This is a genomic window from Clostridium ragsdalei P11, assembly GCF_001675165.1.
GTDB classification, from domain to species: domain Bacteria; phylum Bacillota; class Clostridia; order Clostridiales; family Clostridiaceae; genus Clostridium_B; species Clostridium_B ragsdalei.
Genome location: NZ_LROS01000014.1, coordinates 1 through 57671, shown reverse-complemented (window position 1 = coordinate 57671; position 57671 = coordinate 1). Strand labels below are relative to the sequence as shown.

Sequence of the window (57671 nt, the reverse complement as noted above, 5' to 3'; positions counted from 1 at the left end):
CACATCTTTTCTCACAGAACCACTAAGTATAGAAGCAACCACTTTAAGGACTTCATCTCCAGCTACATGTCCATAAATGTCATTTACTTTCTTGAAAAAATCTATGTCTGCCATTATTAATGACAATGGCTTATTGTTTAATAAGCTATTTATTATGTCAGCTGGAAGTCTTTCATATATAAATCGTTTATTAAAGATTTGTGTAAGAGGATCTAGTACTATTAGTTCATTTATATGATTTACTGCATGACGTATAGTGTCGCTATCTTTATTTTCTATATTTTCTATAACTCCACTTTTAGTTATATCCTTGAGAAGTTCAAGAACTACTGGTAAACCATCAATTTCAACTGGTATAGCAGTGATCATATAGACTTTTTTGCCAGTGTACTCTATTTTTACAAAAGTTTCTTTTTCATTATAAGCTCTAGCAGAAACACAATTACTACATACTTTTCCCATCCTCCAAAGATTATAACAAGAAGATTCCAGTTCATTAATCTTGTTTAACTTTAAATCTAGTAATTGTTTTTTTACTGGGTTTACTACCCTAATTACGTCATACAATGTCTCAAATATTGACATGGTGTTAATTAATGTATTCATACTAATACTTTTATTACTTGTATTAACTTTTTCCATATTTTTCCCCCTAAAATAGAGTCCATTATTTTTAATGATATCATATTTGTTCTTACAATTACATACTTGTTAAACAAGATGTTAATTGACAATGAAAAAGAAGATAGCTGATTGCTACCTTCTTTCCTTGTATTTTAAAATTTTATTTTCTTCAACTATTTTTTCAATTCTGCATTGTATACATCCATAGCGGCTTGAGCTACTTGCATGTCTTGCTCAACAGATCCGCCGCTTACACCAACACCACCTATAACTTTTCCGTTATATGAAAGTGGATATCCGCCTCCAAACGTGATCATTCTAGAAACAGACTGGACACCAAATAGAGGAGCTCCAGGTTGGGAAAGTTTTGAAACTTCATCTGTTGGAAGCTTAAGAGTAGCTGCTGTATATGCTTTGTTTAATGAAATTTCTCTACTTGCCAGCAAAGCTTCTTCCATTCTTTGCTCTAAAATTAGATTACCACCTTTGTCTACTGCAGAGAACCACATTGGTACGCCGATTTCAGCAGATTTTTTCTCAACTGCAATAGCCATTTTTCTCGCTAGTTCAACATTAATTCCATAATCAGTTATTTTAGTGCCAGTTATATTTTTAGATGCCTCTGATTGTGTTATTACAGAGTTGCTCTTCAAGCCTTCAGCAATTTCTTTATATTTTTTCAAACCAGCTTGAGCTACTTGCATGTCTTGCTCAACAGAACCACCGCTTACACCAATAGAACCAATAATTTCACCATTCAGTAGTAGAGGGAAACCTCCACCAAAAATAATTATATTGCTATTATTTTGTATACCATATAAAGATGATCCTGGTTGAGCTAGAGATGTAAGTTTACTAGTTGGCATTTTTAGTGCAACGGCAGTATATGCTTTACCCTGTGATATTTTTTCACTAGCCAAAATTGTGCCAGCCATTCTATTAATAGAAATTAAATTTGCATCAGCATCATCAATAGTAATATACATGGGAACCTTTATTTCTTTTGCCTTTGCCTCAGCTGCAGTAGTAATTTGTTTTGCAAGGGCTAAATTTACAATAGATCGGCCTACTTTGATATTAGTATTTTTTGCTTCAATTGTTGCAGGTTCGGTAGTAGTTTTTGATTCATTGTTTCCAGTAGTATTTTGACAGCCAGAAAAAGGTACTACCGACATAAGTGATAAAATTAATGCAAGAAATGACTTTTTATTTATCTTCATTAATAAGACTCCTTTCTTGGAATATATAATTTACTTAAAACTTCAAATGTACTTTTTATATTTTTTCCTTAAAAGGAGTGGAATATGTACTTGTTAATTTTTATTAATGTTATATTGCTTTACATATTTGATAAAATCGTTGATAGCAAGGGGTTTACTAAAATAATATCCTTGAAGTTCGTCACATCCTTCACCTATTAATCTGTTAATTTGTTCTTGAGTTTCTACACCCTCTGCAACTGTTTTTAGATTAAGTGTTTTTGCCATAGAAATAATACTTGGGGTAATATTCTTGTAATTTATATTTGCAATATCGTCTATGAAGGACTTATCAATTTTCAAATAATCTACAGGTAAACGAGTTAAATAACTCAGAGAAGAAAAACCTGTACCGAAGTCATCTATTGAAATGCTAATTCCTAATTTCTTTATTTCCAGCAGGCTTTGTATTGCTTCTTCAATATTCTGCAGCAAAAAACTCTCTGTTATTTCAATTGTTAAATCAATATTTTGAGAACTATTTTCTTTGAAAATCTCCTTAATTTTTGAAACCAAATTGTTATTTTCAAATTGTTTTGATGAAATGTTAATTGATAATTTAATATTAATACCATTGCTTTTTAATACTTTATCAATTCTAAAAATTTCTTCTAATATCCAGTTACCAATAGGTATTATCATTCTATTGCTTTCAGATATAGGTATGAACTTATCTGGTGTAAATATTTTACCATCTGCTGTTTCCCACCTGATAAGGGCTTCAGCACCAACTATTTTAAATTCATTTCCATCAAAGGCAGTTTGAGGCTGAAGATATAATCTAAATTCATTGTTATGAAGTGCTGTATTGAGCCTTATTTGCATTTCAAGAATTTCCTGGTTTCTCTTCTCAATTTCCTTTGAAGAAAAGGAGTATTTTCCTTTCCCAGATTCCTTCGCATCGTACATTGCAGCATCTGATTTTCTCACTAAACCTTCAACAGTAGATTCATCATAGGGTGCTAAAGCTATTCCTATACTTACCCCTAAAGTTATTTCCCGATCAAGTATATTATAAGGAAGCAGTATTTTATCAATGATAGCTTGTGATACAGCTTTTACATATTCATGACTGTCTACATTTTCAAGTATTACAGTAAACTCATCTCCCCCTAGCCTTGATACAGTGTCAGATTTACGTATACTAGATTTAATTCGAGCTGCAACTTCTTTAAGAAGTAAATCTCCCGCTGCATGACCTAGGGAGTCATTTATAACTTTAAAACCATCTAAATCCATAAATAGCAAAGCTACTGCCTTTTTATTATCATTAGCTCTTATAAGTGATCTCTCAAGTCTTTCATAAAAGAGAGTTCTATTTGGTATTCCTGTTAATAAATCATAATAGGCAAGGCTGTGAAGTTTATCTTCTGTCTTTTTTATTTTACTGATGTCTGTAGAAATAGCAATGTAATTTTCTACTGTTCCATCCGATCCTTTTAAAGATGTTATTGACATCCATTTAGGATATAGTTCACCATTTTTATTTTTATTCCAAATTTCACCTTCCCAATAACCGTTAGCAATTAAATTTTGCCACATATTTAAATAGAAAGCTTTATTATGACGGCCTGATTTAAGTATTCTTGGATTTTTTCCTATTAAATCTTCTTTTTTATATCCTGATATTCTCTGAAAAGAATCATTCACTTTAATAATGTTTCCAGAAGCGTCTGTTATCAATACACCTTCCATTGAAGTGTCGATTATTCTATATGAAATTAATAATTCATCATTTAGTTGTTTAAGATTATTAGTGTATTCCTGCATTTTAGTTACATTGTGAAAGGTAAATAATCTGCCAATTTCAGATTTATCTGTATCAAAAATAGAAGATTTATATACTATATAGTAAAAAGTTTTATCATTAAAATTAAAGGTAATTATATATTCATTGCTTGTATTATTTATTGTATCAACATATTTTATGTCCGGTACGAATTCTAATATGTCACTAATTTTTATCCCTATAAAATTCATCTCTCGTTTAATATTAAATTTCTTATTTTTAAAAGACATTATAAGTTTAATGCCTGCTGGATTAATATCTATTATTTTATCAGAAGAATCTACTATAATAACAATGTCCTTAATATTTTCTATTAAAAGACCTCTTGCAATTGGTACCATTACTAGCTTAGGCATATGAAATATGCCCCAGTATAATATAATCAAAGTTAATAGTACGCAAATAGGAGTAGCATCTATGAAGAGTAATTTAAAATTAGGACTAATAAACAAAAAGTTGAGTCCGATTGATATAATTGTACCTATAAAAATAAATGTACTTTGTATGCGATATAATTTTGGAGAATTTATTGCTCTTATCATAAGAATATAACATCCAACCAAAATACTGCTGTAAGTATAAATGATATTAATGTAGAATCCGATACTTGGTACGTACAACAATATGGGAATACCCTTAATATATGATATACTAACATGTGACATAAATTTGTATGGTATACTGTTAGAAATTAAAGACAATAATGATAATATCGGTATAATAAAAATCAATAAAATAAAATAAAGATCTTTTTTATTTTTATTAGCATATTCATTTATTGTTAACAAGTAAAGTGGTGAAATAAACACTATACTGATAAATTCTGCCTTCTGAAATAAAAATCCAATTTCACCTACTTTTATATAATAGCTAAGTATTTCCATTAAGATCCAGAAAGAAACAAGTAAAGTACTTATGATCAATAACTTTGCAATGGCAGCGTTTTTTACTCTATACAGAAAAACTAATAAAATCATAGAAACTATAAAACTTATACTGAATAAAATTCCATACATCGGCGTACTCCTCTAAACTGATCTATATACTGCTTATAATTTATTTTAAGTCATAACATGTACAATTACAAAATTTTTTGTAGAAATTTTATCTTTCGTAGGCATTGACTTAAAGTTAAGGAAGCAGTAATAGATACTTTAATTAGATTAGAACAGTAAAACAAATGGATTTTCCATCCTCACTTCTAACTGAAATCTTTCCATGATGAGCCTGTACAATGGATTTGGCAATGGAAAGTCCAATTCCATAACCTCCAGTTTCTCTGGATCTTGAGGAGTCCGCCCGATAGAATCTGTCAAATAACTTGTCTAAATTTTCTTTATCAATCTCATCTGTTGTATTATATATTTCTAGCTTTGATCCTTTCTTTGCAGCAGACAAAGAAATTTTGATAGTTCCTTTTTCGTTAGAATACTTTACAGCATTATCCACAAGAGTAGAAACAAGTTGGTGAATACTATCTTCATCTCCATGTAATTTTATTCCTGGCTTAATATCCATTAGAAACTTTTTATGCTGTGTCTCTGCAATGGTACCAAATGGAGCTGTTGTTTCAAAAACTGCATCACTTAAATCAAAATCAGTAAATACCAATTTAATATTACCTTCATCCATCTTTGAAAGTGTTAGTAAATTTTTTACAAGCTTATCAAGACGGGTAATTTGATTTCGAGTGCTTGTAATCCATTCATTTTTACCGTGAGTTAGTTCCAGCACATCTGCATTAGCTGAAATAATAGCAAGCGGCGTCTTGATCTCATGTCCTGCATCCGTAATAAACTGCTTTTGTTTCTCCATATTTTCAATAATGGGATTAATCGCTTTTTTAGAAAAAATAGATACAAGAATAAATACAAGCAAAAGAGTTATTAGTGCAACTCCACAAGAGGTTAGTAAAAATAAAGTAGCTATCTGGATCTGACTTCTACAATCCATGAATACAAGCATTAGACCAACCGAATCATTTACTACTACATATTTATAGATGTCATTATATCCACTAGTTTTACCCTCACCCAGTACTTTATTGGCATATCCTGCTGCATCGGTTGAAGAAACAGCAGCAATATGGCTTGTATCAATTTCTCGGATACTACCGTCTTTATTGACCTTTACTACAAAATACCGTGTTTCAAACTGGGTTTCTGCATTCATTTGAAAACCAAATCTTTGCTCATTAGGTGGCAGCTTTCCTTTTTTATATATTGGAAACTTTCCCTGATTTTCTGAAAGAATTTTAAGGGCACCATTCACTTTACGGTCTATCTGATAAAGATTAACTACGTTAATGGAGCCAAGGAGAATAAACACAACTAAAGCCAATGAACCCATTGTAATCATAATGAATTTTCTCTGCAATTTTTTAATCATTTAATCTCCTCCAATTTATAGCAGGCATCTCTCCCTGAATTAATTTTTATATTAGCACCTAAAGATGCCAGCTTTTTACGCAGATAAGAAATGTATACCCACACCACATTGATCTCAGTTTCCTCATCATATCCCCAAATTCGTTCCATAAACTGTTCTGTGGAAATCAAACATTTTGGATTATTCATTAGCATCTCAAGCATAAGAAATTCCTTGTTGCCAAGTCTTAGAGAGGATTTTTTACTTGATAATTCATAGTTTTCTTTGTTGAGGCTAATATTTCCTACTTTAATTAAGCTTGGTGTAAACTCGGTCTTTCGTCTGGTCATAGCATGAACTCTGGCCAGCAATTCTCCCATAGCAAAAGGTTTGTTCAAATAATCATCTGCTCCTGTATTTAGTCCAAGAATTCTGTCTTCAATCTCAGTCTTTGCAGTAAGCATCAAAATCGGTGTATGTATTCCTTCTTTCCTTAAATTTTCCAATGCCTCAAGTCCGTTCATCTTTGGCATCATAATATCTAAAATAATCACATCATAACTTTTGGATAATCCACATTTTAACGCGTTTGCTCCATCATACACAGCATCCACTGAATAATTATTATGTTTTAAAATGGCAGCCAGTGCATTTGACAATTCTTTTTCATCTTCCGCAAGTAAAACTTTCATATCTATCTTCTCCATCTTAATATTGTATTTCATTTAACATATCTGAAATAGTCTGCAAATTTAAATCTGTTGAAGCAATTTCATCTGCACAACGTTTTAATTCATTAATAATCATCTTTTCATTAGGAATGTTTTTCTTGTATTTTAACTGGTGCTCTAAACTTGCCCAACAATCCATTGCAATAGTACGTATTTGAATCTCACAGTACACCATTTCAATCCGGTTTTCTAGATGCAATGGTACTTGTAAAATCATATGATAACTACGATAGCCATTGGGTTTCGGATTGTGAATATAATCTTTTTCCTTAATAATCTTAATATCATGCTGGTTCTTTAGCATGTTTACAATCCAATAAATATCATCTAAGAATGGACAGATAACACGGATTCCAGCTGCATCATGGATTTCCTTTAAAGCGCTTTCTACCGTAACAGGTAAATTTTTTCGCATCAATTTTTTTTTCATACTTTTAGCCGACTTAATTCTCGCCTTACAGTGTTCAATAGGATCTTTACATTGCTTTGCTACTTTGTATTTTCGAATAATATCCAATCTTGAGATAACTTCAATAATTGTTCCTTCTAATAGTATATAAGATTCTTTATAGAATTCATGTTCAGGTGACAGTGTTTCACATTTAATGTCATATTTAGACTGCTGCATCAGGTATTCCTCCTTATCGAAATAATTATTTTCAATTTTTAATATCAATGAATCTTACCTATTGGAAGTGTTACATTAGGTAGCCATCAGATAAAATATAACATTGTAACCTTAAATATAGGTTAAATTATATGGTGTTAATAAGTTATTTTATAGGTAATTTTAACATGCTAAATATAGGATAGTGGTTATAAATTTCAGAAATTTGATCATTTTATACATAATTATATATGTATATTCTTATTTACTAAAAAATACTCGCATTTTTGACATATTTTTTAATATAACAAAAAAACTATTGAAATTTTGATTTATTTATCCTACAATATTATTAATTTGTTAAAAAAACTATATAAAAATTATATTATTGCCATTAAACTATTGTAAAAATTATTAAACTGCAGCATATAGCAATGCTTATAATTTATTAAATACTATTACAAAAAATTAGAAACATATTAAAAGGGAGTGTACCAATTATGGAAAAACTACGACAAAATGAGTTATCTTATCTTGAAGTTGTTGCCTTGCCAGTAGCTATGATAGCACCTTCATCTGCAATGGCTCTTAATGTACCACTAATGGCAAGTATTTGCTCATATTCTGTGAGCCTAGTATTCTTAATTTCTATAGTGCTTTTAGGATGTATTGCTGTATCCTTTGTGAAATTTAATCAATACTTTTCAACTGCAGGTTCTGTATATACTTTTACAACAGAGTCCCTTGGTAAAAAGGTAGGATGTTTATCAGGTTGGGCTATTTATTTGACTTATTCAGTATTTACAGCTGGTTGCCTTTCAGCATTTGGTTCAATGTTTAATGACCTTATTGCAACTTCAACAGGCATAAATATAGGTTGGATTCCATATACCATAGTAGCTTTATTTTTAAGTTGGTATTTATGTTTTTCAGATGTAAAGCTAAGTTCAAAAATAATGCTAATACTAGAATTTGTATCAATATTTTTAATTATAATCCTAGCCATAGTTGTTATAAGTAAAACAGGATTCAGCACAATTCCATTTAAAATAAATAAGAATAGTCCTTCAAACATTGGAGAAGCAATAGTATTTGCAATATTATGCTTTGCTGGATTTGAAGGTGCCTCAAGCTATGGTGAAGAAAGTAAAAATCCTAAAAAGACAATTCCACTAGCAATAGCAAGTACAGTAATTATGTCAGGTTTATTCTTTGTACTTACGAGTTACGCCCTTGTATTAGGATTCAGCCATTCAAAAGATGGTATTGCAGCATTAGCAAAATCACCCTCAAGTGTTGCAGACCTATCAAAAATGTACATGCCAACATTTTATACATATTTAACATCATTTGTAGTATCTTTATCTGCTTTTTCTGCTGGACTTGGTGCTATGGCTGCTGCAAGTAGATTATTTTATTCAATGAGTCAAGATGGAAATGTTCCTAAAATAATTTCAAAAGTGCATCCAAAACACAAAACTCCTTATGTATCATTAAATGTTTTACTTATTTTTTCATTACTTTTAGTGTTTCTTTTATCCAAAAATGATGGTACAATAATCTTTGGATATTGTGGTACTCTTGGTGCAATGTCATTATTAATTGCATATTTTATAACCTGCCTTGGTTCAATAGTTTATTTCAAGCACAATAAAATTTGGACAAACAAAGATCTTATATTTCCGATAATAGCCTTGGTAGTTTTAGCGTACACATTTTATGCTAATATATATCCTGTACCAGCCTTCCCTAATAATATATTTCCATATATAATTTTGATCTGGTATGTTTTGGGGTATAGCTTTACACTTATATATAAAAGTAAGACAAAAAATCAAGAATTTGACAAAGATAAAATAGCATTATAATTATATACTGTTTTTGATATCATTCAATAATAAATTATAAAAATCTATTAAAATATTTAAGGAGTGATTTAAAATGAGTAGTTTTTATACAAAATCAGGTGTAAGACTTGATTACGTCGAATCTGGAGATAAGAATGGCAAACCAATTGTTTTAGTACATGGAATGCTGTGCTCAAAGGATTTTTTTCAAAAACAAATATCTTTCTTTAAAAATACAGGGTATCATGCTATAGCCGTCGATCTTAGAGGACACGGAGATTCAGATAAGCCTTTAGAAGGATATACAGTAAAAACATATGCTTCCGATCTTCATGAATTAATTATGGAATTGAATTTGCAAAAGCCTACACTACTTGGTTGGTCAATGGGTTCTATGGTAATTTGGGATTACTTCGATATGTTTCCAAATGAAGTTGGTGCCTTAATATGTGTAGACCAATCAGCATCCGATTTTGCATGGCCAGATTGGAAATTAGGCGTAATGACTACAAATGATTTAAGAGATATATCTGAAATAACTCAAACAGATAGAGAACCTTTCTATAAAGAATTAATAGATTTAATGATTCATGAACCTAACGAGAAGGATTCTGAATTCTTTTTAAGTCAAATGATGAAAATACCCCCTGTAATAGCTGAAGCAATTGTTTTAAACCAAACTTATCAAGATTACAGAGAGACTGTTAAAAAGATAAATGTACCAACTATTATTTTATTTGGAGGTGATCCAAAACTTAATCCTCCAGCAGCTGGTTTTTGGCTTCACGAACAAATTAAAGACTCTGAAATAAAAATTTTTGATAAATCAAGTCACTGCCCATTTTGGGAGGAAACAGATGACTTCAATAATACAATTAAATCATTTATGGATTCACTATAATATTGGAAGCATAAAAAAAGAGCTGAACACTAAAAAATTAGTGTACAGCTCTTTTTAGTGCGCCTAGCATTGGCAGTAACTTGGTGGTGATCAACACACTGACAAACTCTTATCTTGAAAAGATAGGATATACAAGTATTTTTAAAAGCTATAAGCAAATACATTAATTTCTATAGAGGAGTTGCCCAAATGCTTGAATTTTGATAATATAATAATAAATCTGACAAATGGTCAAGCTATTTTCTATCAAGGAATGTTACTTAGTGGGAGTATTACAGTAGGCAGCCATCAGATAAACGATATAGGGGGCAATTAAATGTTTAAAATTCAAAAGTACAATAACATTTCACAAGAAAAACTTAATACAATGCCAAATGATTTATATGAGATTGGGGAAAATTTCGATAATCCAGACGGAATTCTTCTTAGAAGTTTCAATTTACTTAATGCCGAACTTCCTCAAAATCTTAAAGCAATTGCAAGGGCAGGAGCTGGAGTTAACAATATACCAATAGACAAATGTTCTGAAAATGGAATTGTTGTATTTAATACACCAGGAGCTAATGCAAATGGTGTTAAAGAGTTAGTTTTAGCATCTCTCTTTCTTTCTTCAAGAAAGATATATAGGGGAATAAATTGGGCTAAGTCTCTTAAAGGAAAAGGTGAAGATGTTGTAAAGTTAGTGGAGAAATCCAAAAGCCAGTTTCAAGGCCCAGAAATTAAAGGAAAAAAGCTTGGAATTATAGGACTTGGTGCTATAGGTGCAGCAGTTGCCAATGATGCACTTGCACTTGGTATGGAGGTAATAGGGTATGACCCATACATATCTGTAGATTCAGCATGGAACCTTTCTCGAAAGGTAGAAAAAGAGACGAATTTTGATAACTTACTTGCTGAAGCAGATTATATTACTATTCATGTTCCATTAAATAATAATACAAAAGGTATGATTAATAAAGAAAAGTTTGCAATTATGAAAAAAGGTATGAAAATAATAAACATAGCAAGAGGTGGACTAGTTGTAAATAAAGATTTACTTGAAGCAATAGAAGATGGCACTGTAAGCTGCTATATTACAGATTTCCCAGAGGATGAATTAATAGGAAATGACAATATTATTACAATTCCTCATTTAGGAGCTTCAACGCCTGAATCGGAGGAAAATTGTGCAGCTATGGCAGTAGAGGAACTTAGAAATTTTCTTGAAAGAGGTACTATTAAAAATTCAGTAAATTTCCCAAATTGTGATTTAGAGTATAAAGGTCACATAAGACTTTTAGTGGGAAATATTAATGTTCCTAATATGGTTGGACAGGTAACAACTATATTAGCACAAAATGAAATAAATATTGCCAGTCTGTTAAATAGTCATAAGGGAAAAATTGCATACAATATAATAGATGTTGATGGAAATGTAACTTCCGAAGTATTGGAAAAAATTAAGGCAATCGATGGAGTTGTAATGGTAAGAATTATTAGATAGTTATGCTATAGTCATCGGATAAAAGGACAGCATAGGGTATTTTATATATAATGCATCACCTTATACTATACAAGGGTGATGCATTATTAATTAATCACAAAATTGAGAAAAAGTTAAATGAGGTTTTTCAACCCATAATTAATGTAACTTCATATTATCAACCAATATCTGTGAATTTTCAGTGATTTGTGTTACTGCTGCAGATACTTCTTCTAATGAGCCAGCTTGAGTTGTGGCTATTTCGCCTAATTCATTTATAGTATCTATTATTACTTTCATATTATTGTTCATTTCAACAAGTGCCGAAGAGATCTTTTTGGAAGATTCACTACTATTTGATGCCAATTTTCTCATTTCTCCTGCTACTACGGAGAAACCTTTTCCGTATTCTCCAGCTCTTGAAGACTCTATTGCAGCATTGAGTCCAAGAAGGTTAGATTGTTTTGAGATGCTTTCAATTAAGGTAATAGCCTCATTGCTTTCAGTTATTAGTTTTTTTGTTACTTCAGTATTTTCTATAATATAATTTAATTTTTCAGATAATTTAACAGCATCGCTAGTAATTTCTGATATACTTGAGCTTGTTTCTTGAAGAGAACTCTTTAATTCTGAAGAGGAATTTTTAATTTTTATGAGGTCTTCTATATCTGTTGATAAAATTAATACTCCGACAACTTGGCTATCTTTATTAATTGCAGGAATTATGGTAACTTTAGCATCTATACCATGTTCATTTTTATTAAATACAGCTCTAAATGTTTCTTTTTTATTAAAAATGGTATCACTGGCACCAACATTTTTTATGAGATTCATATTAGTCTTGTCTCCGACTTTTACAGTAGATTTTTTATTTTTACTGTCTAGAGCATATATACATTTTTCTTTATCCCAAATTGTGATAACTGTATTTCCTTCAAGTGCTTCACTTATGACTGGCGCAGTATTAATCAATGATTGAAAAATTTTCTCCATTTACAATTCCTTCTCTCATAATTTTGTGAAATATTTTATTAACAATATATCATAAATTAGGTTCATTTTCTACTTTTAATAAAGAGTATATGTTTCTATTTACTGTGGATTAAGTTATACTCTTGATTATGCAGAAAATATGAATTTATAAGAAATATAACTATCAAATATGACATGCAGTTGTCATGCTATTTTTGATATATTATAAAAGAAAAATGAAATCTAGGAAGGTGCTAAAATGGAATTAATAAGGATTACGGAAGAAAATATAGAGAGAGAACATATTTGCTGTGCAATTTCAGGCAATAAAGATTGCCAGGTTGTTTCAAAAAAAGAATGGCTGAAGAAACGTTTTAAAGAAGGTCTGGTATTTTTAAAAGGAAATGTAAGGGGAAAGTGTTTTATAGAATATGTGCCAGCAGAAAATGCATGGTGTCCTATTGAGGCAAAGGGCTATATGTTTATTGACTGCCTGTGGGTATCAGGGCGATTTAAAGGAAAGGGATATTCAAATGAACTTTTGAATGCCTGTATTTCTGATAGTAGGGAAAAAGGAAAATTAGGGTTAGTCATATTGTCTGCTAAAAAGAAAATTCCATATATTTCAGATCCTAAGTATTTAAAATATAAGAAATTTCAATTGGCTGATACTTCAGAGCCTTTCTATGAATTATTCTATTTGCCATTTAGTGAAAATGCACCTAAACCATGTTTTATGAAGCATATAAAAGTACCTTCAATTAAAGAACAAGGTTTTGTTTTGTATTATTCAAATCAGTGTCCATTTACTGCAAAGTATGTGCCTATCATTGAAAAGGTTGCTTCCGAGAAAAAAATTGCCTTTAAATCAATCCGATTTGAATCAACTAAAGAAGCAAGAATGTCTCCAGCACCATTTACTACATATAGTTTGTTTTATAATGGCAAATTTGTTACAAATGAAATCTTATCTGATAAGACATTTGAGAAAATGATACCTAAGGCTATTGATTAAATATCAATGAATTTTACTTAGTGGGAGTGTTACAGTAGGTAGCCATCAGATAAGAGTACCCTGTAAGATTATACACGATATCATTTCTGTGTCTATCCTGCAGGATACGTTTTTATTTTAAATATTAAATAAATTAATTAACCTATGCATGTCCATATGTTAACAATTTTTAATTTTCTTTATTAGTTCCTGGGCAACTTTCTGTCCTGAAATTAACATACCTCCAAAAATTGGTCCCATTCTTTGACCACCAAAAGTTGCATTGGCAGCCATACCAGATACATAAAGGCCAGGGTAAACTTCACGAGTATTTTCAACAACTTGTTCTTCTCCTCGATTTGCCCACATTGGCTTTTCACCTTCCAAAGTTCCATTAGGAGTGTTTAAAACATTTCCCATTCTGGTTACTAATTTATTCACAACTGATGCATCATGTCCGGTAGCATCAAGAACATACTTTGATTCTATCATTATAGGATCAATAGGCATTCTTGTTTTTTCAACAGCGGCCCAATTAATAACTAGACCTGAAATACATTTATCCTTAACGATTACATCTTCTACTGTAATCAAATTTAATATTCTGGCTCCGGCTTGTGCTGCATTGAAAGTAAGTCCAGAAACACATTCAATGGAATCAGCTGTATAGTAATTTTCTTCATATTTTTTGTATCCAATGTTAGATTCATCAAGGATGCTTTTAGCACTTTCTTGAATAACGATCTGATTCATCATCATACCGCCGCCCCACATGCCGCCGCCAATACTCAAGCTGCGCTCTAAAAGGGTTGTTTTAATTCCAGCTTTAGCAAGATAGCTTGCAGCTACTAAACCTGAAGGCCCTCCTCCAACAATAATTACATCTGAATGTAAAACATCCTCTAGTTTATTTTTGTAAGTATCAATAATGGCCTTTGAAATTTTTGTGTCTTCTAAGTACATTTTTCTTTACTCCTTTACTATATAAATTTATAAATTAAAAAGCACACCCGTAGAAACAGGTGTGCTAAATATTTTAAACCTTCCCTACGCGGACATTACTCCGATCAAGTTATAAGAGTCAGGTACTTACTAGTCCTTTCTCAGCCCAAAACATGAGCTCCCCATTAAAATATAGTTACTATTTTGTTTTTATTACTTTTAGTATCATTAATAATATTTAAGCATTACTAACAATTCCTATAATACCACTTATATGTAACTTTGTTAATATAAATTTTTACTGTTAAAAATAAATAGTCTATGTTTAAGCTATTACTATTTATTTAAATCTAATTTTTAAAATAACTATACATTATATTTATTTTGTTTAATACGAGGAGGGACTCTAATGAGCTTTTTGAAAAATGCAAGAGTAAAAGTAAGATTACTTATTTCCTATTTAATTGTGGCTGTATTGATTTTAATTGTAGGAATAGTGGGAACAATATCTTTAAAGAAGGTTTCAAGTAATTCCCAGAATATGTACAATCAAAACATGCAGATTGTTTATAAGTTATCCGATATGAATAGGAATTTATCTGATATAAGATCAGATACTTTAAAGATGGTTTATCAAAAGAGTGATATAAAAAGGCAAGATGCTGAAAAAGATATAAATGCCAAAGAGAGCAATAATGCCGAATATGTTAAAACTCTTGATACATTTGAAATGGACGCTTCAGAAAAGAGTACTTGGGAAACATTTAAAAGTCAATTGAAAAGTTATAAGGATGAAGTTGAAAATATCGATAATTTTTCATCAAAAAAAGACTACGAATCCGCGGAAAATGAACTGCTAAGTAAAGCTACGCCTACGAGAGAAAACATGTCTAAAAGTTTAAATGATTTAATAAGCTTAAACCTCAATTATGCAAAAAACAATAATCAAAACAATACAAAATTATATAATATGTCAAGTGTAATAATGGCTATATTGATAATTTTTGGATTTGCTCTTGCAATATTGATAGGGCTACTTACATCAAATGACATAAACAAGGTACTTCATGACTTACTTAATTTTGCACATAAACTAGAGAAATATGATTTATCATATAAATCTTCAATTACTAGAAAAGACGAATTTGGAGAAACTGCAGCTGCGCTTACAAATGCTAGAGACAATATAAAAAAGCTCATTCACAATATAATGGAAAATTCTCAGGATATGAGTGCGGCCAGCGAAGAATTATCTGCTGTTGTTGAGGAGCTTTATTCTAAAACTGAAAACATGCAAAATGCTGTTAACAATATTGCATCTGGAGTACAAGAAACAAGTGCATCTACTGAAGAAATTACAGCATCTATCCAGGAGGTTAATTCTAGTATAAGTGAGCTTTCACAAAAATCTTTAGATGGAAGTAATAGTGCAAACCAGTCAAAAGAACATGCTTTAACTGTACAGGAAAGTGGTAAAAGGGCAATCCAACAAACAACAAAAGTCTATAATGAAAAAAGAGAAAAAACGTTGAAGGCAATTGAAGATGGTAAAGTAGTAGAAAACATAAAAATTATGGCTGATACGATATCGAGCATAGCACAGCAGACCAATTTACTTGCATTAAACGCAGCAATAGAAGCAGCAAGAGCTGGAGAAAAAGGAAAGGGATTTGCTGTAGTTGCGGATGAGGTAAGAAATCTTGCGGAGCAGTCTTCAGAAGCAACAACTGGTATTCAGGACACTATTTCAAAGGTCCAAGAGGCATTTGAAAACATGTCATTGAACAGCAATGATATATTGGATTTTGTACATATAGATGTGGGTAAAGGATTTGAAGCTTTTGGAAGTATGGGAAATCAATATTATAGTGAGGCTGAATTTGTAAGTAAAACGTCGGAAGAAATTGCGGCTATGTCAGAAGAACTTACTGCAACCATGAATCAGGTGAGTGAAGCAGCACAGAATATGGCAGAAGTAGCTCAGAAATCTTCAGAAGATGCATTTGTGATAAAAGAAAGTATAAATGAAACAACACAGGGAATTGAGCAGGCAGCTAAAACCGCACAAATCCAGTCAGGCAGTGCTCAAAAACTTAATGAACTTGTACAAAAGTTTAAATTATAACCATAAATTTTTTTAGCAATGGTGTATAATAATATCTAAAGTTTTAGGGAGGCTGATAATATGCAAACTGTAACATTAGGAAAAACTGGACTAGTTGTAAGCAAAAATGGATTTGGGTCACTTCCAATACAGCGTATTTCAAAGAAAGATGCCGTATATTTATTGCAGAAGGCATTTTATAATGGTATCAATTATTTTGATACTGCAAGAGCGTATTCGGACAGTGAGGAAAAGCTTGGAGCTGCCTTTTCTTACATAAGAGATAAGATTACTATAAGTACAAAAACAGCAGCACAAAATGCGGATGATTTTTGGAAGGATTTAGAGCAGAGCCTTAAAAATCTTAAGACAAATTATATTGATATCTATCAGTTTCATAATCCTGCATTTTGTCCAAAACCTGGCGATGAATCGGGACTTTATGATGCAATGCTTGAGGCAAAGAAACAGGGAAAAATTCGTTTTATTGGAATTACAAATCACAGATTGGCAGTAGCAAAAGAGGCAATAGAATCAAATTTATATGATACGCTGCAGTTCCCATTTTGTTACCTTGCAAGCGATGCAGATATAGAAATTGTGAAAGCATGCAAGAAAAATAATATGGGTTTTATTGCAATGAAAGCTTTATCAGGAGGACTTATTACAAACTCTGCCATGGCATATGCATATCTTGCACAGTTTGAACATGTTGCTCCAATCTGGGGTATACAGCGTGAGAGTGAACTGGATGAATTCTTGTCCTATAATGATAATCCACCAGTTTTGACAGAAGATATGAAAAAACAGATTGAACATGACAGAAAGGAATTATCCGGTGACTTCTGTCGTGGATGCGGGTATTGTATGCCCTGCTCTGCTGGAATTCAAATTAATGATTGTGCAAGGATGAGTCTTCTTCTCCGCCGTGCACCGCAGAATGTATACTTATCAGAAGAATGGCAGGAGAAGATGAAAAAAATAGAGGACTGTATTCACTGTAACAAGTGTATGAGTAGATGTCCATATGGCTTAAATACTCCAGAACTTTTAAAAAAGAATTATGATGATTACAAGACATTTTTATAATACATTTGAAAGAAAATAGCAAGTCAAAGATGCGACGGATATTTTTTATCTGATGATTAGAACTTTGTTTATCAGACAAAGAGGCAGGTTCCTTAGATAGTGAATCCTATCTAAGGAACCTGCCTCTTTAAAACTTACAAATCCATTGAATTTGTAAGTTTTGTCAGTAACTTTTGTACCATACTTATAGCAAAGTTTATTATTAATCGGTATTTCTTCTGCCATAAAATCCTTTCAATTTTGCTTTGTTAGTATACATAGCTTTATCAGCTCTGTAAAATGTAGAATATATACTTTCACTTGCGTCTTTGCTATAAAAAGCATGTCCATAAGCAAGGACAATCTTTATTTGTCTCTTTTGATTTATTTTGACTAATAAGTCATCCAAAGAAGATAAAGTACTATCTACTAATTCTTTTGAAGCTTCCTTACAAATAACACAAAATTCATCACCACCAATCCTATATGGTGTACCAATGCCCATAAAACTTTCCTCTATAACTTTTGCTGCATGAAAGATCATTTCATCCCCAGCTTTATGTCCATGTTTATCATTAGTAACTTTTAAGTTGTTTAAATCAAACATAACAATTGTTGCATTATTATCTCCATTTACATACTGTCCCATTTCTTTTTCAAATGATGCACGATTTTTAATTTTAGTTTGAACATCATATCTAAATTGTAACTCAAGTAAAAAAATATAATATAGCAGCAAAGATATAGATGTACAACTCCAAATTAGTATTATATTTTTAAATAAAAGCTGCAATATGATTCCTAGTACGGGTATAAAAAAAATAGAAATTATAATTTTTTTATCTTCTATTTCATATTCAATACTATTTTTGATTACAATAATTAAAACCAACACATAATAAAACATACTAATTATAGTGGGTAGTAAAAATAATTTTCCTCGTGCATATTGATTTTGAGCATTGACGAAAAAGATAAAGCCTGTTTTGTAGCTTAAAATGCAAATAAAAGTATTAAAATATAAAGGTATTGTTAAAAAGAAATTATGTAAAATGTTTTTCGTATTATCGTTATTAAAAAATAAGAAAAGAATAAAAGGAATTACAGGACTCAACGAAAATCCTAAGATGTTAGCTATGCGATAAGGTATCACAAGGTTACTATTGCTTGAAGATCCCATTAAAATAGTCGATATTTCTAAAATTAGTAAAATAATTGTAGTCACCGATGCAGATATGTAAATCATATTTTTTTTATTATTTATAACAACATTTCTTTTAGCCAAATTTATTGTAAAACAAAGTGCAATAATTGCAAGAATATCTGTACTGATTAATGTTATCATATTAGTCATATCACCACCTTGAATCTAATTTAGGTTTATTAAAATGATACCATAATATCTATATATTTTCATAGCCTTACAGATTATTTTCTCTTTCATGTTTAACTATATCTTGAGCAATTTTATGAGCGCTTTTTGCTATTTCATCTGTATTCATGGTAATAAGCTTTCCATCTATTGAAACTATATTTCCGTTAACAATGGTCATTTTGGTATAACTTGAGTTTCCAAGGCATACTAATGAAACAAGTGGATCATGGCATCCTGCATATTCAATTCCGCTAAGATCAAATAATATTATATCTGCAGCTTTTTCGGTATCTAGTCTTCCAGTATCAGTTCTTCCAAGCACATCTGATCCACCTCTTGTTGCAATCTTTAATATTTCATAAGCATTAAGTCCTTTTGTTCCATACTTTAAATGGTTTAGAAGGTAGGCACGTCTAACTTCCTCCCACATATTAGAACCATCATTACTAGCACTTCCGTCTACCCCTATACTTATTTTCCCACCTTTTTGAACAATTTCAGAAGTCCTGCAGATTCCACTGCTGAGCTTCATGTTGGATGAAGGACAGTGTGCAATACCTGTTCCATTTAATCTATCTATTTCTGCATCGCTAAGATATATACCATGTGCATACCAAACATCAGAGCCAACCCATTCAAGTTCCTCCATAAGTTCAAAAGGTCTTCTTCCGTATTTTTCAATGCAGAATTTCTCTTCATCCAGCGTTTCTGCAAGGTGAGTATGCATCATAACTCCTCTTTTTCTAGCTAACTTCTTCGTTTCAAGCATTAACTCTTTCGTAACTGAGAATGGTGAGCAGGGCGCTAGTGCAATTCTTGTCATTGCAAAATCATTTACATCATGATACTTGCTTATAAGTCTATCACTATCCTCTAATATTTTATCTTCTTCTTGAACAACTGTCATTGGAGGAAGTCCTCCTTGATCTCTGCCTAAAGACATAGAACCTCTTGTGGCAGTAAAACGAATTCCTATTTCTTTTGCTGCTCTGATTTCGTCATCTATTAAAGTTTGAGGCTGATTGTTTGGAAACACATAGTGATGATCTGAAGTTAAGGTGCATCCAGTTCTTAATAGTTCACTAAAACCAACTAAAGCACCATAATATACTGCATCGGGAGTTATGTTTTTCCAAAATTCGTACAATCCAATAAGCCATGGGAAAAGCGGTTTTTCTTGAACTTCTTTTATTCCTCTAAATAAGGTTTGATATAAATGATGATGGGTATTTACAAATCCAGGCAAAGCTACAAGATTGGTACAGTCTATTATGTCTGTCTTATCAGATACACTAAGGTTCTTACCTATTGAAGTGATTTTTGGACCTTCTACTAATATGTCTACATTTTCAAGTATTTCATCTTTGTCATTAAATGTTACTACAGTTCCAATATTCTTTAAAAGTAATGCTTTCATAATAAAATCCCCCTTAAAAAACAAAAAAACCACTTTGAATGAGTATATTCAAAGTGGTTAACTCGACACTGATTTGTATAAATGAAAAGCTGTTTTTCTTCTAATATTATATTACCAATTTTATGAATACTTGTATAGCTTTTTATCATTTAAATTCTATTTTTGGATTTGCTTTTCATGATTAATAAAGCAATTGTTGGTAGTAGTGTAAATAAACCGCATGCAAAATATCCAAAGCCTGCACCTGCCTGCTGCATAACAGCACCTGCAAATGAATTTCCAATAGGAGCAGAACCTGAAGTAATTAAAGAATATACGCTCATAACTCGTCCCCTATACTCATTTGTTATATTAAGTTGCAATATAGAATTTGACATATTTAAAAATGTTAAATAGAAAAATCCTATAAATACTATAAAAATAGCAACTATATAATATTGCCTAAAAAAGTATGTAAATATTTGAGCTATTGATATTAATATTGCATCTCCAATTTGTATGGTTTTGCTAAGTCCGCGCTTACTTCTTAGTACCATAAAAATTGCACCGCTTAATGCTCCTACACCAAATGCTGATAAAAGAAAGCTGTACTCTTTTGCACCCATTTTTAGTATTTCACTTGTGAATACCGGTATTATAACCTCGGAATTTGCTGAAAATACACATACTATAATCATAAGTAGAACTGTAAATTTTAAAATATCATTGTCTGCTATGTATTTAATACCATCTTTAATTTCTTTTATTACATTCTGATTATTTCTCTTTAATTTATTTTCTTTAACTTTTATTCTACATATTCCATAAATAACAGGTATAAAACTTATTCCATTAATAAAGAAACAGGTAGTAGTACCGAGCTTCACCATCAAGATACCTGCAATAGAGGGTCCAACAATCTTTGCCAAATTAATAACTGTAGAATTTAAAGAGATTGCATTCATTAAATCCTCTTTTCCTACGAGTTCAACGTAAAATGATTGTCTTACGGGTAAATCAATAGTTTGGGCAAATCCAAAAATCACTGCAAGTACAGCAATGTGCCAATATTTAACCACATGTATCCATACCAGATAAGCTAGTACAAGTGATTGTACCATAAAAATAAACTGAGTTAATATAAGCAGCTTTTTCTTAGAAAATCTATCTATAAAAACTCCAATAAACAGTGAAAATAAAAATACAGGTCCAAATTGAAAAACTCCTAATAATCCTAAAAGAAACGCTGACTTTGTAATACTATATACAAGCCATGCTTGTGCTGTTCTTTGTATCCATGTGCCCATTAATGAAATGCACTGCCCTGTCCAAAAATATCTAAAATTTCTATGCTTAAGAGCAGAAAATGTACTGTTTAATTTTGATATTAGTTGCATGTTATATTACCTCTTATATTGCATCAAATTTTTCAGTAAAAACTAAATATACGAAAGTCTCTGTATACTTTTTATTAATACTCTTAGTCTATTATAAATTCAATAATGTTATTTGAATAATACTATTAATGTTATATAATTGATAGGATAATGCTATAATGACTTAATTTAATGAACTAAAATTCATATAAAGAGAGGGTTTTGTTACTATGGATTTTCATCAATTAGAATATGTAATAGCTATAGCAGAAGAAAAGAGTTTCTCTAAAGCTGCAAAAAAACTTTATATATCACAACCATCTTTAAGTGAGTATATTATGAGATTGGAAAAACAATTAGAAGTAAAACTATTTGATAGATCTACAAGCCCTCTTACTTTAACTTTTGCAGGAGAAAAATACATTGAAACAGCTAAAAATATTCTTAATTCAAAAAAACGTTTAATGAAGGAACTTTATGATATATCAGATTCAAAAAAAGGGCGTATTACAATTGGTATTCCAGTCCCTACAGAAAGGTATATTTTACCTTTGGTTCTACCCCAATTTTATAAAAAATTTCCGAATGTAGAAATTGTTATTGAAGGACATTCTGCAAGACAGTTAGAAGAACTACTAATAGTAGGAAAAATTGATATTGCCATTATGCATTTACCAACACAAGATAGTCGTATAGTATATGAACCTATATCAATTGAAAGGGTATTTCTAATAGCTCCTCCTGGATATAATACAGAGATTGAAAAAAGGCAAAAGTTAGACTTCACCTGCTTAAAAAATGAAAAATTCATCCTAATAAAGCCAGGGCATAGAATGAGATTTATTGCAGATGAATTGTTTAAACGTGCACAATTTGAACCTAATATTCTTATTGAAGTTAGAAATATTGATACCGCATATAATCTTGCAAATTCAGGTATGGGATTTACCTTAGTTCCAGAAAGTGTAATAAGTTTTTTTAACACAAACAATTACAAAAACTACTTTTTAATAGATGACATAAACTTCATACTTGCTGTGGCTTATAGAAAAGGAGAGTATATAACAAAGGTGTGTCATGAGTTCATTAAAATTACAAAAGAAGCTTTAGTTTCAAAGCAAGGGTCGGTATTTTCACCCCTGGAGTAGTAGTTATATTTCTGTAAGGTGATTCCAATATCTTTTAGGCATGCAGCGGCTGCGCAGCCTTAAATTTTTGCGTTCCTCTATATTGACGGATTTATAAAAAGTTTTCCAAAGAGCTTCAAATTTGCCATCTGCTGAGTTTAAAATTTTAGCATCTTCCTTTTTAAATTCAGTTATGATAGCGGCCTTTTTGTTGTATATAATTGCCAGTTCTCTTTTTAAATCATGAATTATAAAATTCTGATCGGAAAATCTTTTTGTAAAATGATTGAGTATTAATGGTAAAATATTGTGATCAGGTTCTATGGAAGCATAAAAACTTAAGGGTGCTATTTCTTTAAATCTTACAAATCCATTGAAGTTATGAGCTTCAGCGGTAACTTTTCTAGTATACTTATCAACTAAAATTATAATATCATTGTTTTTGGCTAAATTAATATTTGTACCATATTTATAGCAAAGTTTAAGATACTTTAAAGCAATAGAACTGGAATCTGAAATTCCACAAAGATATAAGTAATAAATATTTGTTAAAACTTTTCTGTTAAGTTTTTTAATGATGCTCTTATAAACTCTATCAAATTTATCGTACTCAGTTGAAATATTTAAAGTTTCATTAAGAAATGAAGGTATATAGTCTCTGGATTTTGTTATGATACAAGCTTCTTTGCAGCTGTAGGCATAAAAAATAGCTGTAAGTAAACCTTCAAAAGTATCATCATATATATATTCTTTCAAGAAATAACCTCCTATAATTCACCGGTAATTGAGGTGGACTTATCATTTAACAAAAGCAGTTTATTATTCGATGAAAATTTAGGGATAGTTAAATTATCCATATTATCAAAGAAACTTAATTGTTTTCCCTTATCTATTGAATTTAAATCAACCTTAGGAGAAAGAGCCTTTTTAATTCGCATATCATCAAATTTTACAGCTCCATAATATCTGCCTTTGCAAGTAATAAAATATTGTGCTCTTTTTATGACTATGCCCAGTTTTTTTAGATCAAAAAAGTCCAATAAACCAATTCTGCGGGCACTTATTATCTTATGTGCACCGCGTATCCCAATTCCAGGAACCCTTATAAGAATGTTATAGGGAGCCTTATTTATTTCAACAGGAAATAGATGAATATTGTTTAAGGCATAGGTTGTTTTAGGATCAAAGTTGATATCAAAGTTAGGATTTTTTTCATTTAATAATTCTTTTGCTTTAAATCCATAAACCCTCAGCAGCCAATCACCTTGATATAGTCTGTGCTCTCTTAAAGTAGGTGGAGTTTTAATATCTGGAAGATTTGGGCTGCTATTAACAGGAACATATGCGGAGTAGTAAATTCTTTTTAGATCAAATTTGTTATATAAATTTTCTGTTAAATTCAGTATATTTAAATCATTTTCTTTTGTAGCTCCGACAATAAGCTGGGTGCTTTGTCCTCCAGGCACGAATATAGGTGAATTTTTATATTTTCTACGGTCATACTTATTTACAATAATATTATTTTTGATGTCACCCATAGGTTTAAAAATATCGTGTTTATTTTTTTGAGGTGCTAATAATTTAAGTGATTTTGCTGATGGCAGTTCTATATTTACACTCATTCTATCTACAAGGGAGCCTGCCTTTTTTATAAGTTCTTTGTCGGCTCCGGGAATTGCTTTCAAATGAATGTAACCTCTGAAGTTATATTCATTTCTTAGTTTATAAGCAACAGTTGTAAGCAGTTCCATTGTAAAGTCGGCATTTTTCACAATTGATGAACTTAAAAATAAGCCTTCTATATAATTACGCCTGTAAAAATTCATGGTTAGATCTACAATTTCATCGCAGGTAAAAAAAGCTCTTTCAATATCATTGGATTTTCTATTGATACAATAAGAACAATCATATATGCAGCAATTTGTTAAAAGTATCTTGAGCAGGGATACACATCTTCCATCTGGAGTAAAGCTGTGGCATATACCACTTACATCGGCTGAACCAAGACTGCCTTTTTTTGAATGTCTATTTGAGCCGGAAGATGAACAAGATACATCATATTTGGCTGCAGAAGATAAAATCCTTAACTTTTCACCTATTTCCATACTTCATCACCAATCTTTGCATTTCTATGAATTAATTATAACTCACTTTTCACAAAAGAACAAGTGTTCGCAATCTGAAGTTAGGCTAGAAAAATGTATATATGATGGATTTGTAATATATAGATATAATAGAAACATTGCGAAGCAAAGCTTCGCAAGTTAAGAATTAATAATGAAAAATATTGTTTGACAATTTTTTTAGAATGTATCTTTTAACATAAGGTTATAGAAAATAACATGTTAAAATTATTTTAGAACACGTCCTGTAATTGGTTTCATAGAAAGAATACCTTTTGTCATTATAGCAGGTTTTGTTTCTATGATAGGCAAGCTTGCAAGTGAGTTTATGATATGAGCCTGATGTTTATTTTGTTCGGAAGTAAGCTTTGTCCATTGGATGCTGCCTTTACCTATCCAAGCACTTTTAATTTTTGCAGATGCAGGATAAAGTGCTGCCTGAATCAAATCTGCTCCAGGAGCCCCAATCTTGGGAATATAACGTAAAGCTAATCCATTAAGATTGGCATGGTTGGCTCTTACTTCCTTAAGCCATTGTCCCTGTATAGGCTGCGGATTGATCATTTCCATACGTAAAAATGTGTTTCCTTCAAAACTGGCATTAGTAAAATATTTTTCCCTGAATATATGAAAATCTTCTATATCAGCATAAATTTTAGGCATACCACTTTCTTCTCTTCCTCCAGTGATTGGAGCAGTTTTATTTTCCCAAATAACCAAATTAAATTCTCCAACTAATTTATCACGCATACCGTTAAAGTATACAGGAACGGTAACTCTGATGATGTTATAAGCTCCTCCAGCTAGAAAATCAATCTGTCGGTATTGGCCAAAACAAATATGAAGCTCTGGCTTTAATAGTATAAATCCTTTTGGCAGATAGTCTGCTAATCGATTTCCATCTGTAATTTGAGTGAAGTTAATTTCTACAGAATCATTTACACGACCTTCAGCATTAGGATTGAATTCAGCACCACCAAAGAATGGCGGCATACTGTAAGTTTTATTTGGCTCAAATGTAAACATAACACCCTCCTTTATTATTGTAGAAATTTTTACCACACAGCATTAAAGTGAGCAGTATAGATTTTTTTAGGATCTTCAGTTTCTACTACATTAGGTATATTGACTCCTGAGAGTTTTCCATATCCCATTGGTACATATAGTGTAAAGTTTAGAGGTGCTGCGCCAGCAGAAACGGACTCAATATATTTATTGATTGACTTAGGGTCACTTATCATTTCATCAATGCTCTTGGTATAAGCGCCATCATTTAGAACTTTATCAGCATATTGGAAGGCAGTACCATATAGAGAATTTAGTGTGACATCCTTTGATGATTGACTTCCATATATAGTTGATGTTGTCTGCATATATAATACTGTCTGCCAGCTAGGCCACATACCGTTTCCATATGACATTCCAGGAACAAAGAGATCTTTCTTTACCGCCTTTGATTGTGACATTGCAAATGCCATTGCTGCACCTTGTATAAGAATTTTTTCCTTTGTAAAATCATGACCAAGATGGTTGTAATTCTTATTTGAGTTTTTAGCATACATGGTGATTTCAATAAAAGATCCTTTCAGTGATCCGTATGCTGCTTTTAGTTTAATATCACTAGCATAAGATAATATTTGAAATTGTGCTGTTTCATAGCCTCGTGCCTTTTCATCAAAATCTATTATTCCATCATGATTTTCATCAAAGTACTTCATGAAATCTTTATATAGAGAGGAACCTGTAAGTTTATCGCATGCTTTTGCATAACTCAATATGGTGAGCTGTAAATTATGAAGAATGGTACTAGGGTTATAATATAGTGTATGTGTCATCAGTTCAAAGAATTTTCCCATACTTATCCTAACAAGGTGACCCTTTAGGGAAGCTAATGGTGTTTTGGTTAAGAGGTCCCGACCCATTACGTGATAATTTTGTTGTCCAATACCCCTTTCTTCAGCATAATGATATAAGTTATATCTGAATAAAGGAGAATCGAAGCCTATTATACTAGATATATTTCTTCCATTAATTTTTGCGGCAGGTACGTGATGAACAAATTCCGTAGGCCAGTTGTTTTTCTCCTTAAGTTTCAGTGCTTGGCACATTGGAAGGGTTTTGAAACAGTATCTAGCACAGAAGAGATCTAGAGCCACACAATCCAAAGATGCCCAGACATAGCCTTCTGGAACTCTAACAGAAGCCCCATCATAATTGTTATGGCTAATATTTATTATATTTATAGCATCAACTATATGGAGCATAAACACATTCTGGTTCTGTACTGCTCTTATAACATCAGCTTGAGTTCCTGACATTCCTGCTGTTTTTGCAGCAATGTATTTACCATTTTTGTCTCTAATAGGTAAATTGGTATTACTATCTATACTTAAAACCCATGGTGAATGGGGCAATTTTGCCTTTAAGATAGGATTTGCTGTGTTAGGACATGCATATTTCCATGTTGTATCATTTTTATCCTTTCCTATAGCACATTGTGAAGGATATAGACCGATGCCAATGTTTTTGATTGCATTTGTTATAAGGTCTTGAGCATGCATTTTTGTTTTAGGAACGTTTATTAGTACGCAGCCAGGATAATTCCTTAAGTCATCATTATTTTGAGGATCTCCGCCTACAATTACTTTGTGAAGAGTGATTTCCTTAAAGTTTACACCGCCAGGAACTGTCACAGTTCTTCCTTTAGTTATATCATCTTGAATTTTGTTTAAGTCATAGACCATTAATCTGTTTCCAGCTTTGCCTGGTGGGAGGAACCTTCCAGAAATACTGTCTTCATAGCCGTTCATAGGGTTATCTTTATGAGAAGCAGGATGATGTTCTTTTAAGTATTTACGAGCAAAGAAAAACCCCCAGCCGCCATAGAAATCTGAGCTTCGTCCTTCCATAACTGCTTCCGTTGTAATATTCTTTTTTGCTATTTTACTATAACTATAAGACATAGCAAAAGTAAAGGATGCAGCTTCACCAATTGCCATTTGAAAATAGCTTATGTTAAGTTTGTCGTGAAACCACCTCATCAAAGCTGCCATTAAAGGCCATTCAGTGCAAATAGCAGCGCCTGGTCCTTCACCATGTGTTTCTGCATCTATGACAAAAGGGGCTACTAAGTTTGGCTTGAATAATAATTTTTTTCCTAAACTTATCTGATATTTTATCTTACTTTTAAAGTCAGTTTCTTCATCCAGCGGTGCTAAAGCATAATTGAGATTGGAATATATATAATCAATTTTATCTGTTATTTTTATCCATGCAGATATATCATTGTTGTTAATAAATTTTTGAAGTAATTCAGGTATTTTTGCATAGGCTTTAGAAGCATCCATTCTAACACCAGAGATTGGTGCTCCCGTAGAATCAACATAGTTCCAATTTGTAATTGGCATTTTAGAATAAAAAGTAGGCATACTGCCCTCCTTTAAATATATTGATTTGAGAACTAACTATTATACATTCTGAATAATATGAGTGTCACCATATTAGAAAAGTATTAGCCTTTCCCAATTTTTGCTATACAATTATATTATATTCAACTCTATGGTATATGTGATTGAAAGAAGCGGCTATGTAACTATAGGGGATAGGGAAATTACCCCATTCATATATACAACAGGATATTTAGAATCAAGTGTATTGTAGTCAGGTGAAAGGTATAAAAATGTTTTATCTTGGGTATATTACGTCTGTAAATAAAGGGAGGTATTATTTATGCATATTCCAGACAACTATTTGAGTCCATCAACATGTGTTATCATGGGGACTGTTATGCTGCCCATATGGGGAAGAGCGGTAAAAAAAGTAAAAAAAGAAGTAAGTAAGAGGAAGATACCTTTAATGGGGATAGCAGCAGCATTTTCCTTCCTAATTATGATGTTTAATATACCATTACCAGGAGGTACAACTGGCCATGCCGTGGGAGGTACGTTAGTAGCAATTCTTTTAGGACCGGAAGCTGCATGTATTTCAGTTTCAACTGCTCTTTTAATACAAGCACTATTATTTGGTGACGGAGGTATTTTATCCTTCGGTGCAAATTGTTTCAACATAGCATTTGTTTTGCCTTTTACCGGATACTATATATATGTATTTCTTAATAAAAGATTAAAAAGTGAAAAAAAAGGTTACATATTTGCCTTTATAAGTTCTTATATTGGAATCAATATTGCAGCTTTTTGTACAGCAATTGAATTTGGTGTTCAACCTTTACTGTTCAAAGATGCTGCGGGTATGCCATTGTATAGTCCCTATCCTTTATCAATATCTATTCCAGCAATGATAATTCCTCATATTCTAGTAGCAGGAGTATTGGAAGGAATAATTACTGCAGGAGTTTATGCTTATGTTAAAAAGGTTTCACCGGATGTTATTTATGAAAGTTCTGCTAGAAAAACAAAACCTATTTATGGCTTAATAATTGCACTTATTGTATTTACACCTCTTGGACTTTTAGCTAAAGGAACTGCATGGGGTGAATGGGGAGTAGATGAAATAAAGAATGTTGTAGGTTTTGTTCCAAAAGCAATGAAAGAAGGATTTAATTTTAATGTGATAATGCCAGGCTATTCAGTTAACGGGATTCCTGAAAATATAGGATATATTTTATCTGCAATAGCAGGAGTCGCACTATTGATAATTTTGTTTAAACTCATAAGCTTAAACAAAAAGTCATCAAAAAACAGCTAAAATACGGGTACAGCCGACATAGGTGTAAAAACTGGCTACGTGGTGGAATTAATGCCCACCATACCATAATGAACCAGATAAGCTTCCTACTTTTCCAAAGGTTCCAAATAGGTAAAGGCTATATAAAGTTGCAAGCCCACCTAAGGAATAGCCAATTAGTACAGTGTTTTCAGGTTGAGTTTTTGTCCTATAATGTGCGTCTATGAAGGGCTAATTAAAAAAATTCAGTACCACCCGTTGAACAGATGATACTGACTTTATTGATGTATAAATTAGTAAAGATTTTTGAAAGCTTCAGGAACATTTTTATAACCATTTGATTTTACATATCCGATGATTAATCCGATGATTAACCATGTAATACCAATGATATAAGTAAGCTTCTCAAAGCCTGTAAATACAAATATCAGGATTGCGATACCGCACCAAGGGCAAACTAAATATTTAATAAAAGCACCGAAACCTCTATTTTTCTCTTTTATGAAGAAGAACAGGAATACAGCAAAGTTTAACATAACAAAAGAGGACAATGCTCCGAAGTTAACCAATCTTACTAATTGAGATACTGATAAGATTATTGGAACTATAAAAGAAAAAATACCAATAATGATAGCACCTACATATGGAGTCTTAAATTTTGGATGTATTTTAGAGAATATCTTAGGAATAAGACCATCTCGTGACATACTAAAAAGCATACGAGCAGTTGCAGTCTGTGCAGCCATTGTATTTGCAATACCTACTGCTAAAATATTTACTACAAGAAGTGCAATCTTAAAGGCTTGACCTCCAGCAAGTGCAGCTGCATCAAAAAAGCCTGTACTTTTGTCAGTAGCTTGCCAATTTGGCAAAATTAAAGCAGCCACATAAGTTTGTAGAATAAATACTACACCTATTGCGATCAATGATATTAGAATTCCTTTTCCAACTGTTTTTTTGGGATTTATAGTTTCCTCTGCCAGAGTGCTGATTCCATCAAAACCTAGGAAAGATAAACAGGCAATAGAAGTAGCAGATGCAATAAATCCAGGATTAATCTTACCAGGTTGATAGAATGGATTAATAGAAAGTCCTCCTGTTCCACCACCATTGAAAACAAACTTCAGTCCAAGTATTATAAAAAATAATAAGGTACCAATTTCTATAATAAACATTATCCAGTCAGCTTTTGCAGTAGATTCAATTCCTCTAACATTGATAGTAGTATTAATTACTACAAAAATAGCAATCCATGCGAAAAAAGGAATTGAAGGAACTAATTCAACACACCAAGCTGCTACTAGGGAATAGAGTAGAGATGGTATAAAAATATAGTCTAATAGAATCAGCCATCCAGCAACAAAACCCACATGGGGATTAATTCCTCTTTGGACATAGGCATATACTGATCCTGCAACTGGAAAACGTGAACTCATCTGCATATAGCAAAATGCGGTAAAAGCGATAGCAATAATTCCTATTAAATATACAAGAGGTGTCATACCACCACTAGCAACTTGAATTTCTCCAAAAATGGACATTGGAGCTATAATAACCATAAATAACATACCATAAATAACAAGATCTTTTAGTCTAAGTGTACGGTGCAATTCCTGTTTGTATCCGAATTGTTCAACACCAGTATCAGTACTCTTTTGTTGATCACTCATGAAAAATTCCTCCTTTTAATCAATAAAATTGTATCTATGAGATTTTTCTTTTGCATTCATAATTATTTTTATCTAATCAATGGATTCATGTCAGGGAGCTTTGGAATTGATATTCTTAAAATTAGTTCTACATGACATGGTTTGCAAGCTTGATTAATTTCCACATTTCCCTGTACAGAAAGATATAAATATACATCGGTCTTGTCCCAACCATATGCATTTACCATAAGACGCTGCATTTCCTTTGATGCATATTTTACAGCCTTTTCATAATCATGATCACTTGCATTTACATACCAATGATTCTGTGTTTCCGTTACAGGCCAGTTTAATTCAAAATTTTTAATGATGGAAGTTTTTACAAGAATTTCGCCTTCCACTTCTATGCCTGTTCCGCAGAGTTCAGCATCACCCATTACTGCATGTATATCGCCCATTTGAAGTAATGCCCCAGGTGTTCTTACAGGAAAGTATACTCTAGATCCTTTCTTAATTAATTTACTGTCCATATTGCCACCGTGGTTTCCAGGAAATCCATTGCCTACAGCTTCACCTGAAGGAGCAGTTCCAATTACACCAATCATTGGATCAATGTGAAATTTAACATTGTTAAATTCAGCAACATTGTTATCAATTTTCACAACCTTTGTACGGTCTTCCATATCATCACATAAAGGTCCGCAGCCGCGGGAGGTGCAAATTACACCTTGATTTGCCACTTTAATATCTAAAATGTCTACAACTAATACGTCACCTACTTCAGCACCATTAATATATACAGGCCCAGCAGCTGGATTTGCAATGGAATAATCCATATAAAGTACTAGATCTTTTTCTGCTTTAATTTGATTTGAGAAGCAATCCATACTTTTGAATAATAATAATTCTCCAGGGTCTGCATTTGCAAGTGGTAAGTTTTTCTTTGAAAATTCATAAATTGGTTTGTCAATAATTTTCATTTTATACATCCTTTCATAATAAAAATTTAAAAAATTTAAGATAAAATAAGTTGAATTTTAAATTTATAGCTAATAAATAAAAAGGAGCTTAAACATATTTCTTGAATGTTTAAGCTCCTGTGCTTTCAAAAACTAATATTCAACTTTATATAGTAATGATAATAAAGCAAATGCGCCTTTGCATTTACTATTAAATTGATATTATTCTATCATATTAATTTATCGATGTAAATGGGATATTTTTATTAAATTGATATTTTATAATGCTTTTTTGTAATAAATAGTATTACAAACTATTATATATCATAAGAAAAATTAAAAATCTAAAAGTTTTAATTTAAATTTTTAGAATATTAGAATAATTTTATTAATATATCTGATGATTATTAGAAAAAGTATTTGATTTAAACAAAATTCTGATTATTTATGATAAAATTACATTTAAGATATGCATTAATTATTAAATTGTTAATTTGTGGCAGCGCTATTTAATTAGGAGGATACAAAGAATGAAAAGTAGAATAATTGTAGCAGAAGATGAAACTATTACTAGAATGGATATTAGTGAAATGTTAATCTCTTCAGGATATGATGTAGTGGGAGAAGCTGCAGATGGTCTTGAAGCAGTTGATTTATGTAGAAGGAATAAAGCAGATTTGGTTCTTATGGATATAAATATGCCAAAACTAGATGGTATACGAGCAGCCCAATTAATAATAAATGAAAACTTATCAGAAGCTGTAGTAATGCTTACGGCATACAGCGGAAAAGAATTTATTGATAAGGTAAAGAAAATTGGTGCCATAGGTTATATTATAAAACCTATAGATGAAAGAACACTAATTCCTCAAATAGAAATTGCAATTGCAAAAGGTAAAGAAATAGAGAAAATTAAGCAAAAGGTTCATGAAGTTAAACAAGAAGTAGAAAATACAAAAATAATACACAGAGCTAAAGAAATATTGATGGAAAAATACAGTATAACAGAAGAAGATGCTTATAAGAAAATCAGAAAATTAAGTATGGATAAGCAGAGTTCTATATTAAGTACTTCAAAAAATTTACTTAATTATTATAGTAGATGTAACAAGAATGAAAAGTAATGGAGATGTTGATATGCTGAATGAATTGTGTAAGAAGAATACGGATTTGTCTAAAGAAGATATAGATAGCTTAAAAGACATGGAAAAGCATCTTAACAATATATCAGATTTAACTAAATCAGATATATTTATTGATTGTTTAATTAGAAACTCAGATACAGCCATTGTAGTTGCAGAAGCAAAGCCTTCCAACTATTCATCTTTATACAAAAATCCAGTAGTTGGGCAATTGGCTTTAAGAGAAAATGAACCTGCAGTATTGAGAACCCTTGAAACAGGTATGGGAACTACGGATTTGAAAGGTGTAACTCAAGAGAATATTGTGGTAAAACAAAGTACAGTTCCTATAAAGAATAATAGTGGAAAAATAATAGGAGTTCTTATAATGGAAAAGGATATAACTGAAGATGTGAGTAAAAATAGGAATATGGAAATTCTATCGGAAACTACAGAGCAGTTAACTGAAACTCTTATAAGTTTAAAAGATGAAAATACTGTGCCATATAACTTAATTAATGATGCTATTGTGGTATTTGATGAACAAGGTATTGCAACCTATGCAAATTATTATGCAGAGGAATTATACAAGAAACTTGGTTATAAAGATAAAATAGTAGGAATAAAATTTCATAATTTAGTTTTAAATGAAACTAAATTTGATGAAATTATAAAAGATAAAAAGCCTATAGAATCTGAAAGTAATATAAGTTGTTTTTCACTGCACATAAAGTATGCAGTTACTAAAAATTCACATAATAGTTATGGCGTTATTATGCTAATTAAAGATATAACGGATATAAAGCAAAAAGAGAAAGAGATTATTTTGAAGGCTGTAGCTATTAGAGAAATACATCATAGGGTCAAAAATAACCTTCAAACTATAGCAAGTATTTTAAGGCTTCAGTCTAGGAGAATAAAAGATGAAGAAGCAAAAATAGCATTTGAAGAAAGCATAAATAGAATATTAAGTATATCAGCTACTCATGAGGCACTGTCACAAAATGGAATTGATGATGTAGATATAAAGACCATCTTATCTAAAGTAAGAGACAATGCTGTTCAATGTAATAAAAATATTAATATAAAGCTTACAGGAGATAGTTTTCCTTTAAATTCCGATAAGGCTACCTCTATAGCCATTGTATTGAATGAACTTATTGAAAATTCTTTGAAGCATGCTTTTAAGGAACGCAGTACAGGAAATATCGAAATAACAATTAAAAAGGGAACTATTTATTCTAATATATATTTTATGGATAACGGCAGAGGTTTTGATGTTAATTTAGTTCAAAGTGAAAGATTGGGATTACATATTGTTAAAAGCATGGTAAAAGACAAGTTAAGTGGAGATATAAGCATAGAATCAAATGAAAATGGAACAAAGGTACTATTTTATTTCAAGAATTAGTCACAATTGAAAATTAAACTATTTAGCATATAGAAAGTTTCAAAATATCAAGTTGATAAAAAATATGCCTTTACATTGGTAAATTAATATGATAGACTGATATCAATTTAAAGATAAATGCAAAGGAGCATTTATTTTAGTACCATTACTTCATAAAGTTAAATATTAGTTTTTAAAGGCAGGGAAGCCTAAACATTGAAAAAATATGTTTAGGCTTTTTTTATTAATTAGTGCAAGAAGGTGTATAATGAAGAATCAAATTTTAAGTGTAGGAATAGATATTGGAACCACTACTACCCAGGTTATATTTAGCAAAATAACAATAGAAAATACAGCGTCGACTTTTATGATACCTAAAGTTAAAATTGCAGAAAAGGAAATAATTTATAAAAGCAAAATATATTTTACACCACTTGCAGATAGAGAAAGAATAAATTTACAGGAATTAAAAGAAATAGTAAAGCAAGAGTATATAACAGCAGATATGAATAAGAAGGACATATCTATGGGAGCAATAATAATAACTGGAGAAACTGCCAGAAAAGAAAATGCAGAGAAGGTATTAACTGCCCTTTCAGATTTTGCAGGAGATTTTGTAGTAGCAGCTGCTGGTCCAGATTTAGAATCTATGTTTGCAGGCTTTGGTGCTGGTACAGTTGAAATTTCTAAAAAATTAAGAGGATCAATAATTAATTTTGATATAGGAGGAGGCACTACTAATGCGGCAGTGTTCTCTGAAGGTGAAATATTAGACTTATTTGCACTAGATATAGGAGGCAAGCTTATAGAATTTGATGAAAAAGGCAGCATAACTTACATTTCAGATAAAGTTAAAAAATTTATTAATGGCTTGAATTTGAATTTATGTGTTGGAAGGATGCCTAAATTTTCGGATTTAAAGATGTTTACAGATGCTTTGGCAGAAATATTTGTTCAAATTAGTGAAAATAAATTAATGGATCAGGAAAGTGAAGAACTCTTTATAGGTCATAAACATAAAAGATTAGATGTAAAATGTGTAACTTTTTCTGGCGGAGTAGCTGAATACATATATTCAAATGAAGAAATAAGGAATTTTTCAGATGTTTTTCAATTTTATGATATTGGCTGTATTTTAGCAGATTCTATAAAGGCTGCTTTTAAAGTAAGCAGTATTAAAGTCTTACAGCCTAAAGAAAAAATAAGAGCAACAGTAATAGGGGCTGGAAGTCATTCGATAAGTATAAGTGGAAGCACTGTAATATTTGATAATGACATATTACCTATTAAAAATATTCCTATCATAAAATTAGATAGCAGCATTGATTTTGATGATATAGATAGTATTTCCAAGGATATTTGTAAAAAAAATAAATTATACGAAAATACAATTACAGCAATTGCTTTTGCAGGTCCTAGATCACCTACATATACTCAAATAAAAAATACAGCAGAAGCAATAGTTAAAAGTTTAAGGAATAGCAATAATCCTGTTATCGTAATTGTAGAGAATGATTTTGCGAAAGCGTTAGGACAAACTATTGAAAATATATTAAAGGATTCTAAAAATGTAATTTCTATAGATGGAATAAAAGTTGATAATGGTGATTACGTGGACATAGGAAAATCTATATCAAGCATAGTTCCAGTAGTTATAAAAACTTTAATTTTTTAAACCAAGGTCAATAAAGTTAAGCACTCAAATCAACATCAAAATTAAGAATGAGTCAATGTGCTTCAGAAAAGCAGGATATGTATAATAATAAATACAATGGAGTATTTAGATTAATTATTTCTACATATTTTAAAATTTAATATGTTATATTAAGGAAGCAATGGAGCTTAAACATTTTAAAATATTTAAATGTTTAGGCCTCTTTTCAGTTAAATTGAAATTTCATATTTCATGTAAAATAAAAATAGCAGGTGATTTAAATGATTTTAAAAACTAAACTTTTTGGGCAAACTTATGAATTTAAAAATATGAAGGAAGTATTGGCAAAAGCTAATGAAGAAAAATCGGGAGATGCTTTAGCTGGAATCATAGCAAAAAGTACAGCGGAGAGAGTTGCAGCAAAGGTTGTTTTGTCTGAAATAACTCTTGAGGAATTAAGGAATAATCCTGTAGTTCCTTATGAGGAGGATGAAGTAACAAGAGTAATACAAGATATGATTGATAAAGAAGCCTATAATAAAATCAAAGCTATGACAGTTGGCGAATTTAGAGAATTTATATTAAAATCAGAAGAAGCCGATATAAAAGAAATAAGAGATGGATTAACTTCTGAGATGATAGCAGGTGTAACTAAGCTTATGAGTAATATGGACTTAGTATATGCTTCTAAAAAAATAAGAAATATTGCTACTTGCAATACTACTATTGGTGAAAAGGGAACAGTCTCTTCAAGACTTCAGCCTAATCATGCAGCAGATAGTATAGATGGAATTATGGCTTCTGTAATGGAAGGGATAAGCTATGGTATAGGTGATGCTGTAATAGGTTTAAACCCTGTAGTAGATACCATAGATAATATATCAGAGATTTTGAAAAATTTTAAGCAGTTCATGATAAAATGGGATATACCTACACAAAATTGTGTACTTGCTCATATAACAACGCAAATGGAGGCTTTAAAGAAAGGAGTTCCTATGGATCTGATGTTCCAGAGTATAGCTGGTTCACAAAAATCCAATAAAGGCTTTGGAATAAGTGTGAAGCTTATGGATGAAGCTTATGAACTTATGAAGGAAAAAAAGAGCTCCAAAGGTCCTAATTTTATGTATTTTGAAACAGGCCAGGGTTCTGAGCTTTCTTCAGAAGGCCATAATGGAGCAGATCAGCTTACAATGGAAGCAAGATGTTATGGTCTTGCAAAAAAATATAATCCATTCCTTGTAAACTCTGTGGTGGGATTCATAGGACCAGAATATCTATATGATGGAAAACAAATTATAAGAGCAGGCTTAGAAGATCATTTTATGGGTAAGTTAACAGGACTTCCTATGGGTGTTGATGTATGTTATACAAACCATATGAAAGCAGATCAAAATGATTTGGAAAATTTAGCATTACTCCTTGCAGCAGCTGACTGTACTTATTTTATGGGTATACCTGGAGGAGATGACGTAATGCTTATGTATCAAACTACCAGCTATCATGATGTAGCTTCTATCAGGGACATTATGCGTAAAAATCCTATAAAAGAATTTGAAGAAAGAATGGAAGCTCTAGGAATAATGAAAAATGGAAGGCTCACAGAAATAGCTGGTGATCCATCTATATTTATGATTTAGGAGAGAGTATTATGGAGAAAAAATTTATAAATGATATATCCGCTGTAAATTATTCAGAAAGAGTTACCATAGACAATCCAAAGGATATTGAAATATGTACAAGACTTAAGAAAACTACCAATGCAAGAATTTGTGTAGGAAGGGTTGGAGATAGATTTAAAACAGAAACTCTTTTAAAGTTTAGAGCAGATCATGCAGTTGCTATGGATGCGGTTTGGTCTTATGTAGATGAAGCTATTGTAGATAGGTTGGGATTTTTTAAAGTTCAAACCCTAATAGAGGATAAGGAACAGTATATAAAGAGGCCGGATTTAGGAAGAATATTTTCAGTAGAAACTTTGGAAAGTATAAAAAATAATTGTAAAAATCATATAGATGTACAGATAATAGCAGCAGATGGTCTTAGTTCGAATGCAATAAATGCTAATCTGGAGGATATATATTCTATAATTCTAGATGGATTAAAAGCAAAAGGATATACTATTGGGACTCCCATATTTGTGAAATACGGCAGAGTTGCAGCTATGGATAAAATAAGTGAAGCTTTAAATGCTAAGGTTACTGTACTTTTGATAGGGGAAAGGCCAGGGCTTGCAACTGGAGAAAGTATGAGTTCATACATGGCCTATGAATCCAATTCTTTAAAGCCAGAATCTCAGAGAACAGTAGTTTCTAACATACACAAAAATGGTACGCCGCCAGTGGAGGCTGGAGCAGAAATAGTAGATTTGATAGGGATTATGCTGAGAGAAAAAAAGAGTGGGGTAGATTTAAAAATGTAGACAAGTTTTATCTCAACAATTTTTTATGCTAATGCTGCAGACACTTCTATTTTCACCTAAAAATATTTTACTTACACTTTACTTCTTTATAAATTTATCTGATGACTACCTGCTCTAATACTTCCATGTACTTTGTGAAAGCGACTATCACCAAATCAAAGATTTGGGATATCTGTTTTTCTCCAAGTGTATTGCGAACAGTTATGTCCCTGGATAACGCCTTCTAAGTGCTAAAGCACTAAGAATCCTGTTAATAAGCATTAGGTAGAGTCAAAACTTCATCTAATGCTTAGAAATCTGTTTATGCTGCTATATAAAAATTTGTTCAAACATTTTTTTGATATACACTCCTATATATGCATAAGCCATAACAGTGCTTTACTAAATCTTTTAGGAATTTCAGTAAAATGGCCGCCATTATTCCATTCCAGTGTTATGTTTTCTGTAGACACAAGCTGTTTTGACAATATAAAAAAGGTCTTTTGAGTACAATCTCCAACTTTGGCCATACGATGATTTCGGCTGCGTTCTTCACTCTTGCCAAGAGAGAGGTATACTTTTGCAGCAGTATTTATAGGAGAATTAGAACTCATGAATTCAATCCACCCATCATACCATAATGAACCAGATAAGCTTCCTACTTTTCCGAATGTTCCAAACAGGTAAAGGCTGTATAAAGTTGCAAGTCCACCTAAGGAATAGCCAATTAGTACAGTGTTTTCAGGTTGAGTTTTTGTCTTATAATGTGTGTCTATGAAGGGCTTAATAACCTTAGTAAGGCTCTTTAGATATTTATATGCATCTCCGCTAAAGTCTTCTCTGTTTTTTGTTAAAGCTGGTGCAGGCCATGGAGAAAAATCATTATTCCAATTTTTTGATTCAATACTTACAAGTATAAAAGCACTGCAGTCTACATAAAAATGAGATTCTATAGAATCTATTATTTCTTCAATATTGTTATCTCCATTCATATATACAACAGGATAATTAATATCAAGTATGTTGTAGTTAGGTGGAAGGTATAGTGAACAATGATGATCATTGATATTTAAATTCTGTATAGTTCCTTTCATATCCTCACTCCTAGAATATTTAAATTTATAATTATTAATTTACAGCAAATTATGGAGAAGTACAAATTGTTTTTTACTTTATTACATAATTTGTATGTTATGTAGAGTTACAAAACTTTTTATAATTAATTCTCACATATTATATAATAAAAGGTGTTTATAGAAAGGAAGGTACTTATGATTAAAATTGCAGTTTGTGATGACGAAGTATTTCAAAGGATAGATATTGTAAAGAAAATTAGAAATGTTTTAGAAAATAATTATGATAATATTTGTTATGAAATAGAAGAGTATAGCAGCGGAGAAAACTTGATTTCTTCTGTATACTATTTTGATATTGTGTTCTTAGATATAAAGATGGACAAGCTTTCTGGAATAGATATAGCTAAAAAAATAAGAAAAAACAATAATACTACCAAGATTATTTTTATAACGGCTTTTAGAGAATATGTTTTTGAAGCCTTTGATGTATGTGCATTTCATTATCTTATAAAGCCTGTAGATGAGAAAAAAATATTAGAAGTTGTAGATAGAATTTTAAAGATGTTTGATGATGAAAAAAATAATGAAAAGTGCATTATAATTAATAAGGGAAAAAATACTACAATAAAGGTACTTTTAGATGATATAAGTTTTTTTGAGGTACAAAATAGAATTATAAGTATACATACTGAAAAACAAATTATACAGTATTATGATAAGATAGCAAATGTGGAAAAGCAGGTCCCTAAAGAAAGTTTCTTTAGGTGTCATAGGAGTTACATAGTAAACTTTAAATATGTAATGAAATTTAATAAGACTGAAATAGTGCTTGATAATAATACAAAAATAATATTAGCAAAAGGTAAATATGATGAATTTTCTAGAGCCTTTTTAAGATACATAAAGAAAGGCAGAGTATAGAATATGCTTGTTTTTAGTGTAATAAAAAATCTATTGTTTTTTGATTCATGTATACTGAATTTCTTTATTCCATATATATTACTCGAAAAATTTTTAAGATTTAAAGTAAAATCTCAGTATGTAATTATATTAATGTTAATAACATGTAATATACCTTTTCTAATTGTAAGTAAGTTTAACATTGAAAGTGTATATCAATGGATACCAACAGCCATATGGATTTTTATGTTTTCTTTAATATTTTGTAAAGGTACATACTTAAAAAAAATCATAATAACTATAGCATATGTTTGTTTTAATGAACTTATTCAGTATGTCACAATTCCTGTGACTTATATGACAGATTATTACATTATTATAGCAAACTCATTTTATAAAGCAGAACAAGTGAGAGCAATAATTAATTATATATTTTTAATTATTTTACAATTGTTGTATCTCTTAATACTCAATTTTATAGTGAAAAATCATTATTTTGATTATAAATTTAAGAATTTTAAGTATACCATATTTTTTGTTGTCCCTAATGTATTCATAGTATCATTAATATGTGAATATTTTAAACTCTATTATAAAAATAATATGAGAAATTATTTACTAGGTAATATCAAAATGTTGGGGTTTGCGTTCACTGGATTAATTTGTGCCGTGTTTACAGTAATAACTTTAGCTAAAATTGCACAAGAAACTATTATAAGAGAAAGGGAATTACTCTTAAAACAGCAATTTAGTATACAAACTCAGCATTACAAAGATTTACAAGTACAAATTAAAAATACAAGAACATTTAGACATGATATAAATAATCATTTGATTTGTATCAAAAATTTATTACTCCAGGGTGACATAAAAAGTACAGAGAACTATTTGAAAAAAATAACCAGGTCATTAGAAAAAATTAGTTTAAGGGTAAGCACAGGAAATTCATTTGCAGATGCCGTTATAAGTGAGAAATATAATATAAGTATAGATAAAGGTATAGATTTTAAGTGTGATGCCAAGATACCTAATAAAATAAAAATCGATCCTTTTGATTTATGCATAGTACTTGGTAATGCGCTGGATAATGCAATAGAAGCTTGTGAAAAAATCACAGATAATAGCATAAAAAAGTATATATATATAACGAGTACTATTAATAAATCATTTATAGTGTTTGAAATAAAAAATAGTATGAAAGGCTATATAAAAGAGAAGCATATTTCTACTGATAAAGGTGATTACGTAAACCATGGAATAGGTATGATGAGTATACAAAGTATTGCGGACAAGTATCTTGGAACTACATATATTGAAAGCAGAGAAAATATGTTTATATTAAATATTATGTTTCAAATTTGATATATATTCACTACAAATAAAAGTATGTTCACAACAATATATATTATTTTAAGTAAATACTTTCCGAAAATTTATATATAATTTTATTTGACAAAATGGAGGTATATACATGAAAATAAATATTATATCAAATACAATGATTAATAATATGAAACATAAAGCAAGTACTAGCATTGGCAAGTCAAGTTCTCTAGATAAAGAAAAATTACAGCTGCAGCAGCAAATGAAAAAAATTGAGGAAAGTGATGTTTCTGAAGAAACAAAAGATGAGTCAATTAAGGAAATTCAAAAACGTTTGTTAGAAGAAAAGTCTAATAAGTTGGATAAAAAATCAGAAACTAAAGAAGATACTAAACAAGAAACGGAAGAAGAAGCTTATGACAAATCTCAGGGTATAAATAAAGAAGTTATGATGGGTCTTATGTCAGCTTCGTTTCATGAAAGAAATGGAAGAGTTGCATATTCTGAATATAAAAAGGCTAAAGCAAAAGGAAATATGGGACAAGCTGAAATAGCATTAAATTATACTTCGTCTGAGATAAAAAAAACATCACAAAGTGCAAAGTTAATTCAAAAAGGAATTGGAGAATATAAAAAGCAATTGGATAAAATCAAGAAAAAAGATAATCCGGTAAAATCTACAGAGAATAAGCCTAATGCAGATGATAGAACGGTTGAAGTACATAATAAAATTGATTCAAAAGAGCAAAATAATGATAACAATACTGTTCAAGTTAAAGGTAAAGTTAATGTAAAAAAGCATAAAAATGTGAAGTAGATTTTTGTGGCAAATGACCGTATTGGAGAAGTCTAATATTCCCTGTTTTATGTAGCAGGAGGTAAATGGTTGACTTGCACTATAGAGATTAGCTATAAAAAGTTAATAGCGTGATATTTAAAAATAATATATATTTAAAACACTTATGTAATAGTACTACAAATATGCTATAATTTTTATGTACTTAGTCAAAACTGTAATTAACTCCATAGTTATTATATATGTAATAACTATGGAGTTAATATTACGAATATTATTTCTGAAAAGATACAGTAAATGATATGTGTATTTTATGTAAGGTAGAATTTACCATGGAAAAAGTAAGTGATCTGTTAAACAATAGTTTTAACTTAGAAAGAAAATTAAAGCAGCAGGTAAATACTAAGTATGATTTTAGTGAAATAATAAATAAACAAAGTTTAACTAGTAGTTTAGACGATAAACATAATTCTACAAGTGTTGTTTGCGATGAATTTGGAACAATGATAACTAGAATAATACCACCTAAATTATGGGAGAAAATGATTGCTAATGTAGAAAAAAAGAAGTATGTTGACAATGTTATAAAAGATTTTTTTGCACAGCAGCATGCTCTTAATAGTTTTCTGACAGCTCAAGGTGATATTCAAACTCCAGCTACTATAACTTTTAATGAAGATGGATCATGGGTTGAAACCTGCGGCTCTGTACCATTACCTAAGAAACTAGCTGAAATTGAAAAGGCTAGAGAATTAAAACGAAAGAAAAAATAAGAACATGATGATGAAGAGCAGTGTCAAATAGAAAATATTATGAACAATTAGAACTTGAAAGTAAAATTAAGTATAATTTTCAAGTAAATAAAGCTAGTAATATAAGTGATACTGATGATTTACTAAATTACTTTTCTTAATGAATCCATTAAAAAAATGAATATTTTAATTGAACACCACATTATTCAAGCTGAATTTTGTGGTGCTTTTGTTTAGTTTTGAAAATATTTGTGATTACTTTTACCGATATCAATAATATACATTTTATATGCAACATTTTGTAAAGAAGAGGCAACAGTTTTTGCTTCCTTAGAGGTTTGATTTTGATGCTTATAGGTATATGTAAATTAGGTTTGTTATTTTATGAATTATAACCATAATTTAGAGGAAATCTAGTTTTTTTGTAGAAATATATATAATAATCAAATTAGTGATATATTTGGGATGGTAAATACGATGTAGGTAATGTTTATGATAGAAATGAAAATATATGAAAAGGAGTAGTAACATTATGGAAAGAATATTGACAAATTTACAAATTGAATGGCTAACAAACATAAAAATGCTGTCAGAGTATGAAGATGAAAGTTTTTCAAAAGAGGATATGTCCGAAAAATTTGCTTCTTTTGTTGAGAATGAATATCCAGGTGAGGAAATTGCTATTGTTTATGAGCTTCAAGTTCTAAAGGAAAAAGGTTTTTTAGTCTTAGAGGAAAAAATATTTGATACTTATGCGACTGTTAGTCATGTCGATATAACAAAAAAAGGACTAGATTATTTAACAATGCTAAAGGAAGATTTTGCAGAAAGACTTGCCTTAAATGAAAAAGTGTTGGCTATAATAGAAGGAAAAAATAGAAAAAATAGAACGCCATCAGATAAGGATATTTTGGACTATATTGAACAAATTTCGACTATCATAAGTAATGTTTCTGGTTTAATTCCATCTGTAGGTAATTTTTGTCAAGGCGCAATACCATTTACTAAAAGCTTAATAAAATTTACACTTACGAAAACAGATAAAATGGAATAGTAATCTAGTGAAAAAGATTTTGATTTCATCGATTGTTAAGCATAAAACTAGTAAAATATGTGATTTAGTTAATGAAGATTTTTCTAGATTTATGACATCATCTATAAGGAATGTAGATAGTATCTATTGTTAAAAATTATAAGCAGTATAATTATAAAAAGATAGCAAAGATCTTGTGCCAAGGCTTTGCTATCCTTTTCTTATGCCAATAATTCAAACTGAGTAAATCAAAGAAAACTTAAGATGAAATTAAGACCATATTAAATCCACCTTAAACTCATACATATACAATTTAACTGAAGTCAAATACAGGAGGAAATCTTAATGAATATAATGGAAGTTAGAGATGTAAAAAAAGTGTATGGTTCAAAACACGGTGGAAGCAAATCAAATGCACTAAATGGGGTGAGCTTTTCTGTTCAAAAGGGTGAATTTCTTGGAATTATGGGACCTTCAGGAGCAGGTAAATCCACATTATTAAATGTAATATCAACCATTGATACTCCAACATCAGGTACAATTGAACTTAATGGAAAAAGCTTTTTAAATCTTAATGAAGATGAATTATCAATGTTTAGAAGAAAACAGCTTGGATTTATTTTTCAAGACTACAATCTTCTTGATACTTTAACCTTAAAAGAAAATATTATTTTGCCACTTTCTTTATCTAAGGTAGATGTGGCATCTATGGAAGAGAAATTAAAAAAGATCAGCCGCATTTTGAATATTGAAGATATACTAGGAAAATATCCTTATGAAGTTTCAGGAGGTCAAAAGCAAAGGGCTGCAGCTGCAAGAGCTATAATAACTGATCCAGAAATAGTTTTTGCAGATGAGCCTACAGGAGCATTGGATTCAAAATCTTCAACAGAACTTTTAAATAATCTTTCTTTATTAAATAGGGATAATGGAGCAACAATTGTTATGGTAACTCATGATGCATTTGCAGCAAGCTATTGTGAAAGAATTATATTTATAAAGGATGGAATACTTGATACTGAGATTGAGAAAACAGGCAGTAGAAAAGATTTCTATAATAAAATACTAAGCACTCTTGCTAAAGTAGGGGGTGCTGAAAGTGACACTATTTAAACTTGGAATAAACAATGTAAAACACAATTTTAAAAATTATGTTTCTTATTTTATAAGTACGGTAACTTCAGTTTTTATCCTCATGATATTTTATTCCATATACTATAATCACGAAATACAATTATTTAGCTCAAACAAGGTTAAGGTTGGTGCTATTTTTAAAGCTGCAGCTTTTGTAGTTATAATATTTTCAGCCATTTTCATAGGCTATGCTAACAGCTTTTTTATAAAAAATAAAAAGAAAGAAGTTGCTATATATTCACTGCTTGGTATGAAGAAGAAAGAAATAGGTACACTGATGTTTTTCGAAAATATCTTCCTAGGGATATTAGCCTTAATTGTTGGTGTACCCTTAGGAGCATTTACCTCCAGGTTCTTCTTAAAAATACTTAATGTATGCATGAAATCAAACAAGCCTATAGAATATACCTTTGATATTAGATCTATAGTAATGACGATTTTTGTTTTTATGATTATATTTTTGTTAAACTCCATAAAAGCCTATGGAATAATATATAAGTTTAGGCTTATAGAGCTTATACATGCGGCTAAGGAAGGAGAGAAGAAACCTAAATTTTCTAAAGTTTTAGCATTATTATCATTAATAATGGTTATTGGTGGATATATTGGTGTATTAAAAATGAATTTGGAGTCTGGTGGAACCCAGATGTTGTACAAAGGTCTCCTTATAATGCTGCTTGTTGTTGCAGGAACTTATATATTGTTTAATAATTTAATAATTTATATCTTTAAGCTGTTTGAGAAAAATAAAAAAGCTTATTATAAAGGAGAAAATTTAATAGGAGTATCTCAAATAATCTATAGAATTAAAGGAAATTCTAATCTTCTGGCAACCATAGCTGTTGTATCTGCTGTTGCCATCACAGCATTATGTTTTACTTTCAGTCTTAATTTGACACTTAATAAAGTTGCACCAAGTGGATGTCCATTTTCAATAATGTATCAAAGTGGCAGCGATAAACTAAATAAAAAAGTTGAAGCTGTTATTAATAATCATAAAGAGATTAAAACAACTTATAAGACAGATATTGTAATGATAAATGGAAGTGGGCTTACACAAAAATATAAGGGTCCCTTTGAGAAAGATTTAAAGGCTCCTTTTGATATGTTTATAATGTCTGCATCTGAATACAAGGATATTGTAAATAATTCAGGTTTTAATGATGGTACAGATATTGTCGATAGAGCTAAGAATATTAAAATTAATAAAGAAAATCAATGTTTTTTTATTGAAGTAAGTAATTCAGCTGAAGCAAGAGGGAGACTTGCAGGTGATGAGCTTAATGCAACTATTGGAGGAAAAGCTTATAAACTTGATATCTCCGACTCAAGTAAGAAATGTGTTTTAGGAGTTAAATTTCAAAAAACAACTATAGTAGTACCAGATACATTTTTTAATAAGCTTTTAAATGATAATGGAAATAATACAACTGTTATAAGAGCATATAATTTTGATAATGCATTAAAAAGTGGAAGTGTTGTTACAAGGATTTCCAAAGTGATGCCAAAGGACAGAATTTTTTCTTCTTACTATGATATGTATACCGAGGTTCATACTTTGTATGAAAGCTATGTGTTTATAGGTGCATTCCTAGGTATTCTCTTTGTGGTTTCCACTGGAAGTATAATGTATTATAAACAGTTAACAGAAGCTTATGAAGATAAGAATAGGTATTCTGTACTTTCAAAAATAGGTTTAACCAAAAAAGAAACTTTAAGAATTATATCAAAACAATTGGGATTTATTTTTTTAATGCCGCTTCTATTTGGTATTCTTCATAGTATATTTCCACTTGCGGCCTATATGAAATATCTCTGTGGTTTTTCAATATCACAGATGGAGTGGATGGGTATGACAATGGGAGTATATGTAGTAATTTATTTATGTTTTTATCTTCTTTCTATTAAATCTTATATGAAAATCATAACAAAAAATACTGTATACTAATATTATTGAGTTCAATAATAAAAGGGGTGTTTTTGGGTGGATTTAATAAGTAATGCAGATAAAAAAATATTACTTATAGATGATGAAGAAGATATAACAGATTTAATAGAAGATATTCTATTAAAAGAAGGCTTTAAGAATATTAGAAAAGCTCACTGTGGATTAGATGGTATAAAAATATGTGAGAGTGAAAGGCCTGATATAGTAGTGCTTGATATAATGCTTCCAGACATCGATGGAATAGAGGTGTGTAAAAGGATAAGACAATTTTCTTACTGTCCAGTTTTATTTTTATCTGCAAAAAATAGTGATGTTGATAAAATTGTTGGACTGAGTATGGGAGGAGATGACTACATTACCAAACCGTTTAGCCCAAGGGAAATTGCCTTTCGTATTAAGGCACAGCTTAGAAGACAGCAGTATGATGGTATAAAGGAAACTAGCAGTAGAGAAAATGAGAATATAAACATTAGTAATATCACTATTGATAAGCTTCACAGTCAGGTATACAAGGATGGTGCAGAAGTAAAACTTACAGCAAAGGAATATAAGCTTCTTTTATATCTGGCAGAAAACTCAAATAAAATAGTCAATAAGGAAAGATTGTGTGAGGTAGTATGGGGAGAAGATTATTTTGGATATGATAATACAATCTCCGTTCATATAAGACATTTAAGAGAAAAACTTGAGAAAAATCCTTCTAAACCGGAAATTATAGTTACTGTAATAGGACTTGGATACAAACTTGTAAAGAGGAATGAATAGATGAAAAAATCAGGATACAAGGTAATATTTAATTTATATTTTAAATTTTTTATTGCTTTTCTAATTTTAATTTCAATTTTTTTAGGGATAGGGCTTTATCTATTAAATGTTAATATAAGCAGTGAGAATAGTTATGCTAACTGGAGTAGTTGGCCTGCATATTTTACATCCCATTTTTACAAAGAAATTAGTTTTGACAAAGGCAAACCAAAGCTCACAGATTCAGCAGTAGGTGAATTAAAAAAGTACAAGCTTTCTTTTCAAATTGTTGATAAAAATGGAGATGTGACTTTAGAATATAATGAACCTAAAAGTGCTGCAAAACATTATTCTCCAATAGATATTGTTCAGTTATATAAAAATGGAGATAGTGCAGGAAAACATACTATATTTGTTGGAAGTGTTAATAACAGCGGAGAAAAGTGGACGTACATTATAGGTTTTCCTGTGAAAATATCAAAAATAACCTTATACATGAATTATAACAAAGTTTTAAAGATTAAGTTTGTTATATTGGCATTATTTATATTACTTATACTTATTGCTGCAGTTTACGGCATATGGATGAATCGTACATTGTTAAATATAACCTCGGGCATAAGAAGACTTGCTTCAAATAATTATATTCCTATGAAGGAAAAAGGAACGTATAAGGATATAAAATACAGCCTTAATCTTTTAGATAGTAAACTTAAAGCCAGCGAAGATGAGAGGAAAAAGAATCAGACTTTAAGGGAGGAATGGATAGCTAATATTTCTCATGATTTAAAAACTCCACTATCTCCAATAAAAGGTTATGCAGAAATATTGAATGATCCTAAGTATGATGTTACATCTCAAGATGCAAAAAAGTATGGAAAAACAATACTTAGAAATGCAGAAAATTTAGAGAGTATAGTTGAAAATTTGAATTTTACCTATCAATTGAAAAATGGAATGCTTCCTATAAATCGTGAAAGTGAAAATCTAGTACGTCTGTTAAAGGAAGTAATTATAAGTATATTGAATAATCCTAAATATGAAAAAAGAAACATTATTTTTAACTGTGTAGAAGATATTATAGATTTTAATTTTGACAATACACTTTTTAAGAGAGCTTTTACTAATTTGATTTATAATTCAGTAATTCACAATAGTCCAGATACGGAAATAAGAGTTTCTATAAAAAAGGAAGATAAAATATATATAAATATTGATGATAATGGAAAGGGTATGTCAGAGGAAGAGGTGAAAAAGCTTTTTGAAAGATATTATAGGGGGACTAGTAGTTCCGTAAGTGTTAAAGGTTCAGGCCTTGGAATGGCAATTGCAAAGCAAATAATAGAAGCACACGGTGGGAAAATTAATGTAAAAAGTAAGTTGAATGTTGGTACAAGCATAGAGATAGAGTTTCTAAAGGAGAATTAAGTTAAAAAAAACAGCTCTACACCATGAAGTGATGAACTGCTTATGTATTAAAATCTATTTAGTTAATCAAAGAATATCTATTGCTCCATAGCCGTCAATTTGCACGATTTCTCCAAGATGTATAGGCACAGGAGCTTTATAAAACGGTGCATAAGTTACAAGAGTATGATATTCGCCGTTTTCGCCACAAACATCAGCTCCGGTTTGTCTTATTTTATCCACAAGTTCAGTCGTGAGTTCTCTGCCTAAGAATTCATCATCAAGATACTTATGGTCAACAACTTTAATAACAGCAGTAATGCCAGATTCAATTTCTTCTTTAACTAACGTTTCTCTGGAAGTTCCCCAAAGTGGAGTAATGCATTCAAGTTCTGCGGCATTACAAACGTTCTTATTCCATTCCAAATGCTCCGCTATATCTATATCACCAAAGACGCACACCTCAGCACCAAGGGTTTTAGCTTGTAGCAAAGCATTTGTAAAAGCCTCAACATATTTCTGTCTTCCAGTAGAACTGGCTTTTATAATCGGTAAACCGATTGAGTCGGCACTTTTCTCCGCTATATTTTGTGATATGCCGTGGAACCACGATCTACCATCCCTTTCATTTATCGCAGTGATAAGACAGATAGGCTCGTGTCCCGCTTCAATCATTTTATACATGGCAAGAGCAGAATCTTTTCCAAAACTATAAGACATTGCAAATTTCAAATCTTTCACCTTCTCTTCAATTATTAATTATATAGGCTTTTAATGAATTTTTGAATACCTTAAGGTTTTTTCTATTAGATAAAGTTATATTCCAAAGTTCCTTTTGGTCTTAACAAACCTTTCAAATATTTTTTTAGAATTTCAACATAATTATTATAGCACTTTACAACATAACTTTGTACAAGTATTTTTCAAGTATGGAAATGTACATTAAATATTGAAGTTTTAACTAATTATCAATAGTAGCTATATAACTTATTGAATATTTTTCATAATAATTAAATTATACATACTATGAAATGAGCAAAAAGATTTTTGAAAGTACAATGATTATAATAATGTCACTTGCAGAGGTAGCAAGATTTAAAGAAGCAACTTTTTTGACAACTAAAAATATTATACATATTCAATAATATGGTATTATCTTATATAAGACTATTTCTATATTTAAAATAGGTAGTATGAGTTTGTTAAATATTGCAAGTGGAATAATGGATTCTAATATGTAGTAAAAAGCTTAGGAATGTGCTAAGATATTTAAATAATAATCGTTGCAAATAGTGATTCTTTTTTGATTTAATATGTAAAAATATGCTGTATTTTTATTGTAGAAGTATTTAAAAAAAGGACTTTTAATTGCTCAGCAAAAAATTAATTATTTCATTTGGAGGTAGAGATGAGAGTTATTAGTGTCTCCAGCCTGAAGGGGGATGAAATCCTTGGAAGGCAAATTTATGATGAATTTGGTAGAGTTTTGCTTAACGTTGGAGTAAGATTAAAACCTTATTATATTAAAAGAATTAAAGAAATTGGAATTAATTGTGTATATATTGATGATGATATATCGAAAAATGTGATTATTGAGGAAAGCGTTTCTCAAAAGACAAGGCAAATGAGTAAACATGCTGTTAGGGAAATGATTGGAACATATTGTCGAGAAGGAAAAACTGATAATAGTAGTATTATGAATTCAGTAAACTCAGTGATTGAGGATGTAGTATCGAATAAAGAGGTTTTGATAAATGTTGCAGAAATAAGTGCAAGTGATAACAATATATATTCCCATTCGGTAAATGTTTGCGTATTAGCTACAATAATAGGAACTCATATGGGATACAGTGTAATGAAGCTTAAAGACATAGCTACAGGTGCTCTGCTTCATGATATAGGTAAGATAAAAATTATGAATGATAGGAAACTTTTAGATAATTTTAAGACTAAGGAAGAATTAGACAAATACATTACATTAATGCATCCAAAGGTCGGCTATGATTTTTTAGGATCGCAGTATATTTGGAATGCATCAGTGAAGGTAGTTGCATTAATGCATCATGAAAGAAGTGATGGCAGTGGATACCCTTTAAAATTACAAGGCGATGAAATAAACAAAATTGCAAAGATGGTGTCCATATGTGACGTATTTGATAATATGATATCAGGTAGAAATGGTTTGCAAAGTAAAAGTGTCAATGAGGTCATTGAATATCTTGTTGGTATGAGTAATACTTATTTTGATGCAGAAATGGTAAGAAAGTTCACTATGAATATAGCTGCTTTCCCCACAGGAAGTGGAGTTATTTTAAGTTCAAATGAAAAGGGCTTAGTAGTAAAGCAAAACAATTCAATGCCAATGAGACCTGTGGTAAAAGTTATATATGATAAAGCTGGAAATTTACTTTTAGAACCTTATGAAATTGATTTATTAAAAGAATTAACTCTTTTTATTACAAAAACCTGTGAGCTTTAAATTTAGGGGGGATTTTATGAAAGGTGAAGGCAATTACCCAAATGGTAGCCATTCCAATGGTTTTCTGAAATTAATTCATAATACTTTTCAGAAATTTTTAGATGTAAATAGTGATAATTATCAGATTGAGTTAAAAAAGTCATTAGAGGAAATAGGCTTATTTTTTGATTTGGATAGAATTTTTATCTATTACTTTTCTAAAGATCCTACTTTTATGCAAATAGAAAGTCAATGGAATAAGAAAGGTATAAAACCAAAAAGAGAGATTGAGGAGGAAGAGGTAGTTTATGCTTTTCCGTGGCTGATTCGCCAGATTAAGAATAAGGATTTTGTTGTAGTGAATAATGTGGAAGAATTTCCTGATGAAGCAGTATTTGAAAAAGAGGCTTTTTTAGAGGAAGGAATCAAAACTTCTCTTATAGTTTCATTAAAAAACGAAAATAAGTTAATTGGATTTATAGGTTATGAAAGTTTGTCAAAGCCTATGACGTGGAAAGAGGATCAAATTGAAATATTAATAGACATTTCAAAGGCTTTTTCACATACGAGAGCAAGAATTGTAAAGGAAAAAACATATAAAAAAACTCTTAGAGGGCAGGCAATTTTACTTAATAATTCTGAATCACAAATATGGGCATTAAGTAATGTTACTTTTTACGCAGCTGTTAATGAAGCCCATGCAAGGTTTTTTGGAAAGAAGAAAAGTGATTTAGAATATCAGGATTTATACGATATATTTGATATAGATACTGCAAATAAACTTTCTGCAAGTAATTGGGAGTTATTTCAAAAAAGTGAGCCGGCACAAAAAGAGATTGAGATTAAAAACTTCAAAGGTGAAAATAGACTGCTTCAAATTAAAAGTAAGCCCCAGAAGGATAAGACAGGTAATATCAAGTATCTTATTTGTACTGCTGAGGATATCACAGAGCAGAGATTAGCAGAAAGAGAGTTATACAAGGCAAAAGAACAAGCCGAAGCAGCAAATATTGCAAAGAGTCAATTTCTTGCAAATATGTCTCATGAAATAAGAACTCCAATGAATGGAATATTTGGATTCCTCGATTTGCTTCAATCAACTAATTTGTCTTTAGAACAAAAAGACTTTATACGTGAAGCAAAATCTGCTTCAAAGGTATTATTGTATATTATTAATGATATATTGGATCTTTCAAAGATTGAAGCTAAAAAACTAACCATGGAAAAGATTAGATTTAATTTAAGGAATACTATTGAAGATGCGGTTTCATTACTTGTCCCTAAGGCAATAGAAAAAGGACTTGAACTTTATACCATGATTAGAGCAGGTGTTCCTGAAGAGGTTGTTGGTGATCCATCAAGGCTTAGACAGATATTAAATAATCTTATAAGTAATGCAGTAAAATTTACTGATAAGGGTGAAATTTCTGTTACAGTTGATTGTTTAAAGGAAGAAAATGAAACAGCTGTACTTAACTTTGAAGTAAAAGATACTGGAATCGGAATTCGTAAGGATCATATTGATAAGATATTTAAATCTTTTAGTCAAGCAGATACTTCTACAACTAGAAAGTATGGAGGAACAGGGCTGGGGCTTGCCATATCTAGTGAACTGGTAAAAATGATGGGCGGTGAAATTCACGTTGAAAGTATACTTGGAGAAGGGTCTATATTTAAGTTTGATGTGAGATTGAAGATTGTAAAAAGGGCCTCAGAGCAGAAATTTGCGTTTGAAAAGCTTGATGGTATGAATATTTTAATTGTTAATGATGATGTGAATAACAGGAAAATTATTAATTCATATCTTCAAGAAACTGGTCTTAAAGTGTTTGAAGTTGAAGACGGAAGTAGTGCCATTACCACAATTCTTTCAAATGCAAATACAAAAAACAAAATAAATATTGCTATCATAGATTGTCAAATGAATGATATGAGTGGTTATGAACTTGCTAATACGTTAAAAACAATACCTTTTTCAAAGGATATTAAATTAATACTTCTAACTAATATAACTCAAAAGGGAGATGCTGAGGCTGCGAAAGAATATGGTTTTTCATCATATTTGAGTAAACCTGTCAGAAGAGATGACTTACTTGCTTGTATTGCTATAGCACTGGGCCTTAAAAAAGAAGATGGAGAAGGACATCAGGTTATAACGAAACATGTAGTTAAAGAAGTTCAAAATGCATTAGAACCAAGAATTTTATTGGTTGAAGATAATAAAATGAATCGTAAAATTGTTATAACTATGCTTAAATCACATGATATGACTTGTGATGTGGCGGTGAATGGTAGTGAAGCATTAAAAGCAATGTTACAAAAAGATTATGATGTTGTTTTTATGGACTGTCAGATGCCGGTAATGGATGGGTATGAGTGTACATCTAAGATAAGGATGTTAGAAGGAGACAAAAAGCATACTACAATTATAGCAATGACTGCTAATGCCATGGATGGTGACTCAGAAAAGTGTATTAAAGCTGGAATGGACGATTATATTAGTAAGCCTATTAATTTTGATAAGATGTTTGAGATGATAGAAGCTAATACTAAAAAGAGGGAGAGTGTAGATAATTATAATAAAATAATAGACGATAATATTGACTGCTTTGTAAAAACTACAGGACTTGGAAAAGATGATGCAAAAGAAATACTTGAAGAATATATAAGATGTTTACCTGATTTATTGTCAGGTATCAGCAAGGCTATTGATGGTAATGATTTTGATAAATTGGCTTGGACAACTCACGAGTTAAAGGGTTCTTCTGGAACCCTAGGAATACTTTCTATTCATGAATTAGCAATAAAATTAGAGCAGGCAGCTTTAAAACATGAAATAGATGAATGTGCTAGATTTTTTGCTAAAATAAAAGATTTGCTTCATTAAAGAGGGTCTTTAAAAATTAGGAATATAAAGGAGTTTTTAATATGAAAAAGGTATTAATAGTTGATAATTCATCGTATATGAGGATGTTCGTAAAAAAGATTATTGAAAAGGGAGGTTTCCAAAGTATATTTGGCGCATCAAATAAACAGGAAGCAGTAGAGCTGTTCAAGCTTGAAAAACCAGATATTGTGCTTTTAGATTTGAATATGTCTGAGGTTAGGATGGATGGTGTTGAAGTCCTAACTGATATAATGAAAATTGACCCTAATGCAGTTGTACTTATTATGTCAGCAGTAGGTCATGAAGAAGTGAAAGATGAATGTATAAAACTAGGAGCTAGTGGCTATATTAGGAAGCCTTTTCATACTGAAACTTTATTGAAGACATTAGAAGAATATAAATAAATTTAATGAATACATAGTGACCGTATTGGATAAATGATATGCGCCAAGGGGATAGAACTCTTTTTATTTTTAACAAATTAAAAGCTTCATGAATACACTAAAATGGGGGCATTGGCATAACAAGTTACTAGACTCCTTTTGTCCTAAGTATTTAAAAATACAATAGGAGGAATGATTTATGAAGGTAATGAATGGGATAGACGTATATGAAGGAGATAATATTTCAGACTGGAATGTTATTAAAAATACAGATGGTATTTCTGTAGTAATTCAAAAAGCAACACAAGGTCTATCGCATGTAGATAGTCTATTAAATTATAGATATCCAAGAATTAAACAGGCAGGACTTAAACTGGGATTTTATCATTACGCAAATGGCAATGATCCGACAGCGGAAGCAAAGCATTTTCTAAAAACTATCTCAGGATTAGAAAGTGATACTGTTCTGTGGCTGGATATAGAGGGAGAGGAAAATTGGAGCAGGAGCAATGCTATTAATTTTGCAAATGCGTTTATTAAATATGTACAGTCACAAGGCCGCAAGATAGGAGTATATTCCGGATACGCATTTTATAAAGATTATCTGCAGGGTAATATTCCAGATGTTCCACTTTGGATTGCAAGTTATGGTAGGCAGCCTTCCCTATATCCAGATAATGCTTCATGGCAGTATTCAGAAACTGGGAAATTAAATGGAGCTGTGGGATATGTGGATTTAGACTATTTTATAGAGGATATATTTACTGGAAATGTATCGCCTGCTAAGCCTAATACTCTTGTGCAGCAGATAAAAGCTCTTCAGTATAACCTGAATTTAGATTATAGTGCAAAATTAGCTGTAGATGGGATTGCAGGACCTGCCACTACTGCGGCACTAAAGGGAATACAAAATATCATTGTTAAAGGTCATAAATCTCATGTAGTGCTGTGGATACAGCAGAAACTTGAACAATATGGCTATTTAAAGAAAAATTCCTATACTCCTATGGTTTATGATGAAGCTACTTTTCAAGCTATAACTAATCTCCAGAATAATTGGAGAAAAGCTACAGATGGTATTTTAGGTCCAGACACATGGAGTATATTTTTGAATAACTAGGCTAAGTAAGCTGTAAAATGAGGTGCACCCCAAATGTTTTATACGTATATAACATTTGGAGTGCACTTTATTACATGTATTTGTTTAAATACCTGTATATAGTAGGCTCGGAAACAAGGAGAGCCTTGGCTACTTTAACTACAGCACCTTTCAAATTGAAAGCTCCTTTATCGTATAAATGTTTTACTACACAAATTTTTTCATTAGCAGACATGCGTTCTGGAAGAATATTTATTTCAGATATAGCTTCATTAATCATGGTACATAAGAGATCATCCACATTATCATAAAATTGTTCTTGTGTTTTTATGTTTTTACTTTCACTCACGTCTGCATTTGATACAAAACTTAATTTGTCCATTAAATCCTTAACTTTATTATAAGGTTCAATATCTATATTTACACAAAGTAATCCTATTATCTTGTTATCATCATTTTTAATAAAATAACTTGAAGATTTGAAAGTTTTAAAATTACCAGCTGCCTTGTAGTTAGCTACGTAATTTTTATTTGTATAAGTTTTATTCTGAAGTATATTGAGAACTAAGTTAGTAAGGGGACTACCTATATTTCTTCCTGTCAAATGACCATTTTTTATAAAAATTATAGAATTGTTAGGAGTAGTTATATCTTGGATTACTACCTCGCAGTTATCTCCTAGAATTTCAGAAATAAATTTAGCTACAGGTATGTATTCTTTTAATAATTGTCTGTTATTCAAATTTCTCACCCCAATTATTATTTAACTTATAACAATAAAGATAATAAATAAAAATAACAATATACCAC

47 protein-coding genes and 1 riboswitch (1 of these 48 running past the window's edge) are annotated in these 57671 nt (G+C 30.8%); of the genes, 26 read left to right on the top strand and 21 right to left on the bottom strand.

Annotation, left to right across the window (positions count from 1 at the left end; translation table 11 throughout):
- The 6 genes from CLRAG_RS07930 to CLRAG_RS07905 form a co-directional block, all read right to left on the bottom strand.
- Nucleotides 1-642 carry the 5' portion of a GGDEF domain-containing protein gene (locus CLRAG_RS07930; RefSeq protein WP_065077925.1) on the bottom strand. The gene continues 267 nt to the left of window position 1, outside the view, so 642 of the gene's 909 nt are visible here — the first part of the coding sequence; its start codon is at nt 640-642; its stop codon lies off the left edge, out of view.
- Between the two features lie 155 nt (nt 643-797).
- Entirely contained in the window at nt 798-1844 is a 1047-nt protein-coding gene (locus CLRAG_RS07925) for a GlcG/HbpS family heme-binding protein (protein WP_065077924.1), read from the bottom strand.
- Between the two features lie 93 nt (nt 1845-1937).
- Nucleotides 1938-4649, bottom strand: coding sequence for an EAL domain-containing protein (locus tag CLRAG_RS07920; protein WP_242872113.1), 2712 nt, complete (start codon nt 4647-4649; stop codon nt 1938-1940).
- Between the two features lie 181 nt (nt 4650-4830).
- Nucleotides 4831-6060 (bottom strand): sensor histidine kinase, encoded by a 1230-nt coding sequence (locus tag CLRAG_RS07915; protein WP_065077923.1) that lies wholly within the window; start codon nt 6058-6060, stop codon nt 4831-4833.
- Nucleotides 6057-6731 carry a response regulator transcription factor gene (locus CLRAG_RS07910; RefSeq protein WP_065077922.1) on the bottom strand — a complete coding sequence of 225 codons (675 nt, stop codon included), beginning with the start codon at nt 6729-6731 and terminating at the stop codon, nt 6057-6059. The genes CLRAG_RS07915 and CLRAG_RS07910 overlap by 4 nt, the downstream gene beginning before the upstream one ends.
- 16 nt (nt 6732-6747) lie before the next feature.
- Entirely contained in the window at nt 6748-7398 is a 651-nt protein-coding gene (locus CLRAG_RS07905; RefSeq protein ID WP_065077921.1) for a GTP pyrophosphokinase, read from the bottom strand.
- Between the two features lie 479 nt (nt 7399-7877).
- Between CLRAG_RS07905 and CLRAG_RS07900 the strand changes: the two genes are divergently transcribed.
- The 3 genes from CLRAG_RS07900 to CLRAG_RS07890 all read left to right on the top strand — a co-directional run bounded on the left by CLRAG_RS07900 (nt 7878) and on the right by CLRAG_RS07890 (nt 11608).
- The gene (locus CLRAG_RS07900) at nt 7878-9245 is read left to right on the top strand and encodes an APC family permease (protein ID WP_065077920.1); all 1368 of its coding nucleotides are present in this window, start codon (nt 7878-7880) and stop codon (nt 9243-9245) included.
- A 73-nt stretch (nt 9246-9318) separates the two neighbouring features.
- Nucleotides 9319-10125 carry an alpha/beta fold hydrolase gene (locus tag CLRAG_RS07895; RefSeq protein ID WP_065077919.1) on the top strand — a complete coding sequence of 269 codons (807 nt, stop codon included), beginning with the start codon at nt 9319-9321 and terminating at the stop codon, nt 10123-10125.
- Between the two features lie 316 nt (nt 10126-10441).
- Nucleotides 10442-11608 carry a phosphoglycerate dehydrogenase gene (locus tag CLRAG_RS07890; RefSeq protein WP_065077918.1) on the top strand — a complete coding sequence of 389 codons (1167 nt, stop codon included), beginning with the start codon at nt 10442-10444 and terminating at the stop codon, nt 11606-11608.
- A gap of 138 nt (nt 11609-11746) precedes the next feature.
- Here the strand turns inward: CLRAG_RS07890 and CLRAG_RS07885 are convergent, their stop codons facing one another.
- Nucleotides 11747-12580, bottom strand: a complete 834-nt coding sequence (locus CLRAG_RS07885; RefSeq protein ID WP_065077917.1) for a methyl-accepting chemotaxis protein — start codon at nt 12578-12580, stop codon at nt 11747-11749.
- A 238-nt stretch (nt 12581-12818) separates the two neighbouring features.
- Between CLRAG_RS07885 and CLRAG_RS07880 the strand changes: the two genes are divergently transcribed.
- Complete coding sequence (locus CLRAG_RS07880; protein ID WP_065077916.1) at nt 12819-13574, top strand: YoaP domain-containing protein; 756 nt, start codon at nt 12819-12821, stop codon at nt 13572-13574.
- Nucleotides 13575-13733: 159 nt separating this feature from the next.
- Here CLRAG_RS07880 and CLRAG_RS07875 read toward each other — a convergent pair whose 3' ends face one another.
- Nucleotides 13734-14516, bottom strand: coding sequence for a sulfide-dependent adenosine diphosphate thiazole synthase (locus CLRAG_RS07875; RefSeq protein ID WP_065077915.1), 783 nt, complete (start codon nt 14514-14516; stop codon nt 13734-13736).
- Nucleotides 14517-14580: 64 nt separating this feature from the next.
- Nucleotides 14581-14690: riboswitch (TPP riboswitch) on the bottom strand.
- 214 nt (nt 14691-14904) lie between these two features.
- Between CLRAG_RS07875 and CLRAG_RS07870 the strand changes: the two genes are divergently transcribed.
- Together CLRAG_RS07870 and CLRAG_RS07865 are read left to right on the top strand one after the other, a co-directional pair.
- Entirely contained in the window at nt 14905-16620 is a 1716-nt protein-coding gene (locus CLRAG_RS07870; protein WP_065077914.1) for a methyl-accepting chemotaxis protein, read from the top strand.
- A gap of 60 nt (nt 16621-16680) precedes the next feature.
- Nucleotides 16681-17688, top strand: coding sequence for an aldo/keto reductase (locus CLRAG_RS07865; RefSeq protein ID WP_065077913.1), 1008 nt, complete (start codon nt 16681-16683; stop codon nt 17686-17688).
- A gap of 202 nt (nt 17689-17890) precedes the next feature.
- Here CLRAG_RS07865 and CLRAG_RS07860 read toward each other — a convergent pair whose 3' ends face one another.
- The 3 genes from CLRAG_RS07860 to CLRAG_RS07850 form a co-directional block, all read right to left on the bottom strand.
- The gene (locus CLRAG_RS07860) at nt 17891-19021 is read right to left on the bottom strand and encodes a GGDEF domain-containing protein (RefSeq protein WP_065077912.1); all 1131 of its coding nucleotides are present in this window, start codon (nt 19019-19021) and stop codon (nt 17891-17893) included.
- 67 nt (nt 19022-19088) lie between these two features.
- Nucleotides 19089-20459: an 8-oxoguanine deaminase gene (locus tag CLRAG_RS07855; protein ID WP_065077911.1), complete on the bottom strand. Its 1371-nt coding sequence runs from the start codon at nt 20457-20459 to the stop codon at nt 19089-19091.
- Nucleotides 20460-20608: 149 nt separating this feature from the next.
- The gene (locus tag CLRAG_RS07850; RefSeq protein ID WP_065077910.1) at nt 20609-21835 is read right to left on the bottom strand and encodes an MFS transporter; all 1227 of its coding nucleotides are present in this window, start codon (nt 21833-21835) and stop codon (nt 20609-20611) included.
- A gap of 209 nt (nt 21836-22044) precedes the next feature.
- Between CLRAG_RS07850 and CLRAG_RS07845 the strand changes: the two genes are divergently transcribed.
- Nucleotides 22045-22962, top strand: a complete 918-nt coding sequence (locus CLRAG_RS07845) for a LysR family transcriptional regulator (RefSeq protein WP_065077909.1) — start codon at nt 22045-22047, stop codon at nt 22960-22962.
- Between the two features lie 3 nt (nt 22963-22965).
- Here the strand turns inward: CLRAG_RS07845 and CLRAG_RS07840 are convergent, their stop codons facing one another.
- From CLRAG_RS07840 to CLRAG_RS07825, 4 genes are all read right to left on the bottom strand, one after another.
- The gene (locus tag CLRAG_RS07840) at nt 22966-23697 is read right to left on the bottom strand and encodes a TIGR03915 family putative DNA repair protein (RefSeq protein ID WP_065077908.1); all 732 of its coding nucleotides are present in this window, start codon (nt 23695-23697) and stop codon (nt 22966-22968) included.
- 11 nt (nt 23698-23708) lie between these two features.
- On the bottom strand, nt 23709-25046 hold the full coding sequence (locus CLRAG_RS07835; protein WP_065077907.1) for a putative DNA modification/repair radical SAM protein: 1338 nt from the start codon (nt 25044-25046) through the stop codon (nt 23709-23711).
- Between the two features lie 246 nt (nt 25047-25292).
- Complete coding sequence (locus CLRAG_RS07830; RefSeq protein ID WP_065077906.1) at nt 25293-26090, bottom strand: acetoacetate decarboxylase family protein; 798 nt, start codon at nt 26088-26090, stop codon at nt 25293-25295.
- Between the two features lie 29 nt (nt 26091-26119).
- On the bottom strand, nt 26120-28492 hold the full coding sequence (locus CLRAG_RS07825; protein WP_083985604.1) for a DUF362 domain-containing protein: 2373 nt from the start codon (nt 28490-28492) through the stop codon (nt 26120-26122).
- 301 nt (nt 28493-28793) lie between these two features.
- Here CLRAG_RS07825 and cbiM point away from each other — a divergent pair, with 301 nt between their 5' ends.
- Nucleotides 28794-29768 (top strand): cobalt transporter CbiM, encoded by a 975-nt coding sequence (cbiM, locus tag CLRAG_RS07820; RefSeq protein WP_065077905.1) that lies wholly within the window; start codon nt 28794-28796, stop codon nt 29766-29768.
- Nucleotides 29769-29816: 48 nt separating this feature from the next.
- On the opposite strand, the gene CLRAG_RS21060 is transcribed toward cbiM, so the two are convergent.
- From CLRAG_RS21060 to CLRAG_RS07810, 3 genes are all read right to left on the bottom strand, one after another.
- A complete protein-coding gene (locus CLRAG_RS21060) occupies nt 29817-29972 on the bottom strand; it encodes an alpha/beta hydrolase-fold protein (RefSeq protein ID WP_275507574.1) in 156 nt (51 codons plus the stop codon).
- A gap of 68 nt (nt 29973-30040) precedes the next feature.
- The gene (locus tag CLRAG_RS07815; protein ID WP_065077904.1) at nt 30041-31417 is read right to left on the bottom strand and encodes an APC family permease; all 1377 of its coding nucleotides are present in this window, start codon (nt 31415-31417) and stop codon (nt 30041-30043) included.
- Nucleotides 31418-31485: 68 nt separating this feature from the next.
- On the bottom strand, nt 31486-32376 hold the full coding sequence (locus tag CLRAG_RS07810; RefSeq protein WP_065077903.1) for an acetamidase/formamidase family protein: 891 nt from the start codon (nt 32374-32376) through the stop codon (nt 31486-31488).
- Between the two features lie 509 nt (nt 32377-32885).
- Here CLRAG_RS07810 and CLRAG_RS07805 point away from each other — a divergent pair.
- From CLRAG_RS07805 to eutC, 5 genes are all read left to right on the top strand, one after another.
- Nucleotides 32886-33479, top strand: coding sequence for an ANTAR domain-containing response regulator (locus CLRAG_RS07805; RefSeq protein WP_065077902.1), 594 nt, complete (start codon nt 32886-32888; stop codon nt 33477-33479).
- The gene (locus CLRAG_RS07800; protein WP_338030856.1) at nt 33469-34887 is read left to right on the top strand and encodes a histidine kinase N-terminal domain-containing protein; all 1419 of its coding nucleotides are present in this window, start codon (nt 33469-33471) and stop codon (nt 34885-34887) included. The genes CLRAG_RS07805 and CLRAG_RS07800 overlap by 11 nt, the downstream gene beginning before the upstream one ends.
- 247 nt (nt 34888-35134) lie before the next feature.
- On the top strand, nt 35135-36541 hold the full coding sequence (locus CLRAG_RS07795; protein WP_065077901.1) for an ethanolamine ammonia-lyase reactivating factor EutA: 1407 nt from the start codon (nt 35135-35137) through the stop codon (nt 36539-36541).
- A gap of 260 nt (nt 36542-36801) precedes the next feature.
- Nucleotides 36802-38160 carry an ethanolamine ammonia-lyase subunit EutB gene (locus CLRAG_RS07790; protein WP_065077900.1) on the top strand — a complete coding sequence of 453 codons (1359 nt, stop codon included), beginning with the start codon at nt 36802-36804 and terminating at the stop codon, nt 38158-38160.
- Nucleotides 38161-38171: 11 nt separating this feature from the next.
- Complete coding sequence (gene eutC / locus CLRAG_RS07785; protein ID WP_065077899.1) at nt 38172-38942, top strand: ethanolamine ammonia-lyase subunit EutC; 771 nt, start codon at nt 38172-38174, stop codon at nt 38940-38942.
- 350 nt (nt 38943-39292) lie between these two features.
- Here eutC and CLRAG_RS07780 read toward each other — a convergent pair whose 3' ends face one another.
- Nucleotides 39293-40015 (bottom strand): alpha/beta hydrolase, encoded by a 723-nt coding sequence (locus CLRAG_RS07780; protein ID WP_065077898.1) that lies wholly within the window; start codon nt 40013-40015, stop codon nt 39293-39295.
- Nucleotides 40016-40192: 177 nt separating this feature from the next.
- On the opposite strand from CLRAG_RS07780, the gene CLRAG_RS07775 reads away from it, so the two are divergent.
- The 9 genes from CLRAG_RS07775 (at nt 40193) to CLRAG_RS07735 (ending at nt 50055) form a co-directional block, all read left to right on the top strand.
- A complete protein-coding gene (locus CLRAG_RS07775) occupies nt 40193-40918 on the top strand; it encodes a LytR/AlgR family response regulator transcription factor (protein WP_065077897.1) in 726 nt (241 codons plus the stop codon).
- Between the two features lie 612 nt (nt 40919-41530).
- Complete coding sequence (locus tag CLRAG_RS20855) at nt 41531-42259, top strand: sensor histidine kinase (RefSeq protein ID WP_167351560.1); 729 nt, start codon at nt 41531-41533, stop codon at nt 42257-42259.
- A 109-nt stretch (nt 42260-42368) separates the two neighbouring features.
- Nucleotides 42369-43037 carry a hypothetical protein gene (locus tag CLRAG_RS07765; RefSeq protein WP_065077895.1) on the top strand — a complete coding sequence of 223 codons (669 nt, stop codon included), beginning with the start codon at nt 42369-42371 and terminating at the stop codon, nt 43035-43037.
- A gap of 311 nt (nt 43038-43348) precedes the next feature.
- On the top strand, nt 43349-43789 hold the full coding sequence (locus CLRAG_RS07760; protein ID WP_065077894.1) for a hypothetical protein: 441 nt from the start codon (nt 43349-43351) through the stop codon (nt 43787-43789).
- A 511-nt stretch (nt 43790-44300) separates the two neighbouring features.
- Nucleotides 44301-44822 (top strand): hypothetical protein, encoded by a 522-nt coding sequence (locus CLRAG_RS07755; RefSeq protein ID WP_065077893.1) that lies wholly within the window; start codon nt 44301-44303, stop codon nt 44820-44822.
- Between the two features lie 324 nt (nt 44823-45146).
- Nucleotides 45147-45914: an ABC transporter ATP-binding protein gene (locus tag CLRAG_RS07750; RefSeq protein WP_065077892.1), complete on the top strand. Its 768-nt coding sequence runs from the start codon at nt 45147-45149 to the stop codon at nt 45912-45914.
- Nucleotides 45901-47883: an FtsX-like permease family protein gene (locus CLRAG_RS07745; RefSeq protein ID WP_065077891.1), complete on the top strand. Its 1983-nt coding sequence runs from the start codon at nt 45901-45903 to the stop codon at nt 47881-47883. The genes CLRAG_RS07750 and CLRAG_RS07745 overlap by 14 nt, the downstream gene beginning before the upstream one ends.
- Before the next feature lie 36 nt (nt 47884-47919).
- Nucleotides 47920-48648: a response regulator transcription factor gene (locus CLRAG_RS07740; protein WP_065077890.1), complete on the top strand. Its 729-nt coding sequence runs from the start codon at nt 47920-47922 to the stop codon at nt 48646-48648.
- Entirely contained in the window at nt 48649-50055 is a 1407-nt protein-coding gene (locus CLRAG_RS07735) for a sensor histidine kinase (RefSeq protein ID WP_065077889.1), read from the top strand.
- Between the two features lie 66 nt (nt 50056-50121).
- Here the strand turns inward: CLRAG_RS07735 and CLRAG_RS07730 are convergent, their stop codons facing one another.
- Entirely contained in the window at nt 50122-50766 is a 645-nt protein-coding gene (locus CLRAG_RS07730; protein ID WP_083985602.1) for a Dph6-related ATP pyrophosphatase, read from the bottom strand.
- Nucleotides 50767-51442: 676 nt separating this feature from the next.
- On the opposite strand from CLRAG_RS07730, the gene CLRAG_RS07725 reads away from it, so the two are divergent.
- The 4 genes from CLRAG_RS07725 to CLRAG_RS07710 all read left to right on the top strand — a co-directional run bounded on the left by CLRAG_RS07725 (nt 51443) and on the right by CLRAG_RS07710 (nt 56882).
- Nucleotides 51443-52513, top strand: coding sequence for an HD-GYP domain-containing protein (locus tag CLRAG_RS07725; RefSeq protein WP_065077888.1), 1071 nt, complete (start codon nt 51443-51445; stop codon nt 52511-52513).
- A 16-nt stretch (nt 52514-52529) separates the two neighbouring features.
- Nucleotides 52530-55379: a response regulator gene (locus tag CLRAG_RS07720; RefSeq protein ID WP_065077887.1), complete on the top strand. Its 2850-nt coding sequence runs from the start codon at nt 52530-52532 to the stop codon at nt 55377-55379.
- A 41-nt stretch (nt 55380-55420) separates the two neighbouring features.
- Nucleotides 55421-55783 carry a response regulator gene (locus CLRAG_RS07715; RefSeq protein WP_065077886.1) on the top strand — a complete coding sequence of 121 codons (363 nt, stop codon included), beginning with the start codon at nt 55421-55423 and terminating at the stop codon, nt 55781-55783.
- 178 nt (nt 55784-55961) lie between these two features.
- Entirely contained in the window at nt 55962-56882 is a 921-nt protein-coding gene (locus CLRAG_RS07710; RefSeq protein WP_065077885.1) for a GH25 family lysozyme, read from the top strand.
- Between the two features lie 70 nt (nt 56883-56952).
- On the opposite strand, the gene CLRAG_RS07705 is transcribed toward CLRAG_RS07710, so the two are convergent.
- The gene (locus tag CLRAG_RS07705; protein WP_242872108.1) at nt 56953-57612 is read right to left on the bottom strand and encodes a helix-turn-helix transcriptional regulator; all 660 of its coding nucleotides are present in this window, start codon (nt 57610-57612) and stop codon (nt 56953-56955) included.
- Nucleotides 57613-57671 lie beyond the last annotated feature (59 nt).

Excerpts from the sequence above, each read along its gene's own strand:
- CLRAG_RS07925 (WP_065077924.1), bottom strand. The coding sequence starts at position 1,844 with ATGAAGATAAATAAAAAGTCATTTCTTGCATTAATTTTATCACTTATG.
- CLRAG_RS07920 (WP_242872113.1), bottom strand. The coding sequence starts at position 4,649 with ATGATTTTATTAGTTTTTCTGTATAGAGTAAAAAACGCTGCCATTGCA.
- CLRAG_RS07915 (WP_065077923.1), bottom strand. The coding sequence starts at position 6,060 with ATGATTAAAAAATTGCAGAGAAAATTCATTATGATTACAATGGGTTCA.
- CLRAG_RS07910 (WP_065077922.1), bottom strand. The coding sequence starts at position 6,731 with ATGAAAGTTTTACTTGCGGAAGATGAAAAAGAATTGTCAAATGCACTG.
- CLRAG_RS07905 (WP_065077921.1), bottom strand. The coding sequence starts at position 7,398 with ATGCAGCAGTCTAAATATGACATTAAATGTGAAACACTGTCACCTGAA.
- CLRAG_RS07900 (WP_065077920.1), top strand. The coding sequence starts at position 7,878 with ATGGAAAAACTACGACAAAATGAGTTATCTTATCTTGAAGTTGTTGCC.
- CLRAG_RS07895 (WP_065077919.1), top strand. The coding sequence starts at position 9,319 with ATGAGTAGTTTTTATACAAAATCAGGTGTAAGACTTGATTACGTCGAA.
- CLRAG_RS07890 (WP_065077918.1), top strand. The coding sequence starts at position 10,442 with ATGTTTAAAATTCAAAAGTACAATAACATTTCACAAGAAAAACTTAAT.
- CLRAG_RS07885 (WP_065077917.1), bottom strand. The coding sequence starts at position 12,580 with ATGGAGAAAATTTTTCAATCATTGATTAATACTGCGCCAGTCATAAGT.
- CLRAG_RS07880 (WP_065077916.1), top strand. The coding sequence starts at position 12,819 with ATGGAATTAATAAGGATTACGGAAGAAAATATAGAGAGAGAACATATT.
- CLRAG_RS07875 (WP_065077915.1), bottom strand. The coding sequence starts at position 14,516 with ATGTACTTAGAAGACACAAAAATTTCAAAGGCCATTATTGATACTTAC.
- CLRAG_RS07870 (WP_065077914.1), top strand. The coding sequence starts at position 14,905 with ATGAGCTTTTTGAAAAATGCAAGAGTAAAAGTAAGATTACTTATTTCC.
- CLRAG_RS07865 (WP_065077913.1), top strand. The coding sequence starts at position 16,681 with ATGCAAACTGTAACATTAGGAAAAACTGGACTAGTTGTAAGCAAAAAT.
- CLRAG_RS07860 (WP_065077912.1), bottom strand. The coding sequence starts at position 19,021 with ATGACTAATATGATAACATTAATCAGTACAGATATTCTTGCAATTATT.
- CLRAG_RS07855 (WP_065077911.1), bottom strand. The coding sequence starts at position 20,459 with ATGAAAGCATTACTTTTAAAGAATATTGGAACTGTAGTAACATTTAAT.
- CLRAG_RS07850 (WP_065077910.1), bottom strand. The coding sequence starts at position 21,835 with ATGCAACTAATATCAAAATTAAACAGTACATTTTCTGCTCTTAAGCAT.
- CLRAG_RS07845 (WP_065077909.1), top strand. The coding sequence starts at position 22,045 with ATGGATTTTCATCAATTAGAATATGTAATAGCTATAGCAGAAGAAAAG.
- CLRAG_RS07835 (WP_065077907.1), bottom strand. The coding sequence starts at position 25,046 with ATGGAAATAGGTGAAAAGTTAAGGATTTTATCTTCTGCAGCCAAATAT.
- CLRAG_RS07830 (WP_065077906.1), bottom strand. The coding sequence starts at position 26,090 with ATGTTTACATTTGAGCCAAATAAAACTTACAGTATGCCGCCATTCTTT.
- CLRAG_RS07825 (WP_083985604.1), bottom strand. The coding sequence starts at position 28,492 with ATGCCTACTTTTTATTCTAAAATGCCAATTACAAATTGGAACTATGTT.
- cbiM (WP_065077905.1), top strand. The coding sequence starts at position 28,794 with ATGCATATTCCAGACAACTATTTGAGTCCATCAACATGTGTTATCATG.
- CLRAG_RS07815 (WP_065077904.1), bottom strand. The coding sequence starts at position 31,417 with ATGAGTGATCAACAAAAGAGTACTGATACTGGTGTTGAACAATTCGGA.
- CLRAG_RS07810 (WP_065077903.1), bottom strand. The coding sequence starts at position 32,376 with ATGAAAATTATTGACAAACCAATTTATGAATTTTCAAAGAAAAACTTA.
- CLRAG_RS07805 (WP_065077902.1), top strand. The coding sequence starts at position 32,886 with ATGAAAAGTAGAATAATTGTAGCAGAAGATGAAACTATTACTAGAATG.
- CLRAG_RS07800 (WP_338030856.1), top strand. The coding sequence starts at position 33,469 with ATGAAAAGTAATGGAGATGTTGATATGCTGAATGAATTGTGTAAGAAG.
- CLRAG_RS07795 (WP_065077901.1), top strand. The coding sequence starts at position 35,135 with ATGAAGAATCAAATTTTAAGTGTAGGAATAGATATTGGAACCACTACT.
- CLRAG_RS07790 (WP_065077900.1), top strand. The coding sequence starts at position 36,802 with ATGATTTTAAAAACTAAACTTTTTGGGCAAACTTATGAATTTAAAAAT.
- eutC (WP_065077899.1), top strand. The coding sequence starts at position 38,172 with ATGGAGAAAAAATTTATAAATGATATATCCGCTGTAAATTATTCAGAA.
- CLRAG_RS07780 (WP_065077898.1), bottom strand. The coding sequence starts at position 40,015 with ATGAAAGGAACTATACAGAATTTAAATATCAATGATCATCATTGTTCA.
- CLRAG_RS07775 (WP_065077897.1), top strand. The coding sequence starts at position 40,193 with ATGATTAAAATTGCAGTTTGTGATGACGAAGTATTTCAAAGGATAGAT.
- CLRAG_RS20855 (WP_167351560.1), top strand. The coding sequence starts at position 41,531 with ATGTTGGGGTTTGCGTTCACTGGATTAATTTGTGCCGTGTTTACAGTA.
- CLRAG_RS07765 (WP_065077895.1), top strand. The coding sequence starts at position 42,369 with ATGAAAATAAATATTATATCAAATACAATGATTAATAATATGAAACAT.
- CLRAG_RS07760 (WP_065077894.1), top strand. The coding sequence starts at position 43,349 with ATGGAAAAAGTAAGTGATCTGTTAAACAATAGTTTTAACTTAGAAAGA.
- CLRAG_RS07755 (WP_065077893.1), top strand. The coding sequence starts at position 44,301 with ATGGAAAGAATATTGACAAATTTACAAATTGAATGGCTAACAAACATA.
- CLRAG_RS07750 (WP_065077892.1), top strand. The coding sequence starts at position 45,147 with ATGAATATAATGGAAGTTAGAGATGTAAAAAAAGTGTATGGTTCAAAA.
- CLRAG_RS07735 (WP_065077889.1), top strand. The coding sequence starts at position 48,649 with ATGAAAAAATCAGGATACAAGGTAATATTTAATTTATATTTTAAATTT.
- CLRAG_RS07725 (WP_065077888.1), top strand. The coding sequence starts at position 51,443 with ATGAGAGTTATTAGTGTCTCCAGCCTGAAGGGGGATGAAATCCTTGGA.
- CLRAG_RS07720 (WP_065077887.1), top strand. The coding sequence starts at position 52,530 with ATGAAAGGTGAAGGCAATTACCCAAATGGTAGCCATTCCAATGGTTTT.
- CLRAG_RS07715 (WP_065077886.1), top strand. The coding sequence starts at position 55,421 with ATGAAAAAGGTATTAATAGTTGATAATTCATCGTATATGAGGATGTTC.
- CLRAG_RS07710 (WP_065077885.1), top strand. The coding sequence starts at position 55,962 with ATGAAGGTAATGAATGGGATAGACGTATATGAAGGAGATAATATTTCA.